Source organism: Arthrobacter sp. ISL-5 (assembly GCF_018613835.1).
Classification (GTDB): Bacteria; Actinomycetota; Actinomycetes; order Actinomycetales; family Micrococcaceae; genus Arthrobacter.
The window spans coordinates 1-57,671 of the sequence record NZ_JAGGPM010000020.1 but is presented as its reverse complement, the minus strand read 5'-3'; the positions used below and the strand labels follow the sequence as shown (position 1 = coordinate 57,671).

44 protein-coding genes and 2 tRNA genes (1 of these 46 running past the window's edge) are annotated in these 57,671 nt (G+C 64.3%); 24 read left to right on the top strand and 22 right to left on the bottom strand.

Annotated elements, in window-relative coordinates; translation table 11 throughout:
* The 5 genes in view from J7I89_RS11365 to pknB are tightly spaced (at most 51 nt apart) and all read left to right on the top strand, a layout consistent with a single transcriptional unit that may run on beyond the window.
* A protein-coding gene (locus J7I89_RS11365; protein WP_214970120.1) for a PP2C family serine/threonine-protein phosphatase crosses the window boundary here: on the top strand, positions 1–1,568 show its 3' portion. It extends 175 nt beyond the left edge of the window; only the last 1,568 of its 1,743 coding nucleotides appear in the window; its start codon lies beyond the left edge, outside the window; it ends in the stop codon at positions 1,566–1,568.
* Positions 1,565–3,016, top strand: coding sequence for an FtsW/RodA/SpoVE family cell cycle protein (locus J7I89_RS11360; protein WP_214970117.1), 1,452 nt, complete (start codon positions 1,565–1,567; stop codon positions 3,014–3,016). The genes J7I89_RS11365 and J7I89_RS11360 overlap by 4 nt, the downstream gene beginning before the upstream one ends.
* On the top strand, positions 3,013–4,470 hold the full coding sequence (locus tag J7I89_RS11355; protein WP_214970116.1) for a penicillin-binding protein 2: 1,458 nt from the start codon (positions 3,013–3,015) through the stop codon (positions 4,468–4,470). The genes J7I89_RS11360 and J7I89_RS11355 overlap by 4 nt, the downstream gene beginning before the upstream one ends.
* Complete coding sequence (locus tag J7I89_RS11350; RefSeq protein WP_214970114.1) at positions 4,467–6,311, top strand: protein kinase; 1,845 nt, start codon at positions 4,467–4,469, stop codon at positions 6,309–6,311. Before J7I89_RS11355 ends, J7I89_RS11350 begins: the two co-directional genes overlap by 4 nt.
* A gap of 51 nt (positions 6,312–6,362) precedes the next feature.
* Positions 6,363–8,258 (top strand): Stk1 family PASTA domain-containing Ser/Thr kinase, encoded by a 1,896-nt coding sequence (gene pknB / locus J7I89_RS11345; RefSeq protein WP_308159876.1) that lies wholly within the window; start codon positions 6,363–6,365, stop codon positions 8,256–8,258.
* A gap of 85 nt (positions 8,259–8,343) precedes the next feature.
* Here the strand turns inward: pknB and J7I89_RS11340 are convergent, their stop codons facing one another.
* Together J7I89_RS11340 and J7I89_RS11335 are read right to left on the bottom strand one after the other, a co-directional pair.
* Positions 8,344–8,985 carry an aminodeoxychorismate/anthranilate synthase component II gene (locus J7I89_RS11340; protein ID WP_214970110.1) on the bottom strand — a complete coding sequence of 214 codons (642 nt, stop codon included), beginning with the start codon at positions 8,983–8,985 and terminating at the stop codon, positions 8,344–8,346.
* 168 nt (positions 8,986–9,153) lie between these two features.
* Entirely contained in the window at positions 9,154–9,948 is a 795-nt protein-coding gene (locus J7I89_RS11335; RefSeq protein ID WP_214970107.1) for a class E sortase, read from the bottom strand.
* 175 nt (positions 9,949–10,123) lie between these two features.
* Here J7I89_RS11335 and J7I89_RS11330 point away from each other — a divergent pair, with 175 nt between their 5' ends.
* The 3 genes from J7I89_RS11330 to J7I89_RS11320 are packed head-to-tail and all read left to right on the top strand — an operon-like array spanning position 10,124 to position 11,691.
* Positions 10,124–10,375 (top strand): cell division protein CrgA, encoded by a 252-nt coding sequence (locus J7I89_RS11330; RefSeq protein ID WP_214970105.1) that lies wholly within the window; start codon positions 10,124–10,126, stop codon positions 10,373–10,375.
* 15 nt (positions 10,376–10,390) lie between these two features.
* Positions 10,391–10,987 (top strand): DNA-3-methyladenine glycosylase I, encoded by a 597-nt coding sequence (locus J7I89_RS11325; protein ID WP_214970103.1) that lies wholly within the window; start codon positions 10,391–10,393, stop codon positions 10,985–10,987.
* A gap of 53 nt (positions 10,988–11,040) precedes the next feature.
* Positions 11,041–11,691: a hypothetical protein gene (locus J7I89_RS11320; protein WP_214970101.1), complete on the top strand. Its 651-nt coding sequence runs from the start codon at positions 11,041–11,043 to the stop codon at positions 11,689–11,691.
* A 231-nt stretch (positions 11,692–11,922) separates the two neighbouring features.
* On the opposite strand, the gene J7I89_RS11315 is transcribed toward J7I89_RS11320, so the two are convergent.
* From J7I89_RS11315 to J7I89_RS11305, 3 genes are all read right to left on the bottom strand, one after another.
* The gene (locus J7I89_RS11315) at positions 11,923–12,396 is read right to left on the bottom strand and encodes a carboxymuconolactone decarboxylase family protein (RefSeq protein ID WP_308159875.1); all 474 of its coding nucleotides are present in this window, start codon (positions 12,394–12,396) and stop codon (positions 11,923–11,925) included.
* 771 nt (positions 12,397–13,167) lie between these two features.
* A complete protein-coding gene (locus J7I89_RS11310) occupies positions 13,168–14,049 on the bottom strand; it encodes a rhomboid family intramembrane serine protease (protein ID WP_214970097.1) in 882 nt (293 codons plus the stop codon).
* Between the two features lie 7 nt (positions 14,050–14,056).
* Positions 14,057–14,602, bottom strand: coding sequence for a peptidylprolyl isomerase (locus tag J7I89_RS11305; protein WP_214970096.1), 546 nt, complete (start codon positions 14,600–14,602; stop codon positions 14,057–14,059).
* A 155-nt stretch (positions 14,603–14,757) separates the two neighbouring features.
* Between J7I89_RS11305 and J7I89_RS11300 the strand changes: the two genes are divergently transcribed.
* Together J7I89_RS11300 and J7I89_RS11295 are read left to right on the top strand one after the other, a co-directional pair.
* On the top strand, positions 14,758–15,705 hold the full coding sequence (locus tag J7I89_RS11300; protein WP_214970094.1) for a hypothetical protein: 948 nt from the start codon (positions 14,758–14,760) through the stop codon (positions 15,703–15,705).
* A gap of 164 nt (positions 15,706–15,869) precedes the next feature.
* Positions 15,870–16,742, top strand: a complete 873-nt coding sequence (locus J7I89_RS11295) for a glycosyltransferase family 2 protein (RefSeq protein ID WP_214970091.1) — start codon at positions 15,870–15,872, stop codon at positions 16,740–16,742.
* A 24-nt stretch (positions 16,743–16,766) separates the two neighbouring features.
* Here J7I89_RS11295 and J7I89_RS11290 read toward each other — a convergent pair whose 3' ends face one another.
* The 12 genes from J7I89_RS11290 to dnaA all read right to left on the bottom strand — a co-directional run bounded on the left by J7I89_RS11290 (position 16,767) and on the right by dnaA (position 30,090).
* The gene (locus J7I89_RS11290; RefSeq protein ID WP_214970089.1) at positions 16,767–17,690 is read right to left on the bottom strand and encodes a DMT family transporter; all 924 of its coding nucleotides are present in this window, start codon (positions 17,688–17,690) and stop codon (positions 16,767–16,769) included.
* Between the two features lie 139 nt (positions 17,691–17,829).
* Positions 17,830–17,905 (bottom strand) — tRNA-Ala (locus J7I89_RS11285).
* Between the two features lie 72 nt (positions 17,906–17,977).
* Positions 17,978–18,094, bottom strand: coding sequence for a DLW-39 family protein (locus J7I89_RS11280; RefSeq protein ID WP_214970087.1), 117 nt, complete (start codon positions 18,092–18,094; stop codon positions 17,978–17,980).
* Between the two features lie 67 nt (positions 18,095–18,161).
* A tRNA-Ile gene (locus tag J7I89_RS11275) sits at positions 18,162–18,235 on the bottom strand.
* Between the two features lie 98 nt (positions 18,236–18,333).
* Positions 18,334–18,987, bottom strand: a complete 654-nt coding sequence (locus J7I89_RS11270; RefSeq protein WP_214970085.1) for a DUF3566 domain-containing protein — start codon at positions 18,985–18,987, stop codon at positions 18,334–18,336.
* Positions 18,984–21,665 carry a DNA gyrase subunit A gene (gyrA, locus tag J7I89_RS11265; protein WP_214970082.1) on the bottom strand — a complete coding sequence of 894 codons (2,682 nt, stop codon included), beginning with the start codon at positions 21,663–21,665 and terminating at the stop codon, positions 18,984–18,986. The genes J7I89_RS11270 and gyrA overlap by 4 nt, the downstream gene beginning before the upstream one ends.
* A 59-nt stretch (positions 21,666–21,724) precedes the next feature.
* Positions 21,725–23,812, bottom strand: a complete 2,088-nt coding sequence (gyrB, locus tag J7I89_RS11260; RefSeq protein ID WP_308159873.1) for a DNA topoisomerase (ATP-hydrolyzing) subunit B — start codon at positions 23,810–23,812, stop codon at positions 21,725–21,727.
* 407 nt (positions 23,813–24,219) lie between these two features.
* Positions 24,220–24,777 carry a DUF721 domain-containing protein gene (locus J7I89_RS11255; RefSeq protein WP_214970079.1) on the bottom strand — a complete coding sequence of 186 codons (558 nt, stop codon included), beginning with the start codon at positions 24,775–24,777 and terminating at the stop codon, positions 24,220–24,222.
* A complete protein-coding gene (recF, locus tag J7I89_RS11250) occupies positions 24,764–25,966 on the bottom strand; it encodes a DNA replication/repair protein RecF (RefSeq protein WP_214970077.1) in 1,203 nt (400 codons plus the stop codon). Before recF ends, J7I89_RS11255 begins: the two co-directional genes overlap by 14 nt.
* A gap of 59 nt (positions 25,967–26,025) precedes the next feature.
* Entirely contained in the window at positions 26,026–26,910 is an 885-nt protein-coding gene (gene gnd, locus J7I89_RS11245; protein ID WP_214970074.1) for a phosphogluconate dehydrogenase (NAD(+)-dependent, decarboxylating), read from the bottom strand.
* A 105-nt stretch (positions 26,911–27,015) separates the two neighbouring features.
* Positions 27,016–28,140 carry a DNA polymerase III subunit beta gene (gene dnaN, locus J7I89_RS11240; RefSeq protein WP_214970071.1) on the bottom strand — a complete coding sequence of 375 codons (1,125 nt, stop codon included), beginning with the start codon at positions 28,138–28,140 and terminating at the stop codon, positions 27,016–27,018.
* Positions 28,141–28,668: 528 nt separating this feature from the next.
* Positions 28,669–30,090, bottom strand: a complete 1,422-nt coding sequence (gene dnaA, locus J7I89_RS11235) for a chromosomal replication initiator protein DnaA (protein WP_214970068.1) — start codon at positions 30,088–30,090, stop codon at positions 28,669–28,671.
* Positions 30,091–30,558: 468 nt separating this feature from the next.
* On the opposite strand from dnaA, the gene rpmH reads away from it, so the two are divergent.
* From rpmH to J7I89_RS11195, 8 genes are all read left to right on the top strand, one after another.
* Positions 30,559–30,696: a 50S ribosomal protein L34 gene (rpmH, locus tag J7I89_RS11230; protein ID WP_011776797.1), complete on the top strand. Its 138-nt coding sequence runs from the start codon at positions 30,559–30,561 to the stop codon at positions 30,694–30,696.
* A 40-nt stretch (positions 30,697–30,736) separates the two neighbouring features.
* Positions 30,737–31,147 (top strand): ribonuclease P protein component, encoded by a 411-nt coding sequence (rnpA, locus tag J7I89_RS11225; RefSeq protein WP_214970065.1) that lies wholly within the window; start codon positions 30,737–30,739, stop codon positions 31,145–31,147.
* Positions 31,140–31,535: a membrane protein insertion efficiency factor YidD gene (yidD, locus tag J7I89_RS11220; protein ID WP_214970062.1), complete on the top strand. Its 396-nt coding sequence runs from the start codon at positions 31,140–31,142 to the stop codon at positions 31,533–31,535. The genes rnpA and yidD overlap by 8 nt, the downstream gene beginning before the upstream one ends.
* 16 nt (positions 31,536–31,551) lie before the next feature.
* Complete coding sequence (yidC, locus tag J7I89_RS11215; protein ID WP_214970060.1) at positions 31,552–32,526, top strand: membrane protein insertase YidC; 975 nt, start codon at positions 31,552–31,554, stop codon at positions 32,524–32,526.
* On the top strand, positions 32,526–33,089 hold the full coding sequence (locus J7I89_RS11210; RefSeq protein ID WP_214970058.1) for a R3H domain-containing nucleic acid-binding protein: 564 nt from the start codon (positions 32,526–32,528) through the stop codon (positions 33,087–33,089). Before yidC ends, J7I89_RS11210 begins: the two co-directional genes overlap by 1 nt.
* 19 nt (positions 33,090–33,108) lie before the next feature.
* On the top strand, positions 33,109–33,759 hold the full coding sequence (rsmG, locus tag J7I89_RS11205; RefSeq protein WP_214970055.1) for a 16S rRNA (guanine(527)-N(7))-methyltransferase RsmG: 651 nt from the start codon (positions 33,109–33,111) through the stop codon (positions 33,757–33,759).
* Positions 33,760–33,846: 87 nt separating this feature from the next.
* The gene (locus tag J7I89_RS11200) at positions 33,847–34,902 is read left to right on the top strand and encodes a ParA family protein (protein WP_308159872.1); all 1,056 of its coding nucleotides are present in this window, start codon (positions 33,847–33,849) and stop codon (positions 34,900–34,902) included.
* A 67-nt stretch (positions 34,903–34,969) separates the two neighbouring features.
* Positions 34,970–36,292, top strand: coding sequence for a ParB/RepB/Spo0J family partition protein (locus J7I89_RS11195; protein ID WP_214970052.1), 1,323 nt, complete (start codon positions 34,970–34,972; stop codon positions 36,290–36,292).
* A 6,774-nt stretch (positions 36,293–43,066) separates the two neighbouring features.
* Here the strand turns inward: J7I89_RS11195 and trxA are convergent.
* The 5 genes from trxA to J7I89_RS11170 form a co-directional block, all read right to left on the bottom strand.
* The gene (gene trxA / locus J7I89_RS11190) at positions 43,067–43,393 is read right to left on the bottom strand and encodes a thioredoxin (protein WP_003800194.1); all 327 of its coding nucleotides are present in this window, start codon (positions 43,391–43,393) and stop codon (positions 43,067–43,069) included.
* A 38-nt stretch (positions 43,394–43,431) separates the two neighbouring features.
* Positions 43,432–44,388, bottom strand: a complete 957-nt coding sequence (gene trxB, locus J7I89_RS11185) for a thioredoxin-disulfide reductase (RefSeq protein WP_214970049.1) — start codon at positions 44,386–44,388, stop codon at positions 43,432–43,434.
* A gap of 357 nt (positions 44,389–44,745) precedes the next feature.
* Positions 44,746–46,404 carry an ABC transporter substrate-binding protein gene (locus tag J7I89_RS11180; protein ID WP_214970046.1) on the bottom strand — a complete coding sequence of 553 codons (1,659 nt, stop codon included), beginning with the start codon at positions 46,402–46,404 and terminating at the stop codon, positions 44,746–44,748.
* Positions 46,405–46,574: 170 nt separating this feature from the next.
* Positions 46,575–48,740 (bottom strand): murein biosynthesis integral membrane protein MurJ, encoded by a 2,166-nt coding sequence (gene murJ, locus J7I89_RS11175; protein WP_214970044.1) that lies wholly within the window; start codon positions 48,738–48,740, stop codon positions 46,575–46,577.
* A gap of 71 nt (positions 48,741–48,811) precedes the next feature.
* A complete protein-coding gene (locus J7I89_RS11170; protein WP_251045179.1) occupies positions 48,812–49,360 on the bottom strand; it encodes an NUDIX hydrolase in 549 nt (182 codons plus the stop codon).
* A 148-nt stretch (positions 49,361–49,508) separates the two neighbouring features.
* On the opposite strand from J7I89_RS11170, the gene J7I89_RS11165 reads away from it, so the two are divergent.
* The 6 genes from J7I89_RS11165 (at position 49,509) to J7I89_RS11140 (ending at position 57,623) form a co-directional block, all read left to right on the top strand.
* Positions 49,509–51,044: a CCA tRNA nucleotidyltransferase gene (locus J7I89_RS11165; protein ID WP_214970042.1), complete on the top strand. Its 1,536-nt coding sequence runs from the start codon at positions 49,509–49,511 to the stop codon at positions 51,042–51,044.
* A complete protein-coding gene (locus J7I89_RS11160; RefSeq protein ID WP_214970040.1) occupies positions 51,045–51,626 on the top strand; it encodes a histidine phosphatase family protein in 582 nt (193 codons plus the stop codon). It begins immediately after the preceding gene.
* A gap of 621 nt (positions 51,627–52,247) precedes the next feature.
* Positions 52,248–52,469 carry a hypothetical protein gene (locus tag J7I89_RS11155; protein WP_214970038.1) on the top strand — a complete coding sequence of 74 codons (222 nt, stop codon included), beginning with the start codon at positions 52,248–52,250 and terminating at the stop codon, positions 52,467–52,469.
* A gap of 145 nt (positions 52,470–52,614) precedes the next feature.
* Positions 52,615–54,084 carry a glycosyltransferase family 87 protein gene (locus J7I89_RS11150; protein ID WP_214970036.1) on the top strand — a complete coding sequence of 490 codons (1,470 nt, stop codon included), beginning with the start codon at positions 52,615–52,617 and terminating at the stop codon, positions 54,082–54,084.
* Positions 54,077–55,525, top strand: coding sequence for an NAD(P)/FAD-dependent oxidoreductase (locus J7I89_RS11145; RefSeq protein ID WP_214970034.1), 1,449 nt, complete (start codon positions 54,077–54,079; stop codon positions 55,523–55,525). Before J7I89_RS11150 ends, J7I89_RS11145 begins: the two co-directional genes overlap by 8 nt.
* Positions 55,526–55,625: 100 nt before the next feature.
* On the top strand, positions 55,626–57,623 hold the full coding sequence (locus tag J7I89_RS11140; RefSeq protein WP_214970030.1) for a penicillin-binding transpeptidase domain-containing protein: 1,998 nt from the start codon (positions 55,626–55,628) through the stop codon (positions 57,621–57,623).
* Positions 57,624–57,671: the final 48 nt, after the last annotated feature.

The window sequence follows — 57,671 nt, the reverse complement described above, 5'->3', positions numbered from 1 at the left end:
ATGTCGCCTCGGCCGCCACGGTCCTGGACATGATCCACCTGGACACGGACGAATACCACGGCGATGCCGGCACCGTCCTGGCCGATGAAATCCAGACGGCCAACTCCCTGCTCTCCGAACTCGTCCACATCAACCCCAAGCTTGCCGGGATGGGCACGACGGTGACGGCCCTGCTGCTGGCCGAAGGCAAGCTTCACTTCGCCCACATCGGCGACTCCCGCGCCTACCGCCTGCGCAACGGCGAATTTGAACAGATCAGTGTGGACCACACGTTCGTCCAGCGTCTTATCGACGAAGGCCGCCTGCGGCCCGAGGAAGCCGAAACCCACCCGCACAAGAACGTCCTCATGCGCGTCCTCGGCGATGTTGACGCGAGCCCCGAGCTGGACCTCGCCACGCTGGACGTGCAGCCCGGCGAACGCTGGCTGCTGTGCTCAGATGGCCTGAACTACGTGGCCGGCCACGTCGTGGAGCGGACGGTCCGGGAAACGCAGGACCTCCGCGAATGCGTGGAAACCCTCGTGGACCTCACCCTCGAAGCCGGCGCTCCGGACAACGTCACCGTCGTCATGGCGGAAATTGCCGAGGAAACGGCCGACGACGTCAGGACAGCCGCCGTCGACATCGTTCCTCCCGCCGGGGTACCCGGGGCAACGCCCGCTGCCGCCGATGCTGGCGCGGCGGCAACGGCCGACACCGGAAAACCGGCCGTCGGGCCCGCGACACCGATTCCGGCATCGGCGCCCGAGTCCACGCCTGCGCCCAAAACAGATGCTGAACCGGCCGAAAAAACGGGCGCGGCAGCCACCGGCGATTCCGAACCAGCCGCCGCCAAAGAGCCCGGCACCAGCACCGATCCCCATCTGGGCGAACACCTGTCGGCCGAAGTGCTGCGCCAGGAGCTGTCGTCCAGGCCCCACCTCCTCGTCGGTGCAGCAGTCACGGCAGCCGAATCGGGTTCCATTCCCACCATCGCGGGCCGCACCGTGGCGCGCCGGGCAGCGACTGTCCTCACCCACAAATCCGAACAGGACCGCGAAGGCGTCGAAGAGCAGGGACCCGAGCGGCGTCCGCGGCACTGGGTCACCATGGGAATCGCGGCAGCTGCGCTTGTGGTCCTAGCCGTGGGTCTTTGGCTGGGGTATGCCTGGACGCAGACGCGCTACTACATCGGCGAATTCGATCAGCGGGTGGCTATCTTCAACGGCGTTTCACAGCGTCTCGGCCCCATCCAGCTGTCCACGCTGGAGGCGGTCACGGAAATCCGGATGGATTCCCTGCCCCAGTTCTCGCAGCAGCGCGTGCGCCAGACAGTGCCGGCGCGCGATCTCTACGACGCCCAGCGAATCGTCAAGAACCTCGAACGTACGGGCACCACCGCTCCCTCGGACGAATGCATCACTGCGTCGCCGACCCCTACCGCATCGCCGCGTGCCACGGGCACGGCACCTGCGGCCACACCAAAGCCCACGGCGACCACCAGTCCGAGGCCAACTGCATCGCCTACGGCGACCGCCGGGGCGTCCGCCGCGCCCACCCCAACCGCGACCTGTGAGGCGGGCCAATGACCATCGCCGAGACCATGCCCAAACCCCGGCGCAACGTGGAGCTGCTGCTGCTGATGCTGGCCCTGTCGGTCAGCATCGGCGCCAATGCGCTGATCAGCGTCGACGAGAAAACAGCGCTTGACACCGACTTCTGGTTCCAATCGAGCCTTTTGGCGGTGGCTGCCCTCGTCTTCCACGTAGTCCTCCGCTTTCGCGCGAAATATGCGGATCCGGTAATACTTCCCATCGTGGTGGCACTCAACGGACTTGGCCTGGCCATGATCCACCGTCTGGACGCTCCCGGCGAGGACACCGGCAACAACCAGCTCCGCTGGACGCTGATCGCCATGGCCGTCGCCATTGCGGTGATCTGGTTCCTCAAGGATCACCGCGTCCTGCGCCGCTTCACCTACATTTCCCTGGCCGTCAGTGCGCTGCTGTTGATTCTGCCGCTGGTGCCGGGCATCTCCGCCGGCGAAATCCTTGGTGCCCGCGTCTGGATCAAGCTCGGCCCAATGACCTTCCAGCCCGGCGAGGTCGCCAAGATCACCTTGGCAATATTCTTCGCCGGGTATCTGTCGTCCAACCGCGACCTCATCATGCTGGCCGGACGCAAGATCGGCCCTCTCCAGTTCCCGCGGTTCAAGGACATGGGCCCCATGATCACCGCGTGGCTGGTAAGCATCGGCGTGCTCATCTTCCAGCGCGACCTCGGCTCCTCCGTGCTCTTCTTCGGCCTGTTCATCGTGATGATCTACGTGGCCACGAGCCGCATCAGCTGGGTGGTCATCGGCCTGGCACTGATCCTCGGCGGCGGCTTTGTGGCCTCCAAGGTCTTCTCCCACGTCGCACTCCGCATCGACGGCTGGCTCAACGCGTTTACGGAGGAAGTCTTCGGCCGGTCTCCCGGCGGCAGCGGCCAGATCGTGGAAGGGCTGTTCGGCATGGCCAGCGGCGGACTGGTGGGCACCGGACTCGGCCAGGGCCGTCCCAACCTCGTGCCGTTTGCCAACAGCGACATGATCATCGCTTCATTCGGTGAGGAACTTGGCCTGATCGGGCTCTTCGCCATTGTCCTGATGTACCTGCTGCTGTTCACGCGCGGCTTCCGGGCTGCGCTCGGCACGCGCGACGCCTTCGGCAAACTTCTGGCCTGTGGCCTCTCCTTCGCCGTGGCACTGCAATGCTTTGTGGTCATCGGCGGCGTAACCCGGCTCATCCCGCTGACGGGCCTCACCACACCGTTCCTCGCGGCCGGTGGCTCGTCCCTGCTGGCGAACTGGATCATCGTGGGGCTCCTGCTGATGATCTCGCACACGGCCCGCGGACCCGTCGACACGACGCCGCTGCAGCCGGCCGGGGCTCCTGAGGCGAAGAAACCCGGGCGGGCCCCCGCTGCCGGACGGCCGGGCAGGAACGCCACCCAAACCCTTCCAGACGCTCCCACCGAGGCGGTGAAACAACTGTGAACCAGGCCATTCGACATTCGTGGATTGCCGCGGTCGCCATGTTCGCACTGATTTTCGGCGCCCTGAGCTATGTCCAGGTGGTTGGCGCCGACGAACTCAAGGCCAACGCCTGGAACAAGCGCGCCATCCTGCAGAACTACTGCAATGACCGCGGGGCCATCCTCGTGGCAGGCGCGCCTATTGCGGAGTCCGTGCCGGGCAGCGAGACGTGCAAATTCCAGCGCACTTACACCCAGCCCGAGCTGTACGCCGGCATCACCGGCTACTTCTCCAAGAACTACGGAGTGACCGGGCTCGAACGCGCCATGGACGGCCAGCTCGCGGGCAGTTCGGACCAGCAATTCCTGGACCGCATCGGGCAGCTCTTCCTGGGCAACCAGCCCAAGGGCGCCTCCGTGGAGCTGACCATCGACCCCAAGATCCAGAAGCTGGCGTACGACCTCATTCCCGACGGCCAGCGCGGGTCGATCGTGGTCACGGATCCCAAGACCGGCAACATCCTGGCGATGGTCAGCAAGCCGTCCTACAACCCCAACCTGATCGCCACCCAGGACGCGACCAAGGAGCAGGCTGCCTACAACGAGATCATCAAGATCCCGGGCGTCAACCTGAACCAGTCCGTCAGCGGCCCCACCGGCGCCCTCCTGGCCCCGGGATCGGTCTTCAAGCTCGTGGACACCACAGCAGCCCTGGACTCAGGGAAGTACAACGCGGACAGCCAGCTGCCCAATCCGGCAGAGATGTCCTTCCCCGGCATCCAGTACAAACTGCCCAACTACGCCGGCGGCAACTGCTACACCCGGAACACAGCCGGCTTCGCCTTCGCGCTCCAGCAGTCCTGCAACACACCGTTTGCCAGGATCGCCCTTGACCTCGGGGAGAACGCGATCGCCGAGCAGGCAGCCAAGTTCGGCTGGGGCCAGGAACTCGGCGACCAGCTCAAGGTCGACTATCAGAAGAGCAGTTTCCCCAAGAACCTGGACGACGCCGGACTGGCCCAGTCCGCCATCGGGCAGCGCGACGTCCGCGCCACACCGTTGCAGATCGCGCTGATGACTTCGGCCATTGCCAACGGCGGCGTCCAGATGGCTCCCAACCTGATCAAGGCCGTACGCTCGCCGGACCTTCGGGTGCTCGACGAACCGAAGCCCGCAGCCCTGAGGACGTCCACGACGCCGGAGATCGCCAGCCAGATCACCGAATGGATGACCAGCGTGGTGAGCGAGGGAATCGGCGCCGGCGCCGCAGTCCCGGGTGTGCAGGTGGCCGGCAAGACCGGCACTGCGGAGCTCGGGACCGACGGCCTGAACAACTCTTGGTTTACCGGGTTCGCCCCGGCCAACGACCCGCGGGTGTCTGTCACGATCGTCATGCAAGGCGTGGACATCTCCACCGGCGCACAGCTAACCAGTCCGAACGCAAAAAAGATTTTTGAGGCGGTGTTGAATAAGTGAGGCCTACATCAGGAATCACCCTCGGCGGCAGATTCCAGTTGACCACGCGTATTGCGATCGGCGGCATGGGCGAAGTCTGGAAGGCCAAGGACCTTATCCTCGGCCGGATCGTGGCGATCAAGGTGCTCAAAGAGGAGTACACGGGCGATCCCGGATTCCTCCAGCGCTTCCGTGCCGAGGCCCGCCACACGGCCCTGCTCAACCACGTGGGCATCGCCAATGTGTTCGACTACGGCGAGGAGGAGGGATCGGCCTACCTGGTCATGGAGCTGGTCCCCGGCCAGCCGCTGAGCAGCATCATCGAACACGAACAGGTCCTCTCGCCGGACCGCACGCTGTCCATGATGGCCCAGACGGCCCGCGCGCTGTCGGTAGCCCATGCCCAGGGGCTGGTGCACCGCGACATCAAGCCGGGAAACCTGCTCATCACCCCCGACGGACGGGTCAAGGTAACCGACTTCGGCATCGCCCGCCTGGCCGACCAGGTTCCGCTGACGCAGACGGGCCAGGTGATGGGAACCGCCCAGTACCTGGCGCCCGAACAGGCCACGGGCCAGACGGCCACCGGCGCTTCGGACATCTATTCCCTCGGCGTGATCGGCTACGAGTGCCTCACGGGTCACCGGCCGTTCTCCGGCGAATCCCAGATCGCCATTGCCCTGGCGCAGGTGAACGACGCCCCGCCGCCGCTGCCGGAGACCCTTCCGAAGCCGGTCCGGGCCCTCCTGATGTCCATGCTGGCCAAGGATCCGAAGAACCGCCCGGCCAACGCGATCAAGCTGTCCGAGGCCGCCGAGGCAATCCGCAACGGCGACATCTCCGCGGCCCATGCCGCCGTTCCCGGAATGCTGCTTTTCGAGGGCGCCACGGGCCCCATCACGGCCCCGGTCAAGACGCACACGGCCCCCACCGGCGTCATCGGCTCGGAGAAAAGTTCGACGACGGCGACTTCCGCACTGCCTGTGCTGGGCGCCGCGGCGGCTGGCGCCGCCGCGGGAAGTGCTGCCGGGGCAGCCGGAGCCGAGGCCGGCCAGGACGCGGCTACGCGGTCCGGCAGCACGCTCTCGCGGGCTGACGCCCTGGCCGCCGAGCGCAGTTGGGTCCAGGAAGAGGAACAGTACGACGAGGAACCGGCGGACGAGCCGCAGCGGCGCGGGCGAAGTCCCTGGACGTGGCCGCTGATCGCGCTGATCCTGCTCGTCTTGTTCGCACTCGTGGGAGTCCTGCTGACCCAAGCCGGCATCCTGTTCCCGAAGACCCCCGCCGGTGCTACGTCTAACTCGCCCAGCCGCAGCGTGACGACGAGTGCCAGCCCGTCGCCGACGGCAACCTCGGCAACCCCGACAGAAACCACGCCGTCGCCGACACCGACCCAGACCACCCCGGAGGCCATCAACCTGATTCCCGATGCGTATCTTGGCCAGCCATTCAGCCAGGTCCGCAACGACCTGATCGGCCTCGGCCTTCAGGTTGACGGCGTTGAGGTCTTCAATCCGGCGACCCCCGGCACGGTCACTGACATCAATCCCGCCGGGCCGGTCCAGGTCGGAGACACCATCAAGGTGACTTACTCCAAGGGTCCTGAATCAGTCACCGTTCCCGACATCAGCGTCGGCAGCAGCGAAGCCCAGGTGCAGGCAGCAATCGAAAAGGCCGGGCTCCGCTGGGTCAAGGGCGCTGACGAGGAGGGCCGACCGGGGCAGGAAGCGGGCACTTTTGTCAGGTCCGAGCCCGATGCCGGGCGCAAGGTCGAGTCCGGATCCGTGGTGACCTACCACCTCGCCGCCCCCCTGGTTTCCCCGCCGGGTGCCACGCCCAGCACCGTTCCAACCCAAGGGTAAGCCGTGACCACGCCGCCAAGAACTCCGTCGCACCGGGAGGACAGCATCCCTGTGACGACACAGCGCGTCCTCAACGGGCGCTATGAGCTCGGGGAGCTCATAGGCCGCGGAGGCATGGCCGATGTCCACCGCGGGGTCGATACGCGCCTGGGGCGGACCGTTGCCATCAAACTGCTGCGTCCGGACCTGGCCCGGGACCCGCAGTTCCAGGCCCGGTTCAAGCGTGAGGCGCAGGCCGTCGCGGCCCTGAACCATCCCTCCATCGTGGCCATCTACGACACCGGCGACCATGCAGTGCCCGGCGACGCCCACGACCACGTCCGCGTTCCCTACATCGTGATGGAATTCGTATCCGGCAAGACCCTCCGGGACCTGATCAGGGCCAAGGACATCACCATTGACCAGGCCGTCGACTACACCCTGGGTGTGCTGTCAGCTTTGGAGTACAGCCACAAGGCCGGAATCGTGCACCGGGACATCAAGCCGGCCAACGTGATGTTCTGCGACAACTCGGACATGGTCAAGGTCATGGACTTTGGCATCGCACGGGCCATGGCGGATTCCTCCGCCACTATGACCCAGACGCAGGCGGTGGTGGGCACGGCCCAGTACCTCTCCCCGGAACAGGCCCGCGGCGAAACCGTGGACGCCCGGAGTGATCTGTACTCGGCCGCCTGCCTGCTCTACGAAATGCTGACCGGCCGGCCGCCGTTCATCGGTGACAGTCCCGTTTCGGTGGCCTATCAGCATGTCCGCGAGATCCCGGAGCCGGCCAGCAGCCTTAATCCGGATGTTTCCGAAGCCCTGGACAGCGTCCTGGCGAAGGCGCTGCAGAAAAACCGGGCGGACCGTTTCCAGGATGCTGCCGCTTTCCGGCGCGCGCTCCGTGCGGCGCAGAACGGCATCGCCGTGCCAGCCCTGTCCGCAAGAGAAGCACCGACAGACCCCAATGACCGCATTCCGGAACCCCACGGGACACCGCCTACCGCCGCTTTTTCCGTAACCGGCGCCAGCTTCCTGGATGACGCTCCCGGCGGCCGGCTCCGTCCGGCACACGGCAGCGGAGCCGATGCCGTTCTGCCTGCGGAGGCTGCTTCCCTCTATGAGACCGCAGAGCAGGATGACCTGCCCCTTGGCCTCCCCCGCGAACGGGAGCGCACCGGGGTGCAGAAGTCCCGCCGTCGCGCCTGGATCGCCACTTTTGTAATCTTCACGCTCCTGGTCCTGGCCGGAAGCGGCCTGTGGCTGTACAACACGATGAACCAGCCGCCGGCGGAGCCTGTCAGGATTGCCATCCCCTCGGTGGAGGCCCGGACGGAAACTGAAGCCCTGCAATTGCTGTACGACGCCAGATTGCGGCCCCAGATCAAGCGGGTGCAGCACGACACCATCGAGAAGGGCACAGCGATCGGAACCGCGCCGCCGGCAGGATCGTCGCTGGCACCGGATTCAGAAGTGATCCTGAATATTTCGGCGGGCCCGAGTGCCGTCAAAATCCCGGAGACGCTGCCTGGACGGACGGAGGCCGCCGCCCGCGACATCCTGCGGCAGGCGGGTTTGGTAGGCGCGCCCTCCACCACCATGGCCAACAGCGCAACGGTGCCAGGAGGCCTCGTGATCACCACCAAGCCGGCTCCTGGCCAGCAGGTGGCCGTCGGCAGCACCGTGGAGATCGTGGTTTCCACAGGCAAGGTGGCCATGCCCGAGCTGCGCGGCATGACGCGGGCCGAAGCCGAGGCCGCGCTCAAGGCGATCGGCCTGACCGCGGTGATAAGGGAAGTGGAGAACTCCCAGGTCGTCCCGGGCAAGGTGACCGGCCAGAGCGATCCCCTCAATGCCCTCGTGGAACAGGGAAAGTCCATCACCGTAACGGTTTCCAAGGCCCCGGAACCGGAGCCCACGCCCAGCCAGTCGGCCACCCCCAGCCCGTCACCGACCAAGAGCTGACCGGCTCCCACGTGGCGCCGGCGTAGGACGCCGTGCCGGCCGCGGCCCGGGAGGTTCCGTCGGGCTGCGGGCCCGCCGTGCAGGGCTAGTGCTGGATGAGGGGGCTGAGCTTGGCCGCCCGTACGGCCGCGCCCTTCATGCCGAGCGATTCCAGCCAGTTGCCGAGCATCTGGTAGCCGCCCTCGGTGAGGACCGATTCCGGGTGGAACTGGACGCCGCACAGCGGGGCGGTGCGGTGCTGCAGCCCCATGACCACACCGCTGGCGGTCTCTGCGGTGATTTCGAGGACGTCGGGAATGGACTCCCGCACGGCGGCCAGCGAGTGGTAACGCGTGGCTGTGACGGGGGAGGGGAGCCCGGCGAAAACACTGGCGCCGTCGTGCTGGACCAGCGATGTCTTGCCATGCATGAGCTCCGGCGCGTGCGTCACGATTCCGCCGAAGGCCTCAGCCAGGGCCTGGTGTCCCAGGCAGACGCCGAACATCGGCTTGCTGTGCTCCCCGCACCACTTGATCAGCTCGATGCAGACGCCTGCCTCGGCCGGCGAGCCCGGACCGGGCGAGATGAGTACGCCGTCGCGCGTTTCCGCCATTTCGATCGCCTCGGCAAGCGTCACGTCATCGTTGCGGACCACCGTGGTTTCCGCGCCGAGCTCCTGGAGATAGCCCACCAGGGTGTAGACGAAGCTGTCGTAGTTGTCCACGACGAGGATCTTGGTTGTGCTCATGGGTTGCTTGCCGCACCAATCGTTGAGTCGGTGAATTGTGTGAACTGGGACATCCAGGGAAACAGGAACTCGACCATCAGGAACAGGGCGCCGGCGACCAGCGCCACTGAGGTGATGATGCGGAGCCAGAGAGGGCCCGGCAGGTGACGGAAAATCCAACCGTACATGTCAGCCTTCCCCCCGGGCACGCGCCACCTGGGCTGCGATTTCAGCCGGTGGACCTGCGGACGTTGGCTGCCAGCGGTCCAGCAGGGAGTACGCGATGATCCGTTCCTGGGATCCGAACCGGGGGTTGCAGCTGGTCATGGTGAGGAAGCTTTCCGTGGGCCTGACTCCCGGCTGCGACGGCACGGGCAGGAGGACGTCGGCGTCGGAGGGCATCACGATCCGGTTGTTCCGGAATACGTAGACGTAGTAGCCGTCGCGTGTCTGGACATAGATCTTGTCGCCGGGCACCAGCGTGTGGATGTTGTCCAGGACGGCACCGTGCGTCTGCCGGTGGCCGGCCACGGCGAAATTCCCCACCGCCCCGGGCATGGACGTGTTGCCGTAGTGGCCCAGGCCAAGGGTGTCCAGCACGTCCGCCGTGGTTCCCTCGACGATGGGCCGGGTGTAGTTTTCGCCGAACCGGGGGATGTACATGATGCCGATCGTGCCGCCGTGCCCCGGAGCCTTGGAGACCACCGGCGTACCGTAATCCGTGGTGCCGGGTGTGGACGCTGACGGGCTCGGGACCGGCGCAGGAGTCACGGGTCCGCCCAGTTCCCGCGCGAAGTCCTTGATCACTTCGCTTTGCTTGGCGTCCGACGCCACATTGGTCCACCACAGCTGCCACGCGACAAACAGGAGGAGCACGATGCCGGCTGTGATGAGCAGCTCGCCGACGATCTGGACTGATTTACGCAGGATCACGACGCCGGTGGACGGCGCGGCGGCGGCCGCCACCTTCTCCTGCAGTACCACGCGTTCTCCTCCAAGGCGGTTGCGGCGGGCGCCGGTGTGGCCTGAACTACAGCTAGAATTGGCTGCTAGTAAGACTTCAGACTTGACCAAGAGCGCACCGACCGCCGGCGATTTCCTTCTTGCAGGATATCAAGCCGCGGTCCACACTCTTGATTCAGCCCGCCAAGGAGGACATGTGCCCGAGTCAAAGCCACGTAAGAAGACTGCCCGTGCGGCCGAGCCGGTCTCCACGCAGGCCTACAAACCGAACCCCGTCTGGTTTAAGCCGGTCATGTTCGGCCTGATGATCATCGGCCTGCTGTGGATCATCACGTTCTACATCAGCGAGGGACAGCTGCCCGTCCAGGCATGGGAATCCTGGAACATTCTGGCCGGTTTCGGCATCGCCATCATCGGCTTCCTGATGACCACCCGCTGGCGTTCCTGACCCGCGCCACCCACCATGACAGTGGAAGGCATCATCATCGGCGACGATGGCCTGGCACGTCCGCTGTGGGCCTCGTCGGACCCCCTCATGCGCGAGTACTACGACACAGAGTGGGGCCTGCCCGTCCGGGATGAACAGGGCCTCTACGAGCGCATCAGCCTGGAGGCGTTCCAGGCCGGCCTGTCCTGGGCCACCATCCTGCGCAAGCGTCCGGCCTTCCGTGCAGCCTTCCACGATTTCCATCCGGAGACGGTTGCTGCGTTTACCGAAGCCGACGTCGAACGGCTGCTCCAGGATCCGGGCATCGTGCGCAACAGGCTCAAAATCCGCGCCGCCATCACCAACGCCCAGGCGACCATTGCCCTGCGTGCCGAGGGTGGTCTGGCGGACTTCGTCTGGCAGTTTCAGCCAGCCTCCACTCCTGAGCCTGTCACGCACGCCGATGTGCCGACGACGTCGCCAGAGTCCATCGCGCTGTCCAAGGCGCTGAGGAAAAAGGGCTTCGCGTTCGTGGGCCCCACCACCATGTTTGCCCTCATGGAAGCCATCGGCATGGTGGATACGCACCTCGTGGACAGCCACCGCCGGGGCACGTCCGGAGTCTGGCGCTAGGGGTGTACTGACAGTTCCTGTCAGGGACGGCTGGGCCGCCGTAGCGTAGACGCATGGACAACAGCAAAGACGTCCGCGAGTTCCTCACCAGCCGTCGGTCGCGCGTCACACCGGCCCAGGCCGGGCTGCCCGCTTATGGCGGGACCATCGAACGGATCCTGGCCGGGATGACGGGAACGCCCGCCTACGTCCGGAACGCCCGCATGGACATCCTGGCCGCGAACAACCTCTGTTTCGCCCTTTACACGGGCATCCTCAGCCCTGGAACCCTGCCGCTGAACCTCGCTCGATTCATGTTCCTCGACCCGCGTGGACGGGACTTCTTCGTCGAATGGGAGACCCTTGCCGACGATCTCACCGCCGCGCTCCGGGTAGAAGCGGGCCGCCGCCCCCATGACCGTGCCCTCAACGCACTCATCGGCGACCTCGCCACGGGAAGTTCGGAGTTCTCGGTTCGCTGGGCCCGGCATAACGTCCGCTTCCACCGCACTGCCCGCAAGACGCTTCACTGTCCGCTGGTCGGCGAGATCGAACTGACAGGTGATGCCCTCGACCTTCCGGGCGAGGACCTGACCCTCATCGCCTATACAGCCGAACCGGGCAGTCATGCACAGGAACAGCTCGACTTTCTCGCCAGCTGGAGCATCACCCAGCAGGCACCACCCGAAGGTGCCGCCTCAAACGACCCTGCCCAAGCACAATGATCAGCGCAGTTGAGCCAACCCAGGCCGGCCACGCATGACCTCGGACCTTTTCCCGCCGGGCACCGCCTAGACGACGACGCCCGTCCACACATGTTGGTAAAGATATCCACAGTGTGGATAACCGGCGGGCCCCGTGCCACCCTGAAAGGCGGGCCATGGCCTTCCCTGCCACCGTCGGTCCGCCAGCAGGTTATTAACAATTGTGGAAAGTCTGTGGAAAACGTTGCGTGACTACTCCTGTTTGCGGCGCACCGGGTGCTGGCTGGTGATGGACACCCGGTTGAACGCATTCATGGCGATTGCCAGCCAGCTGACAGCCGAGTACTGCTCGACGGACAGGTGCTCGCGCGCATAGCCGTCCTCCAGGTCCCGTTCCCGGGCATCAGGGAGATTCGTGATGCTCTCTGCCAGTGCCAGCGCCGCACGCTCCGTCCCGTCAAACAGGGCGGTGTCGCGCCAGGCGGACAGGACAGCGATCCGCTGCACGGACTCGCCGCCGTCCAGGGCGTCAGCCACGTGCATGTCCAGGCAATAGGCGCAGCCGTTGATCTGCGATATGCGGACGTGCAGCAGTTCGATGACCTTGGGGTCCAAACCGGCCTCAAGGGCAGCTTCCTTGGCCTTCAATCCCAGGCCGTTCAACGCCCGCCAGGCTGCAGGGTGTTGCTTGTCCAGGAAGACGCGTTCTGTGAAGTGGTTACTCACGGTTACTCCTCGCAACATCGGGCCACGGCCTCCGTCGGTCCACGTGGCTGGCAACTAGTCCGAGACTACACGCGGGTATGCCCCGTGGACGGGGACATGTCACTGCACAGCAAGGGACGCCATCTGCTCCCGGCGCCGCCCGCGGGGTGAAGTTATCCACTTAGCAACAGGCAGCTACCCACAGGTTATCCACAGATGGGGATAACTTGTGGGATACCCGCGGGCGATCGCCGCGATGTAGGCCTTCAGGGCATGGGACAGTCCTGAACTACACCGCTGTAAGTTATTACCACTGTGAATAACCCTGTTGAAAATGTGGACAGCCGTCCCTTTTGGCCTTGGGTTCACCGGATGTTCTATCCCGCATTACCCGGTCTTCATGCCCTGGAGATGTGGCCAGCGGCTCTGACGACCGGCCGCTTGCGCGTACTCCATCTTCCGGCGCTGCGGGAAGCGGTGTTCCAGCGAAAGTTGTCCACTTAACCACAGCCACGTCGCCGCAACTTATCCACATATGTGGACTCCGCGGGAGCGGCGGTGGCATGAACCGCGAGTCCGCAGGGAATTTGGGGCTCCGCCGAGTGAACTACAGCTGTGTAAGTTACCAACAATGTGGATAACCCCTGTGGATAACCTCGTTAAACCAAAGACCCCGCCTCAAACGAAGCGGGGGAATGGCCGGAACCGGGAAGACTGGGAACCCTCTGCGCGGGGGAAAGACTCCAGGCGCCGGAGTGGGTCAGGGCGCGTGCGGAGCTGGGTGGGGGCGGGTCAGCCGGCGATGACGCGGTACCAGGTGGCCGCCACCAGCAGTGCCGCGACCAAGGCGAGGCCGCCTGCCTGCATGAGGCTGCGGCGGGGTCCGCGCGGGACGTACGCGATCGCGGCAGCGCAGAGCCCGCCTGTGATCAGGCCGCCCAGGTGGGCCTGCCAGGCGATCTGCGGGACCATGAAGCCGATGACCCCGTTGATGGCGATGAGCACCCAGAGCTGCCTGGTGTCCCCGCCGCGGTGGCGCTGCACCACGAGCATGGCGCCGAAAAGCCCGAAGATGGCCCCCGAGGCGCCGACGACGCCGGTGAGGGGCTGACCGGGAACGTAGCCGGGTGTCAGCAGGAGATAACCGACGGAGCCGCCGATTGCGGACAGGACGTACACGGCGAGGAAGCGGATGCGTCCGAGGAGCGGCTCCAGCGCCTGGCCGAACATCCACAGCATGTACATGTTGAGCACAATGTGCAGGATGAAGCCTTGCGAATGGAGGAACGCCGACGTCAGCATGCGCCAAGGTTCGAACACCCCGTACTCCGGGGTGGCATAGACGGTGGCGAAGGCAAGGTTCTGGTAGACCTCATCACCCGGAATCAGCCACTGCAGCACATACAGCACGGCGCAAAGCGCGATGATCCCGTACGTCACCAAGGGTTTGTCGGACGCAACGGCGCCGCCGTAGACGGTCCTGGCTGCCGGCGTCGTACGTTTTGATTCGTTGACGCAGTCAACGCACTGGAATCCGACGGCGGCCGCCCGCTGGCACTCGGGGCATGCCGGGCGCCCGCAGCGCTGGCAGCTCACATACGAGGGCCGGTCCGGGTGCCGGGGGCACACGGGTATCTGTGCGGACGGCTCAGCCGCCGGTATCCCGTAGCTCATGGTGTGGTTAGAGCTGCTCGACGTCGATGCTGTTGATCTTGACGTCCTCTACCGGACGGTCGCCCATTCCGGTGCGGACGCTCTCGATGGCGTCAACAACCTTCTTGGACTCGTCGTCAGCAACTTCGCCGAAGATGCTGTGCTTTCCCTGCAGCCAGTCGGTGGGGATGGTGGTGATGAAGAACTGCGAACCGTTGGTTCCCTTGCCCATCTGGATGCCGGCGTTCGCCATGGCCAGCTTGTACGGGGCGTTGAAGGTCAGCTCCGGGTGGATCTCGTCGTCGAACTTGTAGCCCGGTCCGCCGACGCCGCGGCCCAGGGGATCGCCCGCCTGGACCATGAAGTCCTTGATGATCCGGTGGAAAATGGTGCCGTTGTACAGCGGCGTACCCGTCTTGTCTTCGCCGGTTTCCGGGTGCGTCCAAGGCTGCTCGCCCGTGGCCAGTCCAATGAAGTTCTTAACGGTCTTGGGCGCGTGGTTGCCGAAGAGGTTCACGACGATGTCGCCGAGGCTTGTGTGGATGGTTGCTTTTGCAGTTGCTGTGGCAGTCATACGGCCATTCTTTCACGGCGGGTCAACGCGGAAGGGGCTGGAAAGGCAGTTCCGCGTTGGGTGAAATCCGCGCTGAATCCGCCGGAACGATAGCAGCCCGGGCAATCATCAACGTAGGCTAGCGACAGAGCCGTCACATTAATCGGGAGGTAGTTGTGAAGAAATCGGATCGTATTGCCCGCGAACTGGAGTTGTCGGTCAGTTCAGCGGTTGAAACCGCGAAAGACAAGGTAGAGGCAGCAGTCGACTGGGCCGTGCCCCGCCTGCAGCACGGCATTGACACCGCTTCCCCCAAGATCCAGGAAGGGCTCAAATCGGCAGCCCACAACCTGGCGGACGGAGTTGCCACCGTGACACCCCGTCTCCAGGACGGACTGGCGCAGCTGGCACCCAAGATTCACGACGTCGTCGAGGGCGCCCCGCCGCGGCTGCACGAGGCCCTGGACAAGGCAACTCCCGTCATTGCCCAGGCCCGCGACCGCGTGGTGGTGGAATACCTTCCGCGCCTCTCGGACCAGATCGGGACTGCCTCCGAGGTAGTGCACCGCACGCTGGAGAGTGCACCTGCCCGCGTTGACGCCGTGGCCCAGAAACTTGGCGACGCCGGCATCATCCACACGATCCAGGAGCAGGCGCACGTGGCCGGGGGCCATTTGAAGTCAGCAGCCTCCGAAGCCAGCAAGTCCGTGACCGGCAAAGCACTGGTGCAGCCGGAGAAGCCGAAGAAGCGCGGGCTCCTCATTGTCGGTGTAATCGCCGCGGCTGTGGCCGCCGGGGTCGCTGCCTGGAAGGCTTCCAAGCCCGTGGAGGATCCCTGGAAAACCCCGGCACCCGTCACCCCGGCACCGTCAACTCCGGCAGCTGAAACGCCCGCAGCTGAAACGCCCGCTCCGGTTCCCGCAGCCACGGTCAGCGAGTCCGCGGCTGGTACGGCGGCGGCGGCAGCGGCTGTGTCCACCGACGCCGAGGAAGACGCCGACAAAGCCAAGCACGTCGCCGAGGATGAAGACAGCGCCGGCACAGTTCCCACGGACGCCAAGACAGCCGTCAAGAACATTGCCGTCAACATGGAGAACGGCACGAACAAGCCCGCCGACACGTAGGTTAACAAGTAACAGCGCCACGCCGGCAACGGCGTGCAGCCGGAGGGGTCCCGCCTGGTGCGGGGCCCCTCCTGTCATATCACCCCGGGAGCCGGACCCCAACTCAGACCGCAACCCCGCCGGAACCGGCCGTGGCGAAAACTATCGGTGCTAAATTTGAGGTGATGTCACCCGATAGATCTTCCGAGGTCCTGCCTGACGCTCCGCAACTGCCGGGCGTATCCATCGTCATACCGGCATACAACGAGGAAAGCGTCATCCGGCAGTGCCTCATCGCCGCGGTGTACCAGTCCGTTCCCGCTCACGAGATCATCGTGGTGGACAACATGTCCAAGGACCGCACGGCCGCGATTGTGCTGCAGATGCAGCAGGAGTACCCGGAGAGCCCCATCATCCTGCTGAGCCAGGACACGAGCCAGGGCCTCATCCCCACCCGAAACTTTGGCCTCGACCACGCCACCGGTGAAATCCTGGGCCGCATCGACGCGGACTCCGTGGTGGAGCCCGACTGGGTGGAGCAGGTGCAGAAGGCGTTTGCGGACCCGTCCACGCAGGCCGCCACGGGGCCGGTGGTGTATTACGACATGCCCATGCGCCGTTTCGGCCTCAAGGCCGACGACAAGATGCGCCAGCTGATGCTGAAACTGGCCAAGCACCAGTACCACTTCCTTTTCGGATCAAACATGGCGCTCCGGCGCTCGGCCTGGGAAACCATCAGGGACGAGACCTGCCGCGATGAGAAAGACGAGATGCACGAGGACATCGATCTGTCCCTGCATCTGGCCGACCACGACCTCAAGGTCCAGTACTGGCCGCAGATGGTCTCCGGGATGTCGGCCCGCCGGCTGGAAGACTCGCCGCGCGACTACCGGTACTACGTGACCCGCTTCGACCGTACGTACAAGGCCCACAACGTAAAGAAGATGGCCCTCAAGGCGCCCATGGTGGTGTTCTTCTCGGTGTATTTCCCGGCCAAGTTGCTGCGCGCCATCCACACCGTGAACACCAGCCAGCCCGCCCGCCGCGGCGGGCAGTAGCCTCAGCCGGGTTTCAAGCCGGCCTCAGTCAGTGCCCAGCTCCGCAAGCGGGCGCTCCACCGGCGGCGTGCCGCGCCCCACTTTGCCGTTCCGCTGGCCCATCACGACGACGGCGAGCCCCACCAGGATCAGCCCGAGCCCGCCATACGTCCCGGCCGGCAGCGTCTCATTCAGGAAGAAGGCCGCAAGCAGGGCGGCCCCGGGGATCTCGAGCAGGATGATCATTGAGACGAGCAGCGGGCTCATGGTGGCCAGCAGGTGGTTGAAGACCGTGTGCCCCACCAGTTGGGCACAGACGGTGATCGCTATGATCCCCAGCCAGCCGCCGGCGTCGAACCCCACCAGCGGCTGGCCGGCGAAGAGTGCCAGCACCGCCACCAGCGCGGCGCACATGCCGTAGCAGAGCGCGGTGTAGGTTCCCGTGGTCATGCTCTGGCGGGCCTTCCCGCCGGCCAGCGTGTAGATCCCGGCCAGGAGGCCGCCGGCCATTGCCAGCAGGTCTCCGAGCAGCGCCTCGGGTGAGGCCCCCATGTCGAAGCCGGTGATGGTCACCACCCCGCCGAAGGCTATCCCGAGCCCCACCAGGACCTGCCAGCGGTGCTTCACTCCGCGCAGGAGCTGTATGACGGCAATCCAGGCTGACTGCAGGCAGACCAGCGCAGTGGCGGCAGCCACCGAGGTCAGCTGGAGGGACGTAATGAAGCATGCGAAGTGGAGGGCCAGTGCCACCGCCGCAATGAGCGACCAGCGGAACTCCTTGCCGGTGATGCGACCGAACTGGGCGGGCTCCCGGACCAGCGTGGGAGAGGCCATGACGGCGGCGCCGATCGCGTTGCGCCAAAAGGCAATGGCGAGGGCGCTCACCGTTGTTGCGCCGAGCGTTGCGGCGATGAGCGGTCCCGATGATGCGACACCGAGGACACCCAGGGCTGCAAGGAAAAAGTTCACGGTTCCACAGTAGTGTCCCGCGGCGGCTGATTGAGCTGGCCGAGAGCCGGCTGGTCCGGCGGGCCTGGAGCCGCCGGCTGAGGGCCCCGCAATCCGGTTAAAGCAAAAGTCCCGGCCATTCCTGGCCGGGACTTTCTTATGGTGGAGGCACGGGGACTCGAACCCCGAACCCCCTGCTTGCAAAGCAGGTGCGCTACCAATTGCGCCATGCCCCCATAAGAAGCAACCCGTCAATCATACCCTAGTTGCGGAGGCCGTCTGACCAGCTTCCGTACCGGGGATCCGGACTATTCAACCGTATCGGTTGACTTACTCCAGACCGTTTTCCGGGCTTCGGACTCCTGCACTTTCCTGTAGAGCAGGACGCCTGCGATCGCAGCTGCAATAGCCAGCAACTTCTTCACACGCACCCCGTTCCGGCCAGATTCTTTCGAATCTCACCTCAACTACTTGAAACCTGTGCAGGTTCCGTGGGCGTACCAGGACTTGAACCTGGGACCTCTTCGTTATCAGCGAAGCGCTCTAACCGCCTGAGCTATACGCCCCGATGCCTCATCGGGCCGAGACATGACTTTACAGCACATCCCGGCCCGATCTCAAATCGAGGCATTCCGCCGGAGTTTTTCCGCGGAATCGCGGGCTTTTAATCGTCCGTCAGCGTGACGCCGATGCCACCCACGAGGGTCGCGGAAATGTTGTACAGCACGGCGGACAGCATGGACAGGGCCGTCAGCAGCACAACGTTGACCACGGCGATGATGGTGGCGAAGGAGGCCACCTGGCCCAGGGACGCGACCTTCTTCAGTTCAAAGCCGCCGCCCTCGGAGCCGGCCAGCGTTCCCAGCAGGCTGTCCACCTGGTCGAAGATTCCCGTGAGGTCCAGGACCGTCCACAGCACGATGGCGGCGACCACCGTGACGATGCCGAGGGCCACGGACAGCAGAAACGCCATCTTAAGGACAGACCAGGGGTCCACCTTGCTGACCAGCAGCCGCGCGCGCCGGACCTTGGCCTTCGGTGCAGGCTTGACCAGGCCGGGAGCGCTCTGCCCGGGCCGCTGGCCCGGCGTCGCAGGTCGCTGCCCGGGGGCCGCAGGGCGCTGTCCCTGTGCGGGCCGCTGGCCCGCACCCGCCGGACGCTGCCCGGGGGCAGCAGGGCGCTGTCCCGGAAGGCCCGACGGCGTGCCCGGGCTCTGCTGCGGACGCACCGGGGCATTCACTCGGGGAGCGGACGCCGGCTGCCGTATCCCGCCGGGACCACTGCTGCTCGGCTTGGGAAATGAGTCGGAATTGCTCACTCGTTACCTCCGGTGTTGTCTTCGTTCAGCTCGGCGTCGCTGTCCGCATCCTCGGATGCTGTGGCGGATGCCGTCTCTGCCTCTGCTGTTTCTGCCTCTGCGGACCCATCTACTGGTCCGGCACCTTCAGCCAACGTTACGTCATCCTCCGGAGATTCCTCTCCCTCGATGCCGCGTTCGCTGTTGCGCGCCACCTCGATGATGCGGTCGTGCTTGTCCGGTTTCGCGAAGATGACGCCCATAGTGTCCCGGCCCTTGGCGGGAACGCCTGCAACGGATGACCGGACCACCTTGCCGCCGCCCATCACCACAAGGACTTCATCTTCTTCCTGGACGATCAGGGCACCGACCAGGTCGCCGCGTTCCTCGGCGAGCTTGGCCACCTTGATGCCCAGGCCGCCGCGTCCCTGGAGACGGTACTCCTCGACGGCGGTGCGCTTGGCGTAGCCGCCTTCGGTCACGATGAACACGTAGGAACCTTCGGTGATGACGTTCGCCGCGAGGAGCTCGTCATCCTCACGGAATTTCATGCCCGTGACGCCCGACGTGGCGCGGCCCATGGGGCGGAGTGCATCATCGGTGGCGGTGAAGCGGATGGACTGGCCCTTGCGGGACACCAGCATGAGGTCGTCCGTCTCGGAAACCAGCTGGGCGGAAACGAGTTCGTCCCCGTCCCGCAGGTTGATCGCAATGACGCCGGCGGACCGGTTCGTGTCGTAGTCCTCCAGCCGGGTCTTCTTGACCAGCCCGCGCTTGGTGGCCAGGACCAGGTATGGCGCGTGCTGGTAGTCCTTCAGGTCCAGTACCTGGGCGATGTGCTCGTCCGGCTGGAAGGCCAGCAGGTTGGCCACATGCTGGCCCTTAGCGTCGCGTCCTGCCTCGGCCAGTTCATAGGCCTTGGCCCGGTAAACGCGGCCCAGGTTGGTGAAGAAGAGCAGCCAGTGATGGGTGGTGGTGACGAAGAAGTGCTCCACGACGTCGTCGCCGCGCAGCTGGGCGCCCTTGATGCCCTTGCCGCCGCGCTGCTGCGAGCGGTAGTTGTCGCTCCGCGTCCGTTTGACGTAGCCGCCGCGGGTAATGGTGACCACCATTTCCTCTTCGGGGATCAGGTCCTCCATGGACATGTCCCCGTCGTAGCCCATGAGGATCTTGGTGCGGCGGTCATCGCCGTGTTTGGCCACGATTTCCGCGAGCTCGGTGCTGATGATTTCGCGCTGGCGCTCCTCCGAGGCAAGGATCGCGTTGTATTCGGCGATCATGGCCTCAAGTTCGGCATGGCGGTCCTGGATCTTCTGGCGTTCCAGGGCAGCGAGCCGGCGGAGCTGCATGTCCAGGATGGCCCGGGCCTGCAGTTCATCGATATCCAGCAGTTCCATCAGGCCATCGCGTGCGGCCTCCGTGGTGTTGGAGGCGCGGATCAGGGCGATGACCTCGTCCAGCATGTCCAGGGCCTTGAGGAGCGCGCGCAGGATGTGCGCCTCTTCCTCGGCCTTGCGCAGGCGGTACCGCGTGCGGCGGGCAATGACATCCAGCTGGTGGGTGACCCAGTGCCGGATGAAGGCATCAAGGCTGAGCGTGCGCGGCACGCCGTCCACGATCGCCAGCATGTTCGCGCCGAAGTTTTCCTGCAACTGCGTGTGCTTGTAGAGGTTGTTCAGCACCACCTTGGCCACGGCGTCGCGCTTCAGCACAATCACCAGGCGCTGGCCTGTGCGTCCGGAGGTCTCGTCGCGGAGGTCGGCGATGCCCTGGACCTTGCCGTCCTTGACGAGCTCGGCGATCTTGATGGCGAGGTTGTCCGGGTTGGCCTGGTACGGCAGTTCCGTGACCACGAGGCACGTGCGCCCCTGCAGTTCCTCCACATTGACCACGGCGCGCATGGTGATGGATCCGCGGCCGGTGCGGTAGGCGTCCTCGATGCCCCTGTGCCCCAGGATGGTGGCGCCGGTGGGAAAATCGGGTCCCTTGATGCGCAGCAGCAGTTCTTCGAGCAACTGCTCCCGGCTCGCTGTGGGGTTGGCCAGGTACCACTGGACGCCGTCGGCAACCTCACGGAGGTTGTGCGGCGGAATGTTCGTGGCCATGCCGACGGCAATGCCCGAGGATCCGTTGACCAGCAGGTTGGGGAACCGTGCCGGGAGAATGGTGGGTTCCTGGTTCTTGCCGTCGTAATTGTCCTGGAAGTCGACCGTTTCCTCGTCGATGTCACGGACCATCTCCATGGCCAGGGGCGCCATTTTGGTTTCCGTGTACCGCGGCGCAGCTGCCCCGTCATTCCCGGGTGAGCCGAAGTTGCCCTGGCCCAGGGCCAGCGGATAGCGCATGGTCCAGTCCTGGATCAGGCGGACCAGGGCATCGTAGATGGCGGTGTCACCGTGGGGGTGGTACTGGCCCATGACCTCGCCCACCACACGGGCACACTTGTTGAAGGAGCGGTCGGGGCGGTAGCCGCCGTCGAACATGGCGTAGAGTACGCGGCGGTGCACGGGCTTGAGTCCGTCCCGGACGTCGGGGAGGGCGCGGCCCACAATGACGGCCATGGCGTAGTCCAGGTAGGACCGCTGCATTTCCGTCTGGAGGTCCACCTGCTCCACGCGGTCGATCAGCACGTCGCCTTCCAGCACCGGCTCCGTGGCATCTGCGGATTCCGCGGGAACCTCGGGGGTTTCGTCACTCATAATCTGTATTTTCCGTTTCAGGTATATGTCGGATCTGGAATATCAAGCGCGAAATACCGCTAGATGTCCAGGAACCTGACGTCCTTGGCGTTCTGCTGAATGAAGTTGCGGCGCGATTCGACGTCCTCGCCCATCAGGACTGCGAATATCTGGTCCGCAGCGGCGGCGTCTTCCATGGTGACCTGCAGGAGGGTTCGCCGGTCGGGGTCCATCGTGGTATCCCAGAGCTCGGTGTAGTCCATCTCGCCGAGGCCCTTGTAGCGCTGGATGCCGTTGTCCTTCGGGATGCGGCGTCCGGCGGCCTGGCCGGAGACAAGCACGGAGTCACGTTCGCGGTCGCTGTAGACGTAATCGTGCGGCGCGTTGGACCACTTGATCCGGTACAGCGGAGGCTGGGCAAGGTAGACGTAGCCGTTTTCGATGAGCGGGCGCATGTAACGGAAAAGCAGGGTCATCAGCAGGGTGGTGATGTGCTGCCCGTCCACGTCGGCATCGGCCATGAGCACGATCTTGTGATACCTCAGCTTGCTCAGGTCGAAATCCTCGCCGATGCCGGTGCCGAAGGCCGTGATCATGGACTGCACTTCGTTATTGCCCAGCGCCTTGTCCAGGCGCGCACGCTCGACGTTGAGGATCTTGCCGCGCAGCGGCAGGATTGCCTGGGTCTCCGGGTTTCGCCCGCGCTTGGCGGAACCGCCGGCGGAGTCACCCTCCACCAGGTAGACCTCGCATTTCGACGGGTCCTTCGAGGAACAGTCCGAAAGCTTGCCCGGCATGCCGAAGGATTCCAGGGGGCTCTTGCGCCGGGCGTTGTCGCGTGCCTTGCGGGCCGCCATGCGTGCCTGGGCCGCGGAAATGGCCTTCCGGATGACATCGCGGGCGGGGCCGGGATTGCGTTCCAGCCAGTCACCGAGCTGGTCGGTAACCACGCGCTGCACGAACCCCTTGACCTCAGAATTGCCCAGTTTGGTCTTGGTCTGGCCCTCGAACTGCGGCTCGGCAAGCTTCACGGAGATGACCGCGGTCAGGCCTTCGCGGATGTCATCGCCGGTGAGGTTCTCTTCCTTTTCCTTGATGATGCTCTTCTCCCGCGCGTAGCGGTTGATGAGCGAGGTCATCGCGGCCCGGAAGCCCTCTTCGTGGGTGCCGCCCTCGTGGGTGTTGATGGTGTTGGCGTAGGTGTGGACGCTCTCCGAATAGGCGCTGGTCCACTGCATGGCCATTTCCACGGCGATTTTGCGTTCCGTGTCCTCGGTTTCGAACGCAATGACGTCTTCGTGGACGACGTCCACCTTCTTGCCGGAGTTCAGGTGTTTGACGTAGTCCAGCAGGCCGTCGTTGTACTGGTACACCACTGTGCGGTGCTCGGCGTTGACTTCACCCTCTGTGGCCACGGCGTCGAGGTCGAGATCGTCGTCGTCGCCGGGGGTCGTGGTGACGCGCTCATCCGTGAGCGTGATGCGGAGGCCCTTGTTGAGGAAGGCCATCTGCTGGAAGCGTGCACGCAGCGTCTCGAAGTCGAATTCCGTGCTCTCGAAGATGCTGTCATCGGGGTAGAACGTCTGGGTGGTGCCCGTCTCGTCCGTCTCGTCGCCCATGACCAGGTCGCCCTGGGGCTTGCCGCCGTCGGCAAAGGACATCCGCCAGACGTGGCCCTGCCTGCGGACCTCGGTGTCCACCCTGCTGGAGAGCGCGTTAACCACGGAGATGCCCACGCCGTGGAGGCCGCCGGACACGGCGTAGCCGCCGCCGCCGAACTTGCCGCCGGCGTGCAGGATGGTCATGACCACCTCAACAGTGGGCTTGCCCTCACTCGGGTGGATGTCCACGGGAATGCCGCGGCCATCGTCAGACACCTTCACGCCGCCGTCGGCCTGGAGAACGATCTCAATGTGTGTGCAGTATCCCGCGAGGGCCTCGTCCACCGAGTTGTCCACCACTTCGTAAACCAAGTGGTGCAAGCCGCGCAGGCCGGTGGAGCCGATATACATGCCGGGCCGTTTTCGCACGGCCTCAAGGCCTTCGAGAACGGTGATGTCGCTGGCACCGTATTCCCGCGGCGTCACCGCTTCCGCCGGCGCATCAGTTGTACGGGCATCCTCAGTTGCGGTTTCCACTGCCTGGATATCTGCATTGTCGTTAGCCACAGGCGCTGTCGACTCCTCTGTATTCGATGATGGCCGGCTGATGCCGTCTCCCAAGGGAAAGGCTTCCGCCAACAGGCACGTCACTGATAGCGCCGGCTACTCGATTGACCTGCGGACCCGTTCTCCGCCGCTGGAATCGCGCGGAAAAACGGACTCAGTCAACGTTTCACCGGCGCCCAGTTATCTACAGAGATTCTATCGTGAAACAGGCACGATTCCCGCATTCCGGGGCCGTGAACGGCAGGCAATGTGCCTCTCGCTGGCCATTGGCCCCGCCTGCAAGGCTCCAGCGGTCCCGTCTTTGGGTTCCTATACGACTCACGGCGGTTTGAACGCCCTACACGCCGTTTGTGCATTTTTCAAGGGATCCGGCACCGGACCGGCCGGGCATCCCTTGCGATAGCAGGCTATCCGTACGTGTCCCGGGGGCCGCGGCCGTTAACCGTGCGCCCGCCTTTGCGCCAGTTCGGCGCCGCCGGACCGAGGACCTTGATGCTGGTGACCACGCCGTCGCCCAGTTCAGTTCGGAACTTGTCGAGCAGGCTGATGCTCAGCAGCCGGAGCTGCGTGGCCCAGGCCGTGGAGTCACACCTCACGTGCAGCGTGGTGTCGGTGAAACTTTCGGGCGTGCAGTGCGCGGCGATTTCGGGACCCACGAGCGTCGGCCATTCCGCCATGACCGACCCGACGGCAACGGGCGAGGTCCAGCCGCGCTCGGCCACCAGCCGGCCCACCACCTTGCCCAGCCCCAGGGGGTCCCGGCCGGTGGAATGGAACTGGCTGAAGCCGCGGGTGTTCCGCCCGGAGTTGCGCTGCTTTTGGCTGCTGCCGGCGCGCGGCGCCGCCCGGCGGACCTCGCCGCGGGCAGCTGCGGCTTCACGCATTCTGTTCAGGGCCGCCTGCGCGGCGTCGATTTCATCGGGATCGCGGCCGGGCTGCAGGCTGCCGTCCTTATCCCTGTTCATCGATTCCTCCCGGGATAACCTTCACCCGCCGCCCGGTCAGCTCTTCCGGAATATCGGCATCGACGGCGGCAGTCACCAGCACCTGCTCGGCACCGGCAACGATTGCGGCCAGTTTACGCCGCCGCTGCACATCCAGCTCGGCAAAAACATCGTCCAGGATGAGTATGGGCGCCGAACCTCCGGTGCGCGCATCGTCCAGCATGACGTAGTAGGAGGCAAGCCGCAGGGAGAGGCACATGGACCAGGTCTCCCCATGCGAGGCATAGCCCTTCGCCGGTGCCTGGCCGAGGACCAGTTCCAGTTCATCGCGGTGCGGGCCCACGAGCGAGATTCCCCGCTCGAGTTCCTTGCGGCGGGACGCCGCAAAGGCGCGCACGTAACGCTCGGTGAGCTCATCGACGGACAGCAGCCGCAGGTCTTCAACAGGGTCACCCGCTGCAGACGGTTCCGCCCCCGCGCCGGCCGGTGCGCCGTCGTCGTCGATCATGTTCTGGAGCGTGGACCGGTAGACGGCGTCCGCGGCCTTGGACCCGTCCGTCAGTTGGGCATACGCGTTGTTCAGATGCGGGCGAAGGCGCTCCACCAGTTCCAGCCTGGCATGCAGCAGCTCCGCGCCGGCGCGTGCCATGTGCTGGTCCCAGACATCAAGGGTGGCCTCATGGCCGGCCGTGAACTTTCCGGTGCGCGCAGATTTCAGCAGGGCGTTGCGCTGCTTGAGCACGCGGTCGTAGTCGCTTCGCGTGGCGGCGTGCCGGGGCACAAGGCTGACCAGCAGTTCGTCGAGGAAGCGCCTCCGGCTGGAAGGGTCGCCCTTGACCAGTGCCAGATCCTCGGGAGCGAAGAGGACCGTTTGGCAGATGCCCAGGAGGTCCCGCGCGCGGACCGGGTTGCTGCGGTTGATGCGTCCGCGGTTGGCCCTGCCGCCGTTGATCTCAAGCTCCAGGACTGTGGACTGTTCGCCGCTGACCAGTTTGGCCCGGATCATGGCGCGTTCGGTTCCGAAGCGCAGCAGCGGCGCGTCGGCACTGACCCGGTGCGAACTCAGCGTCGCCAGGTAGCCGATTGCTTCCATGAGGTTGGTCTTGCCGATTCCGTTGGATCCCACCAGGACGGTGACGCCGGGATCCAGCCGGAGATCAACCTGGGCATAGCTGCGGAAATCGGTCAGGGACAGGTGTTCTAGGTACACGCGATCTTCAAATTCTCGGGAGCCCTCATCCCGGGACCCTGCGGATCCCGGGCTCGGTGTTACTTGGCCGGCCGGGTGGCATGACCGCCGAACTGCTGGCGCAGCGCGGACACCATCTTCATGGCCGGTGAATTGTCTTCGCGGGATGAAAAACGGGCGAACAGCGCGGCGGTGATGGCCGGAGCCGGAACCGCATTTGCGATGGCTTCTTCGACAGTCCAGCGCCCTTCGCCGGAGTCCTCGACGTAGTCGTCGATCGAGGCCAGGCCCGGGTCCTCGTCCAGGGCTTTCACCATGAGGTCCAGCAGCCATGAGCGGACAACCGTGCCCTTCTGCCAGGCGCGGAAGGTGCCGGGCAGGTCGGTGATGATGTCCTTTGCCGCGAGGAGTTCATAGCCCTCGGCATAAGCCTGCATCAGGCCGTATTCGATGCCGTTGTGCACCATCTTGGCGTAATGGCCTGCGCCGACGCCGCCTACATGGACGAAGCTGTCGGCACGCTCACCCTCCGGGCGGAGGGCGTCGAAGACGGGCAGCGCACGTTCGATGTCCTCGGCATCTCCGCCGGCCATGAGTCCGTAGCCGTTCTGGAGGCCCCAGACGCCGCCGGAGACGCCGCAGTCGGCGAAGCGGATTCCCTTTTCGGCCAGCGCGGCGCCGTGTTTCTGGTCCTCGGTGAAACGCGAGTTGCCGCCGTCGATCACCAAGTCGCCGGGCTGCAGCTTCTCGCTCAGTTCGGTGATGACCGCGTCGGTGATAGCGCCGGAAGGGACCATCACCCAGATCAGGCGCGGAACCGGCACGGCCGCAATGAGCCCGTCGACGGAGGACACATCGGTCACGTCGGGGTTGCGGTCGTAGCCCGTGACCTCAACGCCGCCCTTGCGCAGCCGTTCGCGCATGTTGAAACCCATTTTGCCAAGGCCGATCAGTCCGATGTGCACGGTGTGAGCTCTTTTCTGCGCTGGTGTGGTGGTGGGCTGCGTGGTGCACCCAACTGGGTCGCATTAGGTGTCGTTTTGGGTGCTCATAACGACATCATCTGCTACCTAGTTGGGCAGGCGGACCGGCATCACGAGGTAGCGGTAGTCGTCCTGGTCTTCGCCGTCGGCATCAACCTGGGCGGTGATCATGGCCGGCTTGGGTGCGGTGGTGAAGGAGAACCGGACGTACTTCGTTTCGATGACGCTCAGGCCCTCAACGAGGTAGTGCGGGTTGAACGCCACGGTGATGTCGTCGCCGGACAGCTGTGCTTCGAGCTCCTCCGAAGCTTGCGCGTCCTCGCCGGTGCCGGCGTCAAGGTGGAGCTGGCCCTGGGTGAAGGCGAGGCGGACGGGGGTGTTGCGCTCGGCAACCAGTGACACGCGTCGGACTGCTTCCACGAGTTCCTGGGTCTGCACGGTGGCATGAATCGGCGTGGAATCCGGGAACAGGGAGCGGATCTTGGGGTAGTCGCCGTCGACCAGAAGTGAGGTGGTGGTGCGGCCGCCGCTTTCAAACCCGATGAGGCGGCTGTCGTCGTCGGCAATGGCGAGGTTGATGTCCCCGCTGCTTCCGAGCGTCTTCGCAACCTCGTTGAGGGTCTTGGCCTTGACCAGGGCACTCGTGGACATGCCGGGGGTGACCGGCTTCCACGGCACTTCCCGCATGGCGAGGCGGTAGCGGTCGGTGGCCAGGAGGGTGATGAGGTCGTCCTCGATCTCCATGCGCACGCCGGTGAGAATGGGCAGGGTGTCGTCCTTGCTGGCGGCGATGATCACCTGGGATACAGCCTGAGCGAAGGAGTCGCCGGCAACCGTGCCGCTGATGGTGGGCAGGGCAGGCAACGGAGGGTATTCGGCTTCCGGCATGGTTGCCAGGTGGAAGCTGCTTCGGCGGCACGTGAGTGTCACTTTGCTGCCGTCGGTCGTCACCTCAACAGGGGCTGACGGGAGGCTGCGGCAGATATCGGCGAGCAGCCTGCCTGAGACCAGGATGGTGCCCTCCTCCGCGATGTCGGCGGGGATTTCAAGCCTGGCCGACGTCTCGTAGTCAAAGCTCGACAGGCTCACTGTTCCGGCCTCGGCCTTGAGGAGCAGGCCGGACAGGACCGGTACCGGCGGCCGCGGAGACAACGATCGGGCTGTCCACGTTACGGCTTCTGCCAGGACGTCCCGTTCGACTCTGAACTTCACGGAAGGGTGCCGCCTTTCATTGCTGCTGCCATTTTCTGAACGGGAACTCCCGCAGGGAGTCCACCAAACCACTGCTCCCGGAACACCGGAACCTGCATGGTCCGCACTTGCTGAACCACTGGCAGACCCGAGGATGGGAGCGCTGCTGACAGCTTAGCCGGAAGATTGGGGATTTCCCCATCCCCGGCAAGGACGGTGGCCCTTCGGGGCCAGGGTCCCGGAGCCGTGTGGGGCAGGGAACGAGATTGTTGTTTGAGGGAATTTCAATTTTTTGGGATTAGTAGTGTTAATAACTGCTGTGGAAACTGTGGATAACCCCGTCCTGCGGCTGGAATCCGCGGTTAAGCCCTGTTCATGGACTGTGGGCGGAACAGGTTTTAAACAGCCTGTGGATGGGGATAACATTTTTGGCCGTTTCGGCGATCCACAGACACCTTAAGGGTTTTAAGCCCATTAACCGCGGTTGTCCCCTTAACTGTCCACAGGGTTATCCACACGTGCCTGTTAATCAAGGTTAAGAGCCGCGGCTCAGGAGTCGCGCTGCTGCTGCTTGATCCGGTTGGTCAGCTCGGTGACCTGGTTGTAGATCACACGACGCTCAGCCATCAGCTCGCGGATCTTGCGGTCGGCGTGGATCACCGTGGTGTGGTCCCGCCCGCCCAGCTCCTGCCCGATCTTGGGCAGCGACATGTCCGTCAGCTCGCGGCACAGGTACATCGCGATCTGCCGGGCCGTGACCAGCGTCCGGGTCCGTGACTTGCTGCAGAGCTCTTCCATGCTGAGCTTGAAGTACTCCGCCGTCTGCGTGAGGATCTGGCTTGAGGTGATCTCCTGCGCGCCGTCGTCAGTGATGAGGTCCTTGAGGACCATTTCGGCCAGGGCAACATCCACCGGCTGGCGGTTGAGGCTGGCGAAGGCCGTGACTCGGATGAGGGCACCCTCGAGTTCGCGGATGTTGCTGGAGATCTTGGAGGCGATGTATTCCAGGGCGTCGTCCGGAGCGGAGAGGCCTTCGCTGAGGGCCTTCTTCCGGAGGATGGCGATGCGGGTTTCGAGCTCCGGCGGCTGGATGTCGGTCAGCAGGCCCCATTCGAAGCGTGACTTCATGCGGTCCTCGAAACCGGCCAGCAGCTTGGGCGGCTGGTCGGACGTGATCACAACCTGCTTGTTGTTGTTGTGCAGGGAGTTGAAGGTGTGGAAGAACTCCTCCAGGGTCCGGTCCTTGCCGGCGAGGAACTGGATGTCATCGATCAGCAGCACATCCACATTGCGGTACGTGGTCTTGAAGCTGGCGCCCTCGTCGTCGCGGATCGAGTTGATGAAGTCGTTGGTGAATTCCTCGGAGTTCACGTACCGGACACGGATGCCGCTGTAGAGGCGGCGCGCATAGTGGCCGATCGCGTGCAGCAGGTGGGTCTTGCCCAGTCCGGAGTCTCCGTAGATGAACAGCGGGTTGTAGGCCTTCGCGGGCGCTTCGGCCACTGCCACGGCGGCGGCATGCGCAAACCGGTTCGACGAGCCGATCACGAACGTGTCGAAAACGTACTTGGGATTCAGCCGGCCGAACTCGTGGGAGGTGCTCGGCAGCATGGGCTGCGGCTTCAGTTCCACTGAGGGGTCGGCAACGAGGGAAAGCTCGACGGCGGGTTCCGGCTCTTCGTGGACGGGCACCAGATCGGTGTCGACGTCGATGGCGCAGCGGATGTCGTCTGAGAAAACATTGCGGAGCGCGTCATCGAGCGCGTCCTTGACCTGGGTCTGGAGCACTTCCCTGGTGAGTTCGTTGGGCACGGCCACGAGAAGGGTGGAACCGATGAGGCCCTGCGCCTGGGCGAGGATGACGAAGCCGCGCTGCCTTGGCGATACGCGGTCATCCTGCTCGAGAAGGGTCACCACGCGCCGCCAGGAACTTCCGACAGTATTGGCGTGGTTGGCTTCGTCTACTGTCATCAATCGGGTTCCTCAAAGCTTGCTTACCTGCATTACGTGCAGCCGCAAGCCTGGATCCAGGGTACTGTCCCGGCTTCATCCACAGGGTTATGCACAGTCCGTGGATAATCGGCTACTGGGCCACTCTAGGGGATGAAAAGGCCAGAAGATAGCTGGGAAGTGGCTTGTGGATAATTACACGGTTGTGGTTCGAAAAAGGGGCTTGTGATCCACTTCATCCACAGGTTGGGGACGCCGGTTAACCACAGTTGGGGAAACACGGTGGGCCGCCTGCCGGTTTGACTCGGGGTCGCGTTTTGGCCTAACGTTGTGGAGTCCTTTGTGCCTGCTTTCTGACCCCATTTGGACCTCCCAGACGCCCAGCGTTCCGGGAATCGGGGGAAGCAGACATATACAAAACTTAGCGTCGGCCAGTTCTTCCCCTTTTTGATCGGGTGGGCGCACCTTTGATCCACTGGAGTAACTAACGTGAGCAAGCGGACTTTTCAGCCGAATAACCGCCGTCGAGCCAAGAAGCACGGCTTCCGCCTTCGTATGCGCACCCGTGCCGGCCGCGCCATCCTGGCTGCCCGCCGCGGCAAGGGCCGCGTCGAACTGTCGGCCTAAATACTGACTCGTCGGTTATCTTCCCCTTGCGAGTTTAACGGTGCTGGCCACCAGGAACCGTCTGAGGACTTCAACCGATTTTTCAACAACTGTACGTTCCGGCGTCCGCAATGGACGCCGGAACGTAGTCTTATATACGGCAACTATCGGTGCCGATGAACCCAGCAGGATCGGGTTCATCGTTTCCAAGGGTGTCGGGAACGCTGTTGCCAGGAACCTCGTTAAGAGGAGACTTAGGGAAGCCGGTGCTGTCTCGCTGCGCGAGTACGGTACCGGGTTCGCTATTGTGGTGCGTGCCCTGCCCGCATCGGCAACTGCCAGCTGGCAAGAACTGCTGGCGGATTACAACGCTGCCTTGGAAGTAACCATGAAGCGGCTGGGTAGCCGCCATCCAAAGTCGGCTGCAATGCGATCGAACGGAACAACACAGGAAGGGACACCGCGTGCTTGACCTGACTGCCGCCGTCGTCCCTTCCCTCAAGTCCGCAGCGGCGGCTGCCGGCAGATTCTTCTGGAACCTGCCGCGCAATATCCTCATTCTTCTGCTGAAGGCCTACCGCAAGGTGATTTCACCCTTGTACGGACAGGTCTGCCGCTTCTTTCCTTCGTGTTCGGCGTACGCGCTGGAGGCAATCACGGTTCACGGAGCCGTCAAGGGAAGCTGGCTTGCGGCCAGGCGCCTGGTGCGCTGTCACCCCTGGAACGCCGGTGGCGTGGACCACGTCCCCGCCGGCCACCGCGAATGGCCCGACAACCAGACCCCCACAATTGTTGTGCTGAACAACCCGGATAAATACCTGGCTGCTCGGACTGATGGAGAAGGCCGCGCTGCGGCCTAACGAATAGGGATATCGTATGGACTTCTTTGAAACAATCATGTTTCCCTTCAAGTGGCTGGTGTCAGTCATCATGGTGGGCTTCCATGAGGGCCTGAGCAGCATTGGGATGCCGGCTGCCAACGGCTGGACGTGGACGCTGTCCATCATCGGGCTGGTGCTGGTGATCCGTGCGGCCCTGATTCCCGTGTTCGTAAAGCAGATCAAGGCCCAGCGCGGTATGCAGCTCCTGCAGCCGGACCTCAAGAAGCTGCAGGACAAGTACAAGGGCAAGACCGACCAGCTGTCCCGCCAGGCCATGGCCCAGGAACAGATGGCCATGTACAAGAAGCACGGGACCAACCCGTTCTCCGCCTGCCTGCCCATGCTGATCCAGATGCCGTTCTTCTTCGCGCTGTTCCAGGTGCTCTCCGGCATCACCGCCGCCCGGACCAAGGGTGCCGGCATTGGGGCGATGAGCCACGAACAGGTCGTGCAGTTCGACGATTCAAGCATCTTTGGAGCTACGCTTTCGGCTTCCCTGCTGCACGGCGGCGCAGGTAACCAGACCGCGGTCTGGATCCTCTCCATCGTGATGATCCTGGCCATGACGGCCTCGCAGTTCATCACGCAGAAGCAGATCATGGCCAAGAACATGTCCGAAGAGGCCATGGCCAGCCCGTTCATGCGCCAGCAGAAGATGATGCTCTACATCCTGCCGATTGTGTTCGGTGTGGGTGGCATCAACTTCCCCATCGGTGTCCTCATCTACTGGACCACCACCAACCTCTGGACCATGGCGCAGCAGTTCTTCGTCATCCGCCGCATGCCGACGCCGGGATCCCCGGCCGCGAAGGCCCTCGCCGAGCGCCGTGCCGCCAAGGGCCTGCCGGCCCTGCCTATCTTGGGTGGCAAGAAAGTCGACGCCGAGGCTGAGGCCGCTGCCGCCGCTGCGGTTGCGCAAGCCCGCAGCCAGCGCATTCAGCCACAACGTAAGAACAGGAAGAAGAAGTAATGTCTGTTGAGAGCTCTGAGCACGCACTTTCCGCTGATGTCAGCGAAGACCAGGACGACGCCACCGAGGCAGTGAACGCCGGTAAGGGTACGACTGCGAGCCGCCTGGAAGAAGAAGGCGACGTCGCGGCTGACTACCTGGAGGAACTGCTCGACATTGCCGACATCGACGGCGACATCGACATCGAGGTCCGCAACGGACGGACCTACATCTCGATCGTCGCAGAGGAAGAGTCTGCCGGCTTGGAGAGCCTGGTGGGTCGGGACGGGGAGGTACTGGAAGCACTCCAGGAGCTGACCCGTCTCTCGGTTCTTTCGGCAACGGACAACCGGTCACGCTTGGTGCTCGACATCAACGGGTACCGCAAGGAGCGCGCGGGCCACCTGCAGAAGATCGCCGAGGATGCCGTGGCGTCCGTCAAGGAAACCGGTAAGGCCGTCGCGCTTGAGCCTATGAGCGCCTATGAGCGCAAGATCGTGCACGACGCCGTGGCCGATCTCGGGATGGTAAGCGAGTCCGAGGGCGAAGGCGCCGGTCGGCACATCGTCGTCTCCGCCGACTGAATCGCCGGCTGGTCAACTGATGGTGGAAATAACGCCGGCCGAACGCCAGGCTGCGGAAAAGATCTTCGGGGACCGCCTTGGCTTGGCCGAGCGGTATGTGGAGCACCTCGCCACATCGGGAACCGAACGCGGGCTCATCGGTCCGCGGGAAATTCCCCGGCTGTGGGGACGCCACGTCCTGAACTGTGCGGTTATTGAAAGCGAAATTGCGCACGGAAGTCACGTGGTTGACGTCGGCAGCGGAGCGGGCCTGCCGGGCCTTTGCCTGGCCATCGCCCGCCCGGATCTGGAGCTGACCCTCATCGAGCCGCTGGAGCGGCGGGTCATCTGGCTGCAGGAGGTCGTTGACGATCTCGGACTGAGCAATGTTACGGTTATGCGCACCCGGGCTGAACTGGCCGTCGGAATGGTGAAGGCTGACGTTGTGACCGCTCGGGCAGTGTCGGCACTGAGTAATTTGGCCGGCCTGACCATCCCGCTGTTGGATGGCGACGGTGAAGTCGTGGCCATCAAGGGCCGCAGTGCCGCAGAGGAAATTGAAAAGGCCGCTAAGGTGATCCGCAAGCTCGGCGGAGTGCAGACTTCCGTTGTGACGGTGGGGCAGGATCTGCTGGAGGAACCCACCACCGTGGTGCGCATTGTAGTGAAGAAGACCCAAAAGATCGCCTAGCCCAGGCCCGGTGCCACAGGTCTTGAGGGCGTAGCGGTTAGGCTAGAGAACGGCAGCAAAAAGCCGAACGAGAGTGAGTGTGTCCCAGTGACCAGTAGCGAAACCTCCACGCAGCGGATTCCCCCGTTCGTGTCCTTGGGGTCGGCACGCGCCTTTGGTGTACCCTCGGTCGCTACGGCCTCCAATCACCTGAATTCGGTTGTGGGCAGCATGAGTACCGCGAACGTTTCACGTGAAACACCGGCCACCGGGAACGTACTGGACACCTTGGACGACTCAAGCCCCATCGCCCGCGAACTCGCGCACGAGAACAGGCGCCGGGAGAGGCTTCTGGGCCGCGACCTTCCTAAGCCCGAGAAAACCCGCGTCTTCACAGTTTCAAACCAAAAAGGTGGCGTGGGTAAGACCACCACCACCGTCAACATCGCGGCCGCTCTGGCGGCCGCCGGGCTGAATGTCCTGGTTATCGATATTGACCCGCAGGGCAACGCCTCCACCGCTTTGGGCATCGAACATCATGCCGACGTCGACAGCATCTACGACGTCCTGATCAATGATTTGCCGCTGGAGGACGTCGTGGCTCCCTGCCCCGACATCAGCAACCTCATCTGTGCTCCTGCCACCATCCACTTGGCCGGCGCCGAAATTGAGCTGGTGTCTCTCGTGGCCCGGGAGCAGCGGCTCCGACGCGCCATCGACGTTTACGCCAAGTCCCGCCAGAAAAAGGGCGAGGAACGGCTGGACTATATATTCATCGACTGCCCGCCAAGTCTTGGCCTGCTGACGGTGAATGCATTCTGCGCCGCAGGCGAGGTCCTGATCCCCATCCAGTGTGAGTATTACGCTCTGGAGGGCCTCAGCCAGCTGCTGAAGAACATCGAGATGATCCAGAAGCATTTGAATGCTGATCTGGAAGTTTCCACCATTCTGCTGACCATGTACGACGGCCGGACGAATCTGGCTGCGCAGGTCGCCGCTGAGGTGCGCCAACACTTCCCGGACCAGGTGCTGGGCGCTGTTGTTCCGCGCTCCGTGCGCATCTCCGAGGCGCCCAGCTATCAGCAAACGGTTATGACGTACGATCCATCCTCCAGCGGTGCCCTTTCCTACCTGGAAGCCGCAGCGGAAATCGCTGAACGCTAGAATTTTCCAAACACTGCAACAGCCGGAGCCAGGCATAGCCGGGCTCTTCCAATGGAGGGATTTATCCATGAGCGATAAGCGACGCGGGCTCGGTCGCGGTCTTGGCGCACTCATTCCAAGTTCCGCCTCGACAAACGCTTCGGGCAGCGGAACAGCGCCGTCACGCCCCGTGGACCTTTTCTTTCCGGAAGCGCGCAAGTCCGCGTCCGCTGAAACTGCTCCCGCTGTTGAACCCTCGCCGACGACGCCCGGCCGGTCCTCCGGATCCAAGGGTTCTGCCGCTGCCGAGGCCGGCAGCAAGGAGGCAACGGACAAGGCCGCTCCGGTGAAAGCCGATGGCGCTCGGTCCGCTGCTGCCGGGTCGTCTGCTGCCGGGTCCGAAGCGAAGGCTGAGAAGACGGTGGACAAGCGACGCGGTTCCGCCTCGGAGGCCGAGCCTGCTGCCACCTCCGCCGGAAAGCCCAGTGATGAAGTGCCCGCCGATGAAGTGCCGGCCAATGCAGCTGTTGGAACCTACGATGAGTCAGCTGCGGTCTTCCGGGCAGTTGGCAATGACGTCGAACTTGTTGAGGTCCCGGGCGTGCGGTTTGCCGAAATTCCCGTGGGTGACATTCATCCCAACCGGAAACAGCCCCGCACCGTCTTCGATGAGGACGATATGGCAGAGCTGGTTCACTCGGTTCGGGAAATAGGCGTTCTCCAGCCAATTGTGGTTCGTACTTCAACCGAAAAGGGTGGTGAACCCTATGAGCTGGTCATGGGTGAACGCCGCTGGCGGGCGGTTCAGGCCGCAGGCCTGGACACGATCCCCGCAATCGTCCGTGATACAACGGATGATGACCTGCTGCGCGATGCACTGCTGGAGAACCTGCACCGCAGCCAGCTGAACCCGCTCGAAGAGGCTGCCGCCTATCAGCAGCTCCTCGAAGACTTCGGCACGACTCACGAGCAACTCGCTGACCGTATCGGCCGTTCGCGCCCCCAGGTGTCGAACACGCTCCGACTGCTCAAGCTTCCGCCGCTGGTGCAGCGCCGCGTGGCCGCAAACGTCATCTCCGCAGGACACGCCCGGGCACTGCTCTCTTTGCCGGACGCAGCCGCCATGGAACGCCTTGCACAAAAGATTGTGGCCGAAGGTATGTCTGTACGGGCCACGGAGGAAGCCGTCACTCTTCACCGTGAACCTGCCACACCGGCGAAGAACAACATCCCCCGTCCCGGTGCGCGCCACGAACGCTTGGATTATCTGGCTTCCTCACTTTCTGATCGCCTCGACACCAACGTCAAAATCTCGTTGGGTGCACGTAAGGGACGCGTCAGCATCGAGTTCGCCAGCGTGGAAGATCTCAACAGAATCATGGACGTGTTGGCTCCTGGGGCCGAAAGCTAGAAATATCGCATTTTGAGGGCCCGTTTCACGTGAAACGGGCCCTTTTGTTTGGTCTGTTTATCTTGGCCAATTTCTCCGTTTCGGCTTCTTCTTCGACCAGCACTGCTCCGAGTTCGCACCCCAACCACGTAGATGCTGCCTGCCGTAGTGTTTGAGAGCGGCCGGGTCGAGGTTGCTGCAGTCGCGGCCGCAGCACAGCGTGCCAGTTGATCGGGCTGCCTGATCGGCGTTGCTGATCGGACCTACTGATCGGGCTGCCTGACCGGCTCTACTGATCGGGCTGCCTGACCGGCTTTACTGATCGGGCTTACTGGCGCCGGGCAGCGGACCGCGGGCGATGGACCGCGGGCAAAGTTCGAAGGCGATGTTCCGCGGGAAATGTTCCTCATGTTGCTTTTACGCTGGTTTGTATTAGTACCGTTGTCGCCGCATATATCGAGGGGTATTAGTGAATCCCGCTCCAGGATCCGCGAATGGTCCCCCTTTAATGGGTTCATCCCATGGAGTGAACGGTCCTGTTGAACGTGTTAGCGTCGTTCGTAGCCGCCGCGGCCAGGCCGTGGGGCGAGTCCTCCGGCGGCGGACAAGCAGTTGAATGTACCGTACTTGCGATTGTGTCTCGCTATGGCCGCTCGGGCCGCCCCAGCACCCCACATAGCCGCCTCCGATTGCCCTGCCGACCTAGCCTAACCGCTGTTGAGCGTCCATGGAATGCAGGGCCCGGTCCTCCTCCCACGCCACTGAGGGGGCCTTGGCAGGCGGATAAGAGCATTAATGATCCGGCTGCGCTGTCTTTGATTAACTCGCGGCCCTGGAAACCGCCGCTGTTGCTGCTGGAGGATGCCGCAAGGACGGTTCCTACGTGACCGTGAACCAGGGCCTCGCACGCCCATTACGCGGCTCAATTCGCATACGGGGACTCTGCCTGCGCCCTTGCGCCCGCTGTTCCGGCTGCGGGGATGGGTGATCTGTTCCGGCGGGTGGCCCATTCCGGCAGGTGGCCTATTCCGGCGATTGATCCGGATGGATGGGCACAGCTCGGATGTAATGCAGGCCACCATCGGCGGTGTCGTTGCAGCGCAGGAGGACTGCACAGTAACGAGCCAGCCTGAAGTATCCACACGGCTCCCCCAGTACGTTTCACGTGAAACGGACCGTCTGAAGCAATGTCGAGGGCCCGGCTTTTGGTTGGCTCGATTCTTGGTCGGCGGGCTCGCGGGACGTAGACGGTTTAGTTGGGACTGTGCTGCAAAGGTGCATCTACGTCCCATATATAGGTCGGTGTGGCGTCGGCCCCGAATGCGTTGAAGTCGGTACCCACAAAGGTAAATGCGTAGCGCAGTCAGCTGCACGGGAATCTCGCCACCAAATTGCGGGGTCGGGGGGCGCTGCAGCTGTTCTCCCTTGTTAGCGAACTATAGTCAGGCAAATGACTGAGTGGTCCAGTCGGTGCGGTGGGCGGCGCAGTCCACTTCCGGCGGCGACGACCCGCTGGCGGGAGGTTCAGCCACGGTGCTCTTCCGAGCCGCTCTCTGGACCTGCCAAGTCCTGGGATCTGCCAAGGGTTGGGACCTACGAAATCTTGGGACCTACGAACCTGCGGGACCTACGACACTGTTGTGATTCCTGATCCTCCTTGGAACGACATCGCCACTCCGGTGTACCGGCCCGGTATGGCCGGCCGGGCATACTGCCACTCCGAGGGTGCTATCCGAGAAGTCGGTGCGGCGGCGGTCGGCGGAGGGTCTGACTTGTGAAGTCCACCGTTGAACGAGGAACGCGGGTAGCAAGCTATGAGCTTTTCGTGGATGGACGTGCTCGTACTCGACTCGGAGACGGTGGCCCTGGATGATCCTGAAGGTGTTCCTGGTGGCAGTTCTTTGGCTCTCGTGTCGGTTTTTGGCGCTGGATAGCTTCAGAGTTGTGGGCCTGCCAATGGGCGGGCGCGCCGGATTCAGCGGTCTCCTGATGAGTTCCTGCGGACTGAGCGCCGGACGGTCCCCCATCGCTCTGGCGCTGTCATCACCAAGATATCTCGGTGCAAGACGCAGAGACGTCGGCGCTCATGTCTCCGGGCTCCATGTCAGCTGCTGAGGGGAAGACGCGGCTCACCGGGGCCGGCATGACCCTTAGGCCTTTGGCTGCTTGGGACACTGCTCACTTTGGCAGCGCTGCACAGCGCTCCTTGACTGCGCTCGTAGATTGTCCGTCAATTTCACGGTGGATATGTTCCCGCGTGACCCGCCCTTTGTGGGACCTTGTCGTCAACGTTTCACGTGAAACGTCTGTGCCGACTGTCCTGTATCGACTGTTCCCTGCCGACGGACCGTGGCCGTCCAGGGCCGGGTCAGACACGGGACGAGGGAGCCAAGCGCGAACATAGTCCGACCGCGTCGCGCAGCGAGCTGGGCGTTACGTGGCGCTGTGGGCGCTCCCCCGACTTCGGTTCGCAGTGCTTTGCGGCAGTAACTTGAACTTGAAATTCACAGTGTGATCTGTTGATGCCCTCGGCACAGGTCCATTCGATGTCCTGACCAGCGCACGTAGGGTACTCAGAATCCGCCATCCCAGTGGGAACTTCTGTTCTCCGCCCATAGAAGATGATGCCTGTCGACTCACCTGTAGACGAGGTGCGTGTCGATGCCGAAGAGTCGAATCTCTAACTCTGGCGTGAGTACGTCGTTCGTAGTTGGCGAGGACGGTCTAGGGACGGACCTGGCAGAGAGCTGCTGGTGTGAGTCGAACGGGTCCCAATGGGCATGAGTGCCGGTGGATAATGCGGTGGATATCACAGTGGATAAACCTGTGGATAACTCTGTGGGTAATTGGTCCCGTGCGTGTCACCGGGACTGCCGATTCATCAGGCAGGAATACGCAGTGCACAGCTGTGGCACGCCGGCGCTCCTCCGCCTTGTCGTCTCGTTTCACGTGAAACAATCAGTCTAAGGACGGCCCGATGTGTAGACCGGCGAAATAGCGGCGGCGGCAGGCCAAGATTAAGCTGAATCAGTTTATTTTCGGCGGGTGGGCGATGGTCCTGATCCGAAGCCACGAGCGGTCGTGGCTTCACCCCGTGGGCAGGCGCCTGGGCAGACCACTCCGACGCGCCGCGAGGTTTCGGCGTCGAGCCCGGAGTGTCACAAATCACAGCGTAGAGGCCTGTGGAAAACCCTGTGGATTCAACTGTGGATAAGACTGTGAATAATGTCATGTCCAGGCTGTGGGAAAGTTCGCCGCGGTGAGTGGTCCAGTCAAAAAGTTTCGGGTCGATCGCTGCCAAACTCACTTTTGCTAGTCGGGAATTCCCCCTGGAATGGCCGGCTATCTGAATGCACCCGAGCGGAATGCATCCACGGCGAAGCAGATTACCAGCGCATTGGCAGCCGCTCTGTGGCGGCAGACTCCGGGGACTACGAACCCGACCTTGTAAATCCACCTCCCATGGACGGGGTCCGAGGTGGCAACCCGGGTCGGTTCGACACTCATCGCGGGCGTGCACATGGCGTTGATCGCTGTGCCCCTGGCTGGAGTGAAAACGGCCGAGCGAGACCACGCGTCGGACCGAGATGTCATCTGAGGAATGGATCTTAAGATGGAGGTGGCTCGCTGCGCGAAGGAAGTGCCGTGGAACTCCAAAGCCCTGTCGCTTGTGTAAGGTCCGCACTTCACTGAAGAATGGCAGCGCCCAATGAGGGGACCCAATGCCACCGAAGACTTGGGAGCTGCCGCAGAGCCGCTACCCACCATGATGCCGACGGGCGGCCCGTCCACGTGGAGCCAAGGGAGGCGTATCTACCGCGGGGATGTGGGCAGAGAGCGGAGAGGGCGCGACGGGAAGCGGGGGCCACGAGCCCCGGAACCGATCATCCAGATCATCGACATCTCGCCAGTCTCGCACGCAAGAATTTTCAGCGCCGGTCGACCGGGGTCGTGGGAGGGGCAGTGCTCAGCCGGGGAAGGAACTGCTGATACAGGAGCTGACCCCACTCAGTCCTGGGTTCCCCGCGTGCGGATCGGCCGAAATAGCAAGCAGCCTTATTGCTGTGCTTCCATAGGGCGACACTTGTGCCGGCAGGACGTTTGGCACAGGGGGTTCCGGGTGTGGAGATGGCTGACTGTCGCTCTCGTGGCCGCTGGCGTTAAGGCACGTCGCTGAGATGCGATGAGGCCCGGGACGCGTGGTTGGGATATGGCGATGCACCGTCTGACTAGCGTGGCTCACGGTCTGGGTGTCGCCGCCAGCCACTGCGGGAGGGCGTATGGCTGCAAAGGGGCGGAGCAATATCCGCGTCAGCGAGTACCGTCGGCTAGGACGCACGGCCGGCTCTTCAGGAGTGGACGCCAGGTGCTCCAGGCGGCTGAGGTTCGTAGTCGAGGCCACTGGCAGGACCGAAGTCGTGGGTGACCTGTTGCGCTGAGCCACCAACGCTCAGCCCTTTGTATCGTATCTCCGCGCCGCAGTCAGGTGATCGTCCGTCATGGGGACGATGATGGACTGTCTCGGACGAGGTGTTCTCGGATCACCATGTCTCGTTAGTGTCGGACGGTGGTGTAGTCCAAGCGGGACGGCAGAGATTCCCGTTCCGCTTAGACAGCTTTGGAAGACCACCGGGCCACTGCGGCCCAGGGGCATCCGCAGGGCAGGAGCTGTTTCACGTGGGCGGATCGAGCAACAGGGCGCAGTCTGCGTTCCCGCTCATGCCTATGGGTCCGGTCCTGTTTCACGTGAAACGTCCCGGATCCTGTTTCACGTGAAACGGTCTGAACCCTATGGGCAGACGGCACGTGATCTCAGCCTCGCGCCTGTCGTCACTGGCTCGGATAGCTCGATGCGTGGTCGAATTGTCCGTGGTGCAGCTTCGTACAGCTCCCTAGGCGAATCCGGACGTTCCACCGGACACGTTCTCTGGTGATGTACGCCCCTCGGTCTGAGTGACTAGTGCTGGTGAGATGTCCTTGAGTGTGATGTCTTGTGCTGGTGCGATGCACTTGAGAGGGATCTCTTGGTGGGGGCACCATCGACGGCACGCTGGACACCGTGACGTCTCAAAGGCGCGAGTTCCGCATTGCACGTGGTGCGTGCGAAGCGGCGGTAGATCGATTCGCCACGAAGACCCATGGACGTACGTGCCCAGGTTCGCGCGCACTTCCGCGTCTGAGCGCGGACCGAAAGGTTATTCCGTCGGGTTCTTGACCTTCTGGCGTTCGGAGTCGGCGGCGAACTCGTGCCCAGCCAACCACCTCAAGGTCGATCGCTCCCTCTATGTGCCTGGGATAGCCTATCCCCCGCATAGTCCTCTGCCGCTCTGGGTTGGAATCTGTGAAATCTGCGGAGATTGAATAGGTCCAAGGCGCCGTCGTGGTTGAGCGGTTCGGGGCGTCAATGCCCAGAAGTCGGTCGACAGATGGAGGAGCGGTGGGATGGGGAAGTAATGACTGAATAAGAAGCGGGTTGAATCAGAGGCGTTGATCGACCACGGAACGCGACAGTCGAGACATGCTGGCTGCCGTGTGGCGCGGGGCTTGCCACATAGTGCCGCATTGCGCTGCCGAGACTCACTCATGTAAGTGTCCACTCCTCGCTTGTTTCGGGCCGCGCCGATTCTTCCTCCTGCCGGCTTCGTCCACTCGCCGGTTCGTTCCCTTTCCCGCGATCTGGCGCTTGACCTGTCTTCCTGTGCAAACAGGGCGTCCGCTCATGCTTGGAATCTCAGGACCCGGGCGCTGGGCAGACGCTGAAGCCGCCGAGGTGTGCACAGCCTGTGCCGCGTGGGTGGGTTCAGTGGGCTGGGGCTCCCCCAAAACGATAAAGAGGCCACTTCGGTGGAGAAATCGGTAATGAATACGTCGCCACGGTCACCGTGTTTCACGTGAAACACCCCACGCGACGAGCAGCGTGCCCCGTCGTGGACAGAGACGTAGCAAGGGCGTGGTAGCTCCCGGATGGACGCGCGATTGGATTTCCGCGAGTCGGCCGGACCGGACGTTAGGCATGGTTCCACAGATCGGACGACGAGCAGCTCTCACCGGAAGATGCCGGCGAAACTTCGGGTGCTGCCTATGGGCGGCCAAAGCGCAGGTTCTCGGCTGCATGATGCGCAGGTTCTCGGCCGCAAGATGCACCAATCGATCCACACGATCCACGCAGCGATGTGGACCATGACGGTGTTATCCGCCGTGTCCTGGTTTCCGAAGGCTGGGCATTCTGCCGCCTGACCTCCCACGCGAGAGAAGGCGTGGAATCGGCACCGAATGTTTCACGTGAAACGAACCGCGCGCCCCGGGCCAGCCCCGAGCAGTCGATCATGTGCCAAATGTTGCTGGCAACGGTCGCAATCGTCCGTCCTAGCCCGACTCCTGCTCATGGACGAGACGGCCGTCACCCCGAAGTCCGTCTGACGAATTCAAGCAACTTGTGAAACAGATATCAATTGTGAAAAGCGACACTGCATCGGCAAGCGCGCTGCTCCTGTATCACGGCCATCGCAACCAAGCGGCGCGGCGGATGCCTGAAGCGCTAGGACCTCCCGGGCGGAACTGCCACCGCAGTCCAAGCCAAGTTTTGCGGCGGCAGCAAGCGCCCTCCATTAGCCGCTCTGCACGAAGCGACGGCTGGTCCGAGTTCCCTCGCCTGGTCCGAGTCCGTCGCCCAAGTTCCCAATGCAAACGAAAGTGGCCACCACTCCCCTGGAGTGATGACCACTGGTCTGCCTTCGGCGTCAGCTGCTCAGCGCCGTTCGGCGACTGCCGCTCGCGAAGGACAGGAGGACGCTACTAGGACAGGACGTCCGCGAATTCCTTTTCGAAGAACTGCTTCGGCTTGGCGCCGATGACTGTGCTCTTCACTTCGCCGCCCTGGAACAGGTACACGGCAGGAATGGAGGTGATGCCGTACTCGGCGGCGATGGCGGGGTTGTCGTCGACATTGACCTTGACGACGTTCACCTTTTCGCCATACTCCACGGAGATCTCATCCAGGATGGGACCCAGCTTGCGGCAGGGTCCGCACCATTCGGCCCAGAAATCCACGATTACCGGCTTGTCGGCGGCCAGCACGTCCGTGCTGAAGCTTGCGTCTGTTACGTCTTTTGCGTTGCTCATAACCCTTGTCTCTCTCTTCGAACGGTGATCAGCGCCGGTCAGGCGTGAAGGTCAGCGAGGTAGTGTTCGACGTCGATCGCGGCGACACAACCTGAGCCTGAAGCCGTGATGGCCTGGCGGTAGGTCGGGTCCACGACGTCGCCGGCGGCGAAGACACCCTTGACGCTGGTCCGGGAGCTGCGGCCCTCCACCGCAATGGTTCCGGCGTCGGCCATCTCGAGGGTGTCCTTGACCAGCTCGGTGCGGGGATCGTTTCCGATGGCCACGAAGACGCCGGTGACGGCAAGTTCGGATTCGGAGCCGTCGATCAGGTTCTTCAGTTTCACGCCGGTGACCTTGTCTCCGCCCAGCACGTCCTCAACGGCCGTGTTCCAGACGAAGTTGATCTTCTCGTGAGCCTGGGCGCGGTCGCCCATGATCTTGGAAGCCTTCAACGTGTCGCGCCGGTGAACGACGGTGACTGACTTGGCGAACTTGGTGAGGAACAGCGCCTCCTCCATTGCGGAGTCGCCACCGCCGATGACGGCGATGTCCTGGTCCTTGAAAAAGAAACCGTCGCAGGTTGCACACCAGCTTACGCCGTGGCCCGAAAGGCGCTTCTCGTTCGCGAGGCCAAGCTCGCGATACGCCGATCCGGTGGACAGGATGATGGCGCGTGCGCGGAAGGTCTCCCCCGTGGCGATGGTGACCGTCTTGATGTCGCCGTCGAGCTCCAGGGCCGTGACGTCCTCAAACTGGATTTCCGTCCCGAAACGGGCAGCCTGCTTTTCGAAGTTCTCCATCAGGTCCGGTCCCATGATGCCGTCAGGGAATCCGGGATAGTTCTCGACGTCCGTGGTGTTCATCAGCTCGCCACCGGCTGTGACCGAACCGGCCAGAAGCAGCGGCTTCAGATTGGCGCGTGCCGTGTACACGGCGGCGGTGTAGCCTGCCGGACCCGAGCCGACGATGATGACATCACGAACTTCTGACGCGCTGTTTTCTGCGTTGCTCACTGAACGGTGAACCTCTTCCTTAGTCGATGCGCCCGCTTTCCAGCCGGCCACATGGCACAACTGCTTGACGGTGCCGAATATTCCAGACGTGGTGGAGACCCGGTGAAGGCGCATAGGGCCCGCACGCACACACCATCACAAGACGTTCCCCAAGGTTACCGTCTTGGGGAGTGTCAAGGCCTTCCTGTTACCCCGGACCGCGGAAGCCGAGTGCCCGCCGCACAGGGCTGCCGGGCGGCCAGAGTCTGGCGTTGATCCCGGGGCTCCTGCGCCCCGGAACGCCGTGCCTACTGAACAGTGCCTACCGAACCGTGCCTACCGAACCGTGCCTGCCGAACCGTGCCTGCCGAACCCTGCCTACTGAACCTTGATTTCAGCAAGCCGCAGGCCGTATCCGTAGCGGGTCTTGGGTGCCGCGAGCCTGGGCAGCGTCTTGATGGACACGATCACGTACTGCGCATCGACGGGTTCAGCCAGCGGCATGGTGAGATCCGGCGAGGTGAAGCTGTTGGAGCCTACCTGCTTGGCGCCGTCCAGGGACGGACGGTCATTCGTGAACACGCTGATGCTTCCGCCGGACGCGCCCAGCTGGTTCAACGTGATGGAGGAGACCTTGGCGGGACTCTTCAGCTTGACCACGAGGGGAACACCGTCAGGAGCCAGGCCGCCCCAGTCCTCCGTGGCGAACTCCATGTCTGACCAGTAGCTCGCCGCGTTGCCGTCGAACGTCTTGGTGAGATCGGCGTCGTAGGTCGAAGCAAAATCGAAGCTGCCCTGGCGGGTGATGCCCTCAATGGCCGGCGGTCCTGCTGCCGGAGCAGTGCTCTGGGTCGGTGACCCGGATTGCGTCGCGGACGACGGCGGCACTGTTGACCCAGCCGTTGCGTCCGGTTGCGGCGTGGTCTTGAAGAGGCTGCCCAGGTTGGTGACGGCAAAAATGAGTCCAACGATCAGAACCGCTGCCAGCAGGCCTCCGACGAGCCAGCGCATGGATCGGGGTTCGCGCTGCGGTTCGTCGTCGTCATCGTCGTAGTCATAGCCGCCTGCGGCGGGAACAGTGCTGGTCCTGGCCACAGCGGGGAAATTGCCCGCCCGCCTGTCAGTTTCGTTCGGTCCGTCGTCGTCGGCGTACTGGTCCTCGGGCGCGTAGTCGTAGTCGTCCTCGGACCACAGCGACACCTTGGGTGCGTCCTGGCCTGCTCCCGTACCGGCGCTTTCGCGTGAGCCGGATGCCTGGTCCGCGGAGCGATTGGTCTCGCGCTGCAGAAGTGCCTGTTCCACGTTCTCACGCTGAACAGGCTGGGGAGCGGTGGTCTCGGGGGCATCCGACTGCTGCCGGCCCTGCCCGGCGGAGGCCGCGCCGGCCGCCGCACCGGCTACGCCTGCAGCCCCTGCGGCTCCGGCAGAAGGACTGGCGGACGGACGGGCCGGCGGAAGAGGAGGCACCACGGGGGCTTTGCGCACGGGTGAAGTGGGAGCCTGCGCTCCCGCTCCGTGCTCTGCGGTGCCCGCCGGGGCACGTCCGGCCGCAGGGCTGGGGGCAGCCGCCCTGTACTGATCAGCCTGTCTGTGCTGGTTGTCTCCGTAGTTGATGTAGCCGGCGTCGACTACTTCGTCGTCGTCGTACGTTTCCGGTTCATGCGAGCGGGCCTGGCCGAAGATCTCGCTGCCGAGCGTGTCCGTGAAGAACGGCTCGACGTAGGGCGGGTTGGAAGCGACCACTAAATCCAGCAGGTCGGGAGCGGAAGTGTGATTGGTGATGAGATAGGTGGTGGCGTCGCTCACGCCAAGGTCCAGGATCTGGACGCTCCCCGGACGCTCGCCGGTGGCCACTTCACGGGCGCTCTGGGCTACCTGATCCGCATTGTGCGGTCCGGCCACCAGAATGCTGACCGGGCGGTTCAGGACCTGGTCGACACCGTCCAGCACCAGATCCTGGTCATGTGAGGTCAGTACTGTGGCCGTGACCTTGTAGCGGCCGCCAAGTACTGATCCGACATCGATCGGGTGGGACACGTGTTCCTCCTAGGCTGTCCGGGAATTGCGCGGGCCTGGCGATTTCTCGCCGTGGGGGACCTCCAGCAAGCCGGCTGACCCCTGACCTGCAACTACCCTTGTTCTTTTTCGATCCTAGCCGATGCAGTGCAACGGCTGAGGGAGACAGGGCTGGCCAAATCCCCCTGCGGTTACTTTTTCTTCTTCCGCCCGCGCTTGAAATATGGGTTCTGGCCGGCTGTTCCCTGGAATGTCCGGCGTCCGGGGAGCGGGATCTGTTCGCGCAGGGCGTTTCCGCGGGCCGTGCTGGGTACGTCCTCTTCCGGCAAGTAGGAGGCGGCCTTGTCCGCGGTCCCGCCATGGTTCGCCGACGCCGACGCCGGCCTCGGCTCCGGAGCCGGCTCCGGCTGGGGCGCCGGCCCGGCACGGAAGGAAGCCGAATCGAATTCGCCGGAAATTCTGGGAATCAGACCGGTGTCCACGGAGACCGTGGCGCGCTCCGGCGTCGGACGCCGTGCAGCGGACGCCGTGGCGCCGCCTCCGGAAGCCGCACCAGCAGGCGCCGCACCCGCTGCCGCCGGGGCGCCAGCGCCGCGGCCGAGGCGTCCCAGCAGCGGCCGCAAAAGGTCCCGCAGCTCGGTGACTCGGAACAGCTTCAGCAGGAGCAGATAAGCGGCCAGCATGATGGGGCCGACGACGACGATGGTCACCAGCGCGGCCGGGCGGCTGCTCCACGCGAAGCCCACGGGACTGTAGCTGCCCAGCAGCCACAGGGCGCCCACGCCGGCCACGGCAGAACCGAGGGCGGCGTAGCCCATGCGGATGTAGGAGTTGGCGATCCTCGGTCCGTCCAGATGCCCCAGGAGCCGGCGCAGGAAGAACGCGCTCACGATCACGGACAGGATGTTGCCTGCGGTGTAAAGGATGGCGATGGCGAAGATGATCTGGTTGTACGGCAGGAACTGGATGAAGAAGGCCGCCACAACATTGACCAGGGCGAGGACCAGCTGGATGTAGAACGGTGTCCGCGCATCCTCATTGGCATAGAAGACACGGGACATCATGAAGTTGGCGCTCATGAACGGCGTGCTGAGCGCCAGGATGGTGAGGGTCTGGGCCAGCAGGACGCCGTCCGTGGAACGGCCGCCGGAGAAGAACATGCCCAGCGGACCCGCCAGCGCGAAAAGCGCCAGGGCACCGAAAACAGTCGCCACCGCCATGGTCCGCAGCCCCTGGGACAGGGCATCGCGCAGTTCGTCGCGGTTCCCCTCCTGGGAGGCCCGGGTCATCCGGTTGAACAGCACCGTGGCCAGGGAGAGCGCGATGATCGAGTGCGGCAGCAGGTACAGCTGGCTGGCCACCTCGAGCACCGCGTTGCCGGGCAGCATGGCGGCGGCGCCGAGGTCGCCCGCCTTCTCCAGGCGAAGCCGCTCCGTGCCCGGAATGGTGGCGATGCGCATGACATAGAGGAACGCCAACTGCCCGACGGCGGCAGTCAGGAGCGTCCAGACGCTCAGCTTTGCGGCGTGGCCGAGTCCCACCCCGCGCCAGCCGAACCGCGGGCGGAGTCCCAGCTTCAGCCGGAACACGGGGATCAGCAGGATGGCCGTCTGGGCGACCACTCCGATCGTGGAGAAGCCCGCGATAAAGAACGTCTGGGAGTCGCCCCAGTTGTCCAGCGAATGCGGATTTGCCACGTTGGCGCCGAAAATCCAGATGAACATGCCAAGGCCCGCGATGGCCACGATGTTGTTCAAGATGGGCGCCCACATGGCAGGCCCAAAGGCGCCGTTGGCATTGAGGACCTGGGTCAGCAGAGCGTACAGGCCGTAGAAGAAAATCTGCGGCAGGCACCAGAAGGCGAAGGCAACGGCCAGCGACTTCTGCTGCGGCGAGTAACCCTGGGTGGTCAGTTCAATGACCGAGGGGGCCAGCAGGGTGACCAGCAGGGTCAGGGCCAACAGGACGAGAACGGCCAGCGTGAGCAGCCTGCTGATGTAGTCCGCTCCCCCGTCGGGAGCCCTGCTGGCTTTGATGATCTGCGGGACCAGCACAGCGTTGAACACGCCGCCGGCAACGAGCAGGAAGATCAGGTTTGGCAGGTTGTTGGCGTTGATGAACGTGTCATTGACCGTGGAGCCCAGGCCGAGCGCGGCGCCGAGCATCCAGGTCTTGCCGAAGCCCAGGATCCGGGAGACCAGGGTGCCGGCGGCCATGACGGCGCTGGAGCGGGCCTCGCCGGGCTGTGCCCCGCCGGGCTGGGCGGCACCGGAAACAGCCTCGCCGGAGGGCACCACACCGGGAGGCGTTTCGCCTGGCTGCGCGGGCTGCTCGGAAGGTGGGTTGGCTGCTGACATCGTCTTCATCGTCTCACCCGCGCGCACATAATGCCGCAACCCGCGGGGTCGCCGTACGGGGTTCTGACCCTTCAGAGGTGTTCGGGCAGGACTTCGCGGGCCAGGTCCGCGATGCGGCGTTCGTTGGGAAAGGAGAGTTTGCGGGCAAGCTCGTGAATGGGAACCCAGGCAACATCCACCGCTTCCTTGTCAGGATCGTTTTCGATGGTGAGCTCGCCGCCCGTCGCCTGCAGAAGGTAATGGTGGACGGTCTTGTGCACCCGGTGCCCGCTGACGGTGAACCAGTAGTCGATGCTGCCCAGCGGGGCCAGGATCTTGCCGTCGATGCCGGTCTCCTCGGCGATCTCGCGGACAGCGGCTTCCTCGTTGTTTTCCCGGCCCTCCGGATGCCCCTTCGGCAGGCACCATTCCAGACGTCCGCCCCTATTAAGGCGGGCGATGATCGCGACCCTCAATTCGCCGTCGGACGTGTCCACCACGACGCCGCCGGCGGAGATTTCCTCAACGGTGGGAAGGGAGGCCGGCGCCGAGTGCGGGGCGGGCGCGACGTGGGCACCGATTGCCGATGGCAACGGTGGGTTCGTCCTCCTGCCGGGAGCGCTCGGTACGGGATGGGCCATGAAGTCCACTCTAACGACTCTTGCCCCTTGGTGATGACCGGAACATGACTTCCAAGTGGACTGCATATGACGGACTTTCCCGCCGCCATCCCGCAATGACCGCCATTTGGTGTGGTTGGGGATGGTTTTCTGACAAGCTTAAGTAACTATGGCGCACGCACATCAAAAGACTGATCTCCACACCGTCGACTTCCAGGTGGACCCGGTGGTCCTGGAGCTCGGGCAGCGGTTCGTGGATGCCGGTCATGAGCTGTCGCTCGTCGGAGGACCGGTCCGCGACCTCTTCCTGGGCCGCACGTCCCCGGACCTTGATTTCACCACTGACGCCACGCCGGACCAGACTGTCGCGCTGGTTAAGAAGTGGGCGGACAATTTCTGGGAGATTGGGCGCGCCTTCGGAACGATCGGCATGCGCAAGGCCGGCTTCCAGATCGAGATCACCACGTACCGCGCCGAGGCCTACGATCCGGAGTCCCGCAAACCCGTGGTGGCCTTCGGGTCCTCGCTCACCGACGACCTGCTGCGCCGCGACTTTACGATCAACGCCATGGCGCTGCGGCTGCCGTCGATGGAGCTGATCGATCCCTTCGGCGGCGTCCGCGACCTCCACGCCTCGGTGCTGGCCACCCCCGGCGCCCCCGAGGCGTCCTTTTCTGACGATCCCCTGCGCATGATGCGCGCCGCCCGGTTTGCGTCCCAGCTGGGCGTGGCCGTTCATGACGACGTCAGGGTTGCCATGACCCAGATGGCCGACCGCATCAGCATCATCTCCTCCGAGCGTGTGCGCGATGAACTCGTCAAGCTCATCTGCGGCATGCACCCGCGCGTGGGTGTGGACCTGCTGGTGGACACCGGACTGGCCGAGTTCGTGCTGCCCGAAGTGTCCGCGCTCCGCCTCGAATCCGACGAACACCACCGCCACAAGGATGTGTACCAGCACTCCCTCCAGGTACTGGAGCAGGCGGCATCCCTTGAGACGGACGAAGACGGTCTGGTGCCCGGCCCGGATTTCATCCTGCGGTTCGCCGCACTGATGCACGACGTCGGCAAGCCGGCTACGCGCCGCTTCGAACCGGGCGGCGCGGTGAGCTTCCGGCACCACGACATGGTGGGGGCCAAACTCACCGCGAAGCGGATGAAGACCCTCCGCTTCGACAACGACACCATCAAGGCCGTCGCCCGCCTCGTGGAACTCCACATGCGCTTCTACGGCTACGGCGAGGCGGGCTGGACCGACTCCGCCGTGCGCCGCTACATCACCGACGCCGGACCCCTGCTGGGACGCCTGCACCGGCTGACCCGGTCGGACGTCACCACCCGCAACCAGCGCAAGGCCGAGCGGCTGTCCTTCGCCTACGACGATCTCGAGTCACGGATCGAGGCCCTCCGCGAGCAGGAGTCCCTGGAGGCTGTGCGGCCGGACCTGAACGGTGCCCAGATCATGGCCCTGCTGAGGCTCAAGCCCGGACCTGTGGTGGGAAGGGCGTACAAATACCTGCTGGAGGAGCGGATGGAGCACGGCCCGCTGGACGCGGCCGTCGCAGAGTCCCGGCTGCTGGCCTGGTGGGCCGAGCAGCCCGAATCAGCCCCCGAAGCACCGGAGTCCGCCGCTCCGAGCGCTGCGGCGCCGGACCCAGCCAAGTCTCCCGCCGCCGTCGAACCTTCCCCAACCGAGGAGTCCTAAGTGAACGCCGCCAACATCGCCCGTACCCAGCTCTGGATACTGCGGCACGGTGAAACCGAATGGTCCAAGAGCGGCCAGTACACGGGGCTGACTGACCTTCCCCTGACGGTGGAGGGCGAACAGCAGGCGGTTGAGGCGCGCAAGATCCTGGACAGCGTGGACTTCGACCTGGTGCTGACCTCACCGCTGCGCCGCGCACGCCGTACCGCGGAACTCGCCGGCTTCCCCGATGCCGTCCACGAACCGCTGGCTGTCGAATGGGACTACGGCGACTACGAAGGCATCAGCTCGGACCTGATCCGGAAGGACAACCCGGACTACCTGATCTGGACGCACGGCGTTCCGAACGGCGAGAAGCTGACTGACGTGGCCGCCCGGGCGGACAAAATCGTGGCCCGGGTCCTGGAATCAGGCCTGGACAATGTCCTGATTGTGGCCCATGGCCACTTCTCGAGGATCCTCACGGCACGGTGGCTCGAACTCGCTCCGGAAGAGGGCCGGCACTTCATTCTTGGCACGGCGAAAGTGTGCACGCTCGGCTGGGATAAACGGACTCCTGCCATTGTCCGCTGGGGCCTCTAGGAATAGTTTCCGGGTGATTCTCGAATTTGTTTGAGAATTAAGTAGTCAAGATCGCCATTCCTGGTGTAATTTTATTTCTGATCCCAGTGCGGCTTGCCAGGGTCACGGCGCGCGTTGTCCGGCCAGTCAGCTGGTGCAACGGCAGAGCAGAAAAGGAGGTTGGGAAAATGATTACTTTGACTAGCGGATGGAAGTTGACCATCACCGCGATCCCGGCCTTCGTTGCTGACCCGCGCCCTCTTCACGGATTTGCCGGCTCCTGATCCTCGCGCTCCTGGTGCCTGCCCCAGTGGGGCGTTAGCAGGAAACTGATCCCCCTTCTTTAGGGGATTTTCTGGCCACGGCGGTCTGATGTAGCGGAACCACGCGGTTGCGCAGCACCCCATAATTCGGAACCCTGCTTCTTGTTGGGATCTGCGGCGCTACCGCTTCGGGGCCATTTACCGCTTTTTGCGGATTTCTCTTTCTTTGTACCGGGCATTTCTATGCCTCCTTTCGGCCATTCTTTGAAGAATTCAAATGGCCCTAATTGTCATGCCCGAATTGCCGGCCCTGTCCATCTCCAAACCTCTCCCTATCCATCCCGAAACAAAGTTCCACCCCGAAGACCAAGGACCCGTCATGACACCCAGTAGCAGTACCGCCGTCGTCTCCGGCGCCGCCAGCAGCACCACTAGCCCGCAACGAAAGGAGGTGAACGCCATGCTCCGCAAACTCCAGGAAGTACTTTCCGGCCGGAACTCAGGAATGAACCAGCAGCAGCAGTTCAACAGCCGGCTGCTCGACCGGAAACGGGAGGACGTCTACGTGCTGATGCACCAGCAAATGAGCAGCATGCGCTGACACCGCGTCCGCCAAATTTCCTGTCCAACAAGGAGGAACTGATGGATTGCTGTGTCTAGCACGCTCAGCAGGGAGCCCGCGCGGCTACGCGCGGGCTCTCGCCGCGTCCGCCGTGCCCAACACGTCCACCGGTAAGCTCAAACACATGCAGGAGACACAGACGCCGCCCCATCGAAAGCGGGCGCGCCTCGTCGTGCCGAGCCGCAGCGACCGGTTCCTCAGGAACTTCACCGAACTGATCGGCGGGCCCATGGGCCACCGTGCGGCTCCTGGGATCGTCTCCCCCGGTTTCTTCACGGTGGAACGCGTGCTCATCATCCTCACTGTCCTGGCCGCCCTGGTGGGGATCGCCATCAAGGATTACTGCCGGGCCAACGGCTGGGAGACGCCCTCCCACTTCTACTCCACGTGCTATTCCGATTTTCCGGAACTGTTCCGCAACCGCGGGATCGGCGATGGAGCCTTCCCGTTCGTCACTCCGGGCACTCTGTTTGAGTACCCCGTGCTCATGGGGCTCATCGCCGGAATCACGGCCCTGCTGGTCCCGGGCCAAGGCGTGACCGATGCCCGGATCCTCGGCTACTTCGACGTCAACGCAACCCTCATCACCGCTGTCTGGATCGTCACTGTTCTGGCCACGGCGCGGATGACCCGGAAGCGCCCCTGGGACGCGGCCATGGTGGCCCTCGCGCCAGGAATCGTCCTCGCCGGCGTGATCAACTGGGACATGTGGGCCGTGGCCCTGCTGGCGCTTGGCATGTACTTCTTTTCAAGGGAGCGGCTGGTCCTCGCCGGGATCCTGATCGGCCTGGGCACGGCCACGAAGCTCTACCCCGTCCTCGTCTTCGGCGCGATCCTTCTGCTGGCCCTGCGCACCGGGAAAATCCGCGCCTTCGTGGTCACGGCGGCGGCTGCCACCCTTGCCTGGCTGGCCGTCAACCTGCCCGTTGCCGTACGGGACCCCGCCGGCTGGAAGTATTTCTTCGAGTTCACCCAGGACCGCCCGGCCGGGTTCAGCTCGCCCTGGTTCGCGTACAACCTGGTGGCTGAGCGCGTCCGGTGGACTCCCCTGACACCCGAGGCCATCAACACGCTGGCCCTGAACGTATTCGTCGTGGCCTGTGTCCTCATTGCGGTCCTGGCCCTGACGGCCCCCCGGCGGCCACGATTGGCGCAGCTAGCCTTCCTGATCGTCGCGGCCTTCATCCTGACCAACAAGGTGTACTCCCCGCAGTTCGTCCTCTGGCTGGTTCCCCTGCTGGCGCTGGCGCGGCCGAAGTGGCGCGACTTCCTCATCTGGCAGGGAATCGAGGGGCTGCACTGGGCCGCGGTCTGGATGTATCTTGGCCAAGTGACCAGCGGTGGCGTTTCACAGCACAACATCGACATGCCCTACTACGTCCTGGCCGTTGCTGCACATATGCTCGCTACTGCATATTTGATGGTGCGCGTTGTCTGGGACATCTGGGACCCTCGGTACGATCCGATCCGCCGGCACTCCATGGACGATCCGCACGGCGGGCCGTTCAACAATGCCCCTGACCGGATCCGGGTGGATCTGTTGCGCCCGTCGGCGTCCGTGGTGCCCTGGCGGGTGGGCTCCCGCGATGGCTGACGTCGCGGTCGTCGGTTCCGGCCCCAACGGGCTCGCCGCTGCCGTCCTCATGGCCAGGGCGGGGCTGAAGGTGCACGTCTACGAGGCCGCCCCGGACATTGGCGGCGGAACCCGGACCTCCGAGGTCATGGAGGAGGGCCACTGGCATGACGTCTGCTCCGCGGTGCATCCCATGGCGCTTGCGTCGCCGTTTTTCCGGGCCTTCGAACTGCCGCGCCGGGTCGAACTGAGGATTCCCGCCGTCCAGTTCGGCTCGCCGCTGGACCGCGGCCGGTCGGCCCTCGCGTACCAGTCCCTGGACCGGACAGCTGACGAACTGGGGCGTGACGGCCGCGCCTACCGCAGGCTCATGGCTCCGCTCGTGCGGCACATCGACGGCATCGTGGAAACCACGTCTGATCAGCTGCTGCGGATTCCGAACCGGCCGGCGGCCGCCGCGATCATGGGCCTCCGAACGGCGGAGCAGGGGTCGCCGCTGTGGAACCTCCGTTTTAGGCAAGACCGGGCACCGGCCCTGCTCACCGGCGTGGCGGCCCATGCCGTGTCCCGGCTGCCTTCTCCCGCCTCGGCCGGTGCGGGCCTCCTGCTCAATGCGCTGGCCCATGCCCAGGGCTGGCCCATACCCGTGGGCGGGTCGTCGGCGATTGCCGCTGCCATGGTCGCGGACATCGAGGCCCACGGGGGCGTGATCCAAACGGATTTCTTGGTGTCATCGCTCTCGGAGCTGGAACCCGCCAGGGCCGTGCTTCTGGACGTGGCACCGCCAGCCCTGGCCCGCATCGCCGGAGCCCGGCTGTCGGCGGGGTACCTCCGCACGTTGGGGGCCTTCCGCTTCGGCAACGGCGCGTGCAAGGTGGACTTCATCCTGTCCGGCCCGGTGCCGTGGTCCGGGACCGGGCTGGAAGACGCCGGCACCGTCCATGTCGGCGGCACGCGCGCGGAGATGGCCAGGGCCGAAGCAGACGTGGCCGAGGGGAAGCACCCCGAGCGGCCGTACGTCCTGGTGTCGCAGCCGTCCGTGGTTGATTCCACCAGGGCGCCCCGCGGCCGGCATATCCTGTGGAGCTACTGCCATGTTCCCGCCGGCTCCACCGTGGATATGGGCCAGGCGGTCATGGACCAGCTGGAACGCTTCGCGCCCGGATTCCGGGACGTCGTGGTCCGGTACAAGGTGACCACGGCGGCGGAGCTGGCCGCCTACAACCAGAACTACATCGGCGGTGATTTCAGCGCCGGCCTGCTGGACATCCGCGGGCTGCTGCAGCGGCCGGTGGTGTCCCCGGTTCCTTGGCGCACGCCGGCCCGCGGAGTCTATTTGTGTTCCTCGTCCACACCGCCCGGACCCGGGGTGACAGGCATGCCCGGCTTCCACGCGGCGAAACATGCACTAAGGGACATATTCGGGCTGGACACGCCTGCCTTGGGTCTGACGGGGGCTTAAGTGTCCGTTCGCGCTCGGGGCGCGGGGGCTTAAGTGTCCGTTCGCGCTCCGGGACGGGTCATGACCGGCGGGGGTCCCGGGAAAGGGGCATAATAGCGCGGTGGGGAACTCTAAAAAACTTTCACTTGCCCTTATCGGTCTAATTTTCGGCGCCTCCCTGGTGGCATGCGACGACGGCCGCGGCGGAGCCGAAGCCGCGGCGAAGCAGCTTGCCGCGGCCGTGGCCGGGCTGGACCTCCGTCCCGTGGCGTTCGACGGCCGCGATTCCAGTGTCGCGAACGACCAGCTGAAGCTGGTTTTCAAGGCCCTCGAACCCGAGAAGCCGTCCGTAGAGGCAGGAGAGCTGCAGCTCGACGGCGACACGGCCCGGGTCCCGCTCAACTACAGCTGGAAGATCGCCTCCGGCGAGTGGAAGTACACCGTTTCCGCGGACCTGCGGAAATCGGGAGACAAATGGCTGACCGTGTGGTCGCCCGGGATGCTGGTGCCCGATCTCGCCGAAGGGGAGATCCTCAGCAAGTCCACGCAGTCGCCGCAACGCGCCGACATTCTGGGCGCGCAGGACACCCAGCTGGTCACCTACCGTCCCGTGGTCAACGTTGGCATCGACAAGCCGCAGCTTGGCACTGCTGACGCTGCCGAGTCCGCCACCAAGCTTGCCAAGCTGGTGGGCATTGATCCGGCCGCCTACGTTCAGCAGGTGGAGGCGTCCGGGGCAGAGGCCTTCGTTCCGGCCATCACCCTCCGCGACACCAGCAGCCGCACCGTCACTGATACGCAGATCGAGGCGATTCCGGGCGGCCGGGCCATCCAGGACAAATTGCCCCTCGCTCCGACGCGGAGCTTCGCCCGCGCCGTGCTCGGCACCGTTGGCGAGGCCAGCGCGGAGCAGATCGAAAAGTCCGACGGCGCCCTGGCCGCCGGCGATGTCACCGGAACCGGCGGACTGCAGCAGCAGTACGACGCCCAGCTCAGGGGCAAGGACGGCATTGTGGTCCGGGTGCAGCGCGCGGATCTCACCAAAGAAGAAATCCAGGCCGCACCGACTGATCCGCGACGAACGGTATTCCAGATCGAGGCCACCCCCGGCACGCCCTTGAAGACCACCCTCGACCTCAAGCTGCAGCAGCTCGCCGAGGACACCCTCGCCGCCATCAAGCCTGCCTCCGCGATCGTGGCGCTCCGGCCGTCCACCGGAGCCGTGCTGGCCGCGGCATCGGGCCCCGGAAGCAACGGCTACAACACCGCCATGCTGGGCCAGTACGCACCGGGTTCCACGTTCAAGGTGGTGGATTCGCTGGCCATGCTGCGCAACGGGCTCACCCCCGATTCGAAGGTGAATTGCACGCCCACCCTCACCGTGGACGGACGGAAGTTCAAGAACGCTGAAGGCTATCCCGCCGATTCGCTCGGCTCCGTCACCCTCCGTGACGCGTTTGCGCACTCCTGCAATACCGCCTTCATCTCGGTGCGGGACAAGGTGTCGCAGGCACAGCTGGAGTCGGCAGCGACGTCACTCGGTGTTGCCGTCGAGGCACCGAAGCTGGGCGCCGACGCCTTCCTTGGCTCCGTCCCGGGCGAGGCCGAAGGCACCGACCATGCCGCGGCTATGATCGGGCAGGGCAGGGTCCTGATGTCCCCGCTGGCCGCAGCCATCATGGCCGGCTCCGTCGCGAAGGGTTCGCCGGTTTCGCCGGTGCTGGTCCAGGAGGCCGCCCCGGGCGCGTCACCCTCGGCAAGCGGAGCGGCAGGCACGCAGCCCGCGGAGGGTGCGTCGCCGTCGTCGACCGTCACCGCCGAGGCCCCGGCGAAAGCCGCTGAAACACCGATCACCAAGGCGGAAGCCGCCTCCCTCGCCGACATGATGCGGGCCGTGGTGACGTCCGGCCACGCCGGCTTCCTGGCCGAGCTGCCCGGCGAGCCCGTGGGGGCCAAGACCGGCACCGCGGAGTATGGCAAGGCCAATCCGCCCAAGACCCACGCCTGGATCATCGCTGTGCACGGCGATCTGGCCGTGGCCGTCTTCGTGGAGGACGGCGGCCTCGGCGCCACAACGTCCGGGCCGCTCCTGAAGAAGTTCCTGGCCGCCGCAGGCTGACCCCCGCCGCTCCGGCGCCAGCCAAAAAAAGGCCGGGGGCCCCTCACC

What these genes read in the sequence shown, in the direction of transcription:
- J7I89_RS11360 (WP_214970117.1), top strand. Translation starts at nt 1,565, where the DNA reads ATGACCATCGCCGAGACCATGCCCAAACCCCGGCGCAACGTGGAGCTG.
- J7I89_RS11340 (WP_214970110.1), bottom strand. Translation starts at nt 8,985, where the DNA reads ATGAGCACAACCAAGATCCTCGTCGTGGACAACTACGACAGCTTCGTC.
- J7I89_RS11325 (WP_214970103.1), top strand. Translation starts at nt 10,391, where the DNA reads ATGACAGTGGAAGGCATCATCATCGGCGACGATGGCCTGGCACGTCCG.
- J7I89_RS11320 (WP_214970101.1), top strand. Translation starts at nt 11,041, where the DNA reads ATGGACAACAGCAAAGACGTCCGCGAGTTCCTCACCAGCCGTCGGTCG.
- J7I89_RS11310 (WP_214970097.1), bottom strand. Translation starts at nt 14,049, where the DNA reads ATGAGCTACGGGATACCGGCGGCTGAGCCGTCCGCACAGATACCCGTG.
- J7I89_RS11305 (WP_214970096.1), bottom strand. Translation starts at nt 14,602, where the DNA reads ATGACTGCCACAGCAACTGCAAAAGCAACCATCCACACAAGCCTCGGC.
- J7I89_RS11295 (WP_214970091.1), top strand. Translation starts at nt 15,870, where the DNA reads ATGTCACCCGATAGATCTTCCGAGGTCCTGCCTGACGCTCCGCAACTG.
- gyrA (WP_214970082.1), bottom strand. Translation starts at nt 21,665, where the DNA reads ATGAGTGACGAAACCCCCGAGGTTCCCGCGGAATCCGCAGATGCCACG.
- J7I89_RS11255 (WP_214970079.1), bottom strand. Translation starts at nt 24,777, where the DNA reads ATGAACAGGGATAAGGACGGCAGCCTGCAGCCCGGCCGCGATCCCGAT.
- dnaA (WP_214970068.1), bottom strand. Translation starts at nt 30,090, where the DNA reads ATGACAGTAGACGAAGCCAACCACGCCAATACTGTCGGAAGTTCCTGG.
- yidC (WP_214970060.1), top strand. Translation starts at nt 31,552, where the DNA reads ATGGACTTCTTTGAAACAATCATGTTTCCCTTCAAGTGGCTGGTGTCA.
- J7I89_RS11210 (WP_214970058.1), top strand. Translation starts at nt 32,526, where the DNA reads ATGTCTGTTGAGAGCTCTGAGCACGCACTTTCCGCTGATGTCAGCGAA.
- rsmG (WP_214970055.1), top strand. Translation starts at nt 33,109, where the DNA reads ATGGTGGAAATAACGCCGGCCGAACGCCAGGCTGCGGAAAAGATCTTC.
- J7I89_RS11195 (WP_214970052.1), top strand. Translation starts at nt 34,970, where the DNA reads ATGAGCGATAAGCGACGCGGGCTCGGTCGCGGTCTTGGCGCACTCATT.
- trxA (WP_003800194.1), bottom strand. Translation starts at nt 43,393, where the DNA reads ATGAGCAACGCAAAAGACGTAACAGACGCAAGCTTCAGCACGGACGTG.
- murJ (WP_214970044.1), bottom strand. Translation starts at nt 48,740, where the DNA reads ATGTCAGCAGCCAACCCACCTTCCGAGCAGCCCGCGCAGCCAGGCGAA.
- J7I89_RS11170 (WP_251045179.1), bottom strand. Translation starts at nt 49,360, where the DNA reads ATGGCCCATCCCGTACCGAGCGCTCCCGGCAGGAGGACGAACCCACCG.
- J7I89_RS11165 (WP_214970042.1), top strand. Translation starts at nt 49,509, where the DNA reads ATGGCGCACGCACATCAAAAGACTGATCTCCACACCGTCGACTTCCAG.
- J7I89_RS11155 (WP_214970038.1), top strand. Translation starts at nt 52,248, where the DNA reads ATGACACCCAGTAGCAGTACCGCCGTCGTCTCCGGCGCCGCCAGCAGC.
- J7I89_RS11150 (WP_214970036.1), top strand. Translation starts at nt 52,615, where the DNA reads ATGCAGGAGACACAGACGCCGCCCCATCGAAAGCGGGCGCGCCTCGTC.
- J7I89_RS11145 (WP_214970034.1), top strand. Translation starts at nt 54,077, where the DNA reads ATGGCTGACGTCGCGGTCGTCGGTTCCGGCCCCAACGGGCTCGCCGCT.